We start from the raw sequence: 51,442 nt of genomic DNA, 5'->3' as shown, positions 1-51,442 counted from the left end.
CGCGAGCAAGATGCTCGCACTGATTTTTCCGACCGTAAATCTTTCCCGCGAGCAAGATGCTCGCACTGATTTTTCCGACCGTAAATCTTTCCCGCGAGCAAGATGCTCGCACTGATTTTTCCTACCGCAATTCTTTCCCGCGAGCAAGATACTCGCACTCTATCAAAACCCTAATTAAAATATCGCACAGAAAACCTCCCCCATGAGCGCTCGAACACACCGTTTCATTCCCACCAAAGGCCGATCGCATACCCCACCGCTTCCCCCATTACCGAACACCGATCGCAATCCGAAGCCGTTTTCTCCCACGCCAGCAACTGTTCTCGAAAAGCCCGGTCTTGCTTCGCCCGCTGCACGAGGCTTGCAGTTTCCGACGCAGAAGAGCAAGTGCGGGTATGAGCCACTCTCCGGCTTCAAGTTTTAACAATTAACTGTTAATAATCGATCAAAAGGCCGATCGCATACCGCACCGCTTCCCCCATCATCGAAGAACGAACGCGATCGGGCGCCGTTTTCTCCCACGCGAGCAACTGTTCCCTAAACACCGGATCTTGCTTCGCCCGCTGCACGATCGCCTGACTGATGACTTTCTTTTGAATCTGCTCTGTCGGGATACCTTGCTGCTTCAAATAATCCAACAGCCGCTGCACGCTTTCGGAGAATTTATCCGGCGTCTGAGACATCAAAATAAACGAAATTTGGCGCACCATTCGCTGGTAGATTTCCTGTCTTCTGAGCAACGCTTCCTTGTTACTCGGCTCCGCATTGTTACTAGGAACAGCCAAGTCGAGCAAACTCAAAATTTCAGCGCCCTTGGCTAAAACCTTTTCCAACATATCTGGATAAAGCTCCAAAATGCGATCGCCCAAAATCTTGCCGTTCACCAAACGGTTCGCGCTCAGCCGCAGTAAACTTTGTTCTCCCGCAGACTCAAAAAATTGAACGTTCAATTTGAGTTCGCGACTTTCCAACTCCACCCGACGCAGGGTAAAAACCAAAGCCTCCCAATTAGGAGATTCATCAAAACACACCTTCACAATCGAACAGTCCTCTTGATGCTGCCGCCCCAATTCCCCCGACTCAAAATCGCGATCGACCGGAAAGCGATTTGCCGCAACTTTCGCAGTATAATCAAACCCAGTAAAAACATAGCTGCAGTCAACTCTCGACAGATCGACATCTTGAACTTGCCAATTTTGAATACAGCAACCCGTAAGCTGCGCCCCCTCCAAATTCGTCCGAATCAAACGGCACTCAATCAAACAAGCTTCTCTTAAATCCGCCTCACCCAAAATCGCATCCATCAAATAAGCGCCGCTCAAATCCGCTTTCCGCAAATCAGCACTTCGCAAATTAGCTTCGCTCAAATCAGCTCGCAGCAAATACACTCCTTGCAGGTTAGCTCGCAGCAAAAGTGCCTTCTTAAAACTCGCTTTCAATAAATAAGAACCCGCCAGATTAGCTCGACTCAAATCAGCATTATCCAGCACCGCCTCAGTCAAATCCGCCCCCGCCAGCACAGCTCGGTGCAAGTCAGCGCCCGTCAGATTTGCCGATCGCATTTGAGCGCCATTCAAGTCAGCTTCAATCAAATTTACACCGATTAAAATTGCCGATCGCAAATTCGCTTCCACCAAATGCGCTTCCCGCAAATTAGCACCCGTTAAATTAGCACCAACAAGACTGGCGCGGTTGAGATTCGCCTCCATCAATTCCGCCTCCATCAACTTCGCGCCGTCGAGTTTAGCCCCAGCCAAATTAATTTGGTCAGATTTAACTCCTTGAAGATTAGCACCGCCCAAATCCGCTTCAGGCAACGTGGCCCAATTGAGATCTGCTGCTGCCAAACAAGCAAGGCGCAAATCCGCTTTAGCAAGATTTGCCCCGCTCAAATTTGCCCCGCTCAGATTCGCCCCAGCTAGCCCCGCACTGCGGAGATCCGCGCGCCGCAAACAAGCCCCTATCAACTTGGCATTGCTCAAAAAAGACCAGCTCAAATTAGCACCGGTCAAGTTAGCACCAGTGAGGTCTATTTCTCGCAGGTTGACACCGCTTAAACTAGCGCCGCTGAGGTCAATGTGACCAAAGTTTCGCTCTCCCTGTTGATAGCGCTGTAAAAATTCTTGTGTTTGCATTCCGCAGATTGGGGGGCTGGCAATTTAGCTGTTTTAGGACGCGCTGGCAAAGAACTTTAACTCTAAGGTGGGCACGGATGACTACCGGGCTAGGCACGGGGACACTACTTCTACTACTTACTACAAGAACTCACATTCTCCGGGTGATCCGTACACACTTTACCCCTATAGATGGCGGTTCAAAGGATTTGTGGCGTAAGTTCTATTTTTACTACCAGCTTTACAGACTTTTGTAACTTAAAGTAGCCGAGTTAATATCTGATACGCTGCCCCGCCGGAGAGTGTTTTTACTTAAAGCGCTGCAATTCTTGCTGCAAGTATTTTCCCCATTTAGTCGCTAGAGGAATTTCTGTAAAAGGAACCTGCACCGCAGCAGCATCTTTCAACAAAAATTCGAGGGCGATTGGACTTCCAGAATTCGGCGGTGAGTCTAAATCAACTGCCTGAGAGTTGACTAACAACCGCAGCGACTGCACATCTTTTAAAGAAAAAGTTTGCAAATTTACCGGCCCGCTGCGAGTAGGTTTTCCCCAAGTTAAACTGTCTTCTTGCTGACCGAGTACAGCATAAATATCGTACTTGGCTTTAGCGAATTGTTCGGCCCAGACGCGATACGCTTCCAGCTTTTGATACTCGTTCCATCCAGCCCAAGCTAGCCCAATAAAAATTGCCAGCAGCGGCAGCCACATTAAACCTCTTTCCATGCAATACCCTTGTTGAAAATAGTCCTGGTTCTGTTTATCATCTTCTCTAATGATACAATTAATTGAAGTCCTAAAACTTGCTCTGCAATTTCAACTAGAAATTAGAGCAATTTTTGATCTAGTCACAGCCACAGCCGAAAACTACCAAACGCCCGCGTGCGAGAGCCCCACAAGTCGCAGCAAGGAAAACTGGCGCTGGCGGTGAAAATTGGGTTATTGTGGTGAACACGCCTTCCCTAAACGGACGATCGGCAATGAAAAAGTTTTTCCTTCTGTGCTTATTTTTAATCGGTCTCGGCTGGGCGATTTCTAATTTCCCAGGACTTGCTACTCAAGGCACTTACGACTCGATTGTGCTGGATTTCCGCGAAGATGTCGGTAATGCCACGATCGCCAAGCAAGTAGAGGCGATCGCCCAACAGTACAAAGTCGCACCGCAACTCAACAGCGAATTCTCAGCGGGCGACAATGTATATGTAGTTAAGGGCGATCGCACTTTGCTAAACGCCCTGAGAAAATCTAATTTGGCTAAAGATACCGAATACATTGAACCGAACTTTGTCTACAGCGCTTTCGAGATTCCCAACGACCCCATGTATACCAAGCAGTGGAATCTCCGCAGCATCAATGTAGAATCTGCCTGGAACGAAACCAAAGGCAGCGGCACAACAGTAGCGATAATTGACACGGGTATTACTCCAGTCGCTGACTTAAAAGAAACCAAATTTGTACCGGGCTACGACTTTGTAAACGATCGCGCCCAAGCCTACGATGACAACGGCCACGGTACTCACGTCGCCGGTACTGTCGCCCAATCAACTAACAACAATTACGGCGTTGCGGGCATCGCCTACGAAGCAGCTTTAATGCCGCTGAAAGTCTTAAGCGGCAGCGGCGGCGGTACGGTTTCCGACATCGCCGAAGCAATTAAATTTGCTGCTGACAACGGCGCCGACGTGATTAACATGAGTCTCGGTGGTGGCGGTGAAAGTCAGTTAATGGAAGAGGCGATCGACTACGCCCACTCTAAAGGCGTTGTCATCATCGCAGCCGCCGGCAACTCCGGCGACAGTTCCGCTTCCTATCCCGCCCGCTATCCCCACGTCATCGGCGTTTCCGCCCTCGGCCCGGACGAGGAAAAAGCCTCTTACTCCAATTTCGGCGCAGGGGTTGACATTGCGGCCCCCGGCGGTTCTGAAATGGGCAAAATCCTGCAAAGTACGATCGACCCGGAAACCGGCGCCGAAGTCTTTGAAGGCTACCAAGGCACTAGCATGGCTTCTCCCCACGTTGCCGCCGTTGCAGCCCTTGTCAAGGCCTCCGGCATCACAGAACCAGACGAAATTCGCAGCGTACTCTTGCAGTCCTCGCGAAATGTCACTGAAGATCCGTTAAACCATTTTGGTTCAGGACACCTAGACGCAGCCGCAGCGGTTCAGCTAGCCCAGCGCGGAAAAATCAACTTCCGCGATTTCTTCCGCTGGCTGCGCGATAACGGCTATCTCAACCCCCGCTTTTGGATTGACGGCGGTGCAGTCGCCCTGTTGCCTAAAATTGCAATGGTGCTCGGTTCTTACCTGCTGGCTTTCTTTATGCGGAATTATTTCCCCTTCGCCTGGACTTGGGGCTTTTCCGGCGGCTTGATTGCTGGCAGTTCTGGGTTCTTCGGGCTGCGGAACTTGTTTGTATTTGACTTGCCGCAGTGGCCGCTGCGGGTGATGGGCAGTTCTATTCCCGAACTCGGCGGCGCAATTAATGGCAGCAGTATGCTGAATCCCTTTTTTGCTAGCGTTTTGATTCCTGGGATTTTGATTGCTTTGCTGTTGGGACATCAACAGTGGAAGTGGATCGCGATCGCAATTTCGATCGGTTTTGCCAGCAGTTTAGCGGTGAATGCTTTTGTGTCTCCCGCAGTCTGGGGATTGGGCACAGGTTTGGTAGCACAAACATTTTTGATTGTCAATGCTTTTCTGTGTTTCGGACTGGCGCGTTTAGCAATTAAAACAGAGGTGCGATCGGCATGAGTATTACTGTCAAGGGTGTAATTGAACGCAAAGGATTTGGCCCGGGCACTTGGGCTTTGGTGGGCGAAGATGGCGAAACTTACGAACTTAAGAATGCTTCTTCTGAGTTGAAAAAAGCTGGTTTAAAAGTCAGTGTTAAAGGTGAAGTGCGTAAGGATGTGATGACTTTTGCTATGATCGGCCCGGTGCTTGAGGTGCAGTCTTTTGAAGTGTTGTAGGTCGATCGACTAATCCAGCTTTCGAGCAAAAAAAACCCCGGCCAAAATTGGCTGGGGTTTATTAATCAGGGTGCATCTACTAATTTAATGTCCCGCCTCACATCACCTCTTTCAGGACACTTTGGCAGAATTTCCTATAATTTGTGAATCAGCTTGCGATCGCTCAAAAAAAAACCCCAAACCAAAATTGGTCGGGAGTTAATTAATCAGGGTGCATCTACTAATTTAATATCCCGCCTCACAGCACCTCTTTCAGGACAGTGTGGCAGAATTAGCGAGAATTTGTGGCTTAGCCTGCGATCGCTCAAAAAAAACCCGGCCAAAATTGGTCGGGAGTTAATTAATCAGGGTGCATCTACTAATTTAGTCTCCGGTTCGAGGTGCATCTGTTCGGGACAGTTTGGGAAAATATTTGAGAATTAGCGATTTTGGCTGTAATACGCAAAAAAAAAACCCGGCCAAAATTGGTCGGGAGTTAATTAATCAGGGTGCATCTACTAATTTAGTCTCCGGTTCAAGGTGCACCTGTTCGGGACAGTTTGGGAAAATTTGGGGAAATTCGTGGTTTGGGGTGCGATCGCCAAAAAAAAACCCCAAACCAGAATTGGCGGGGAGTTAATTAATCAGGGTGCATCTACCAATTAAGCTTCCTGAGAATTCCAGCGCAATCCGGACAACCTCAAACTTTCTTCAGCATCACCGTCGATATCGCAAAAAAAAACCCCAAACCAAAATTGGCGGGGAGTTAATTAATCAGGGTGCATCTACCAATTAAGCTTCCTGAGAATTCCAGCGCAATCCGGAAAACCTCAAACTTTATTCAGCATCACCGCCGATACCGCAAAAAAAAACCCCAAACCAAAATTGGTCGGGAGTTAATTAATCAGGGTGCATCTACCAATTTAGTCTCCCGTCTCACAGCACCTCTTTCAGGACACTTTGGCAGAATTTGCGATAATTTCTGGCGAGGGCGGGCGAGATCCAAAAAAAACCCGGCCAAAAGTGGTCGGGAGTTAATTAATCAGGGTGCATCTACCAATTTAGTCTCCGGCTTCACAGCACCTCTTTCAGGACACTTTGGCAGAATTTTGGAGAATGTGTGGCGAGAGGGGGCGATCGCCAAAAAAAACCCGGCCAAAATTGGTCGGGAGTTAATTAATCAGGGTGCATCTACTAATTTAGTCTCCGGCCTCACAGCACCTCTTTCAGGGCACTTTGGCAGAATTTGGGATAATTTGTGGCCAGGGCGTGGAATCGCCAAAAAAAACCCGGCCAAAATTGGTCGGGAGTTAATTAATCAGGGTGCATCTACCAATTAAGCTTCCTGATAATTCGAGCGCAATCCGGACAGTTGCATCGAATTTTTCAACAGGGCGATCGCTTGAGGATAGGCAAAATCTTAATTACAGAGTTGGGGGGCGATCGCATTTCGGGTGAATTGACCAAGCGGAGTCTGATCCGGGATTGAGTAGGGCGATAGAGTGTCTATTAGTGCCGTTTCTTTTGATTGGAAGGCGCTTTGACAGGCTCTTGTCTGTTTAAGTAGTATAAAAGCGCGATCGCTCCCCCTATCAAGATACCTACTACTACTAGACTAATAGCTATTAGTTTGGCGCCTCCCGATAAAAATACGTGAATCAACCCAAGATAAGGAACCCCTAACAAAATAGCAGTAGCTATAGTTTTTAAGGATGTCAAATTAATCTCTATTTCAAGATGCTTGTAGGGTTTTCCTTGAAATTTGTAGTGGTCTTTAGATTTATTTAGGGGGTCTGGAGGGGGGAGGAAAGGTTTTGGAGATGACATAATGTTTTATTGTATCCGCTCAATAATCCGGGGTAAATCGCTCAACGATGCACCTCAAATGACGCGACGCAAAATCGTTCCTGAGTGGGTAGTCCGCCCCGAATTATTGAGCGGATACGTTTTATTGATGATGGCTGACTAATTTTTTTAGTGACGTTGCTGTCAAGCCGGCGGATGTTGGGGAAAGGGCTCGCTCACCCCAACAGATAGATAATCTAACTTCAACCCAAGAGCAAAAAAATCAACAGATGAACGTTTAAAGTTGAGCAGAAGATAGAGGAGTGCTGGCCCAAAACACTTCTAATTTATCCATCACTTTAGCTACACTCTCTGTTACCGTTTCCCTATCCGTGATGCATTCTACTGGCGGGTGCAAGGGTGGTTCGTAAGGATCGTCAATGCCAGTAAAACCTCGAATCTCACCGGCACGAGCTCTCTTGTAAAGTCCCTTGACATCTCGCTGTTCGCAAACTTCGAGGGGAGCTTTCACATAAACTTCAATAAAGTTACCAATTTGGTGTCCGACTTCCTCCCTGACATCGCGGTAGGGTGAGATGACTGAAACCAAAACAATTACACCGTTCCTGGTCAAAAGATCGGCGACAAAGCCAATGCGGCGGATATTTTCATCGCGATCGGCTCTGCTGAAACCTAAATCTCTCGTGAGGCTTTTGCGGACGATATCGCCATCTAAAACTTCTACTTTGTATCCCTGCCGCCGTAAAATTTTGGCTAGTTCAGTAGCGATCGTACTTTTGCCTGCCCCGCTTAAACCCGTGAACCACACGGTAACGCCATCCTGCTGCATATCTAATTCCTTCCTTAAAATGTAATGTGTTCTGTGCCAGTTAACTGTCGATAAAATCCTGTATTCGCTGCTGGGGAACTGGCGATCGGTTCTTTATAGTTATTCTTTCGGGGGTTAGCTGTCCGATCCGGGTTAATTTTGGCGAAGATGTGGGTTTGGGGTGGTTGTAGAGGCGGAGAAAGGGGCGATCGTACTTCTTAATATAAAAATCAACAGCTTCTTTCCGGTGCAGCATTCCCAGGTCTGGTATTAAGTGGTGAGCTTTACAGTTAATCCTTAGCAATTTCATGTGCGCTACCACCGGGACACCCAGGTGAAGCGCCATTATCCCAACACCTATGCCAACACAGACCCAAACACCGATAGTTAGCGTAATTATTCCTGTTTATCAAGGCGATCGCTTTCTTGCTGAAGCAATAGAAAGTGTCTTGAATCAAACCTACACGAACTATGAAATCATCGTCATAAATGACGGGTCCACTGATAATAGCGACGACGTGTTGTTGCCTTATTTGGATAAAATGCGCTATGTGTATCAGAAAAATCAAGGAGTAGCAGCAGCGCGAAATCTGGGTATCCAGATGGCTAAAGGTGAATTCATTGCTTTCCTCGATCAGGATGATTTCTGGTTAGCTGACAAGCTAGCACTACAGGTAGCTTGTTTTCAAGCGCAGCCCACATTAGGGATAGTACATAGTGGCTGGCAGCGGGTTAACGTGCTGGGAAAAGCTATCGTAAATGTAGAACCTTGGCACAAGGCGTCAGAGTTAAATTTAAGGGCTTGGTTGCATTGGAAACCCGTGCTTCCTAGTGCCATGATGTTTTCCCGTCAGTGCTTAGAACGTGCTGGTGGTTTTGACACTCGATTTACTCAGTCCTCTGATGTAGATATGGTACTCCGTTTAGCACTGATGGGCTGTGAAGCAGCGTGGGTTCCCCAAATTACTACCTGCTACCGCCAACATGAATGCAACACGATGAACAATAGCATAGAACAGGCAGAATCACTCTATGCAGTAATAGATAATTTTTTTTCAATACCAGACCTGCCAAGTCATATCCGCTTATTAGAGAAAGAGGTTCGCTATCAAACTTTAGTATGGATTGCTTGGTATTTATACTCCACAAGTTATTTACCTCAGATGAAGGGTTACCTAGAGCAGTCATTGAGTTATACTCCTTATTACCGCACTAAGACAATTTATGATTGGCTAAAAAAATTTGGCAGATATGCCATTGATCGTGGCTGTATTTTCGATGTGAGAGCCCTGACAAATTCGCAAGAGTGGCAAAAGTTAATTAGCGTGTTAATTAACGGATTTTTAAATCCTTTACCTGTATTAGATACAAACCATTTTAGTTTCTTTAGTCCTCCACCCAAAAAGATAGGTGAGTCTTGCATCAAATTGCCGACGACTGATTCAATTATTCCAGAAGGAGATGCCACAGGTTTTTGGCAGCATGACGGGTGGGCTGGCAGTGAGGTCAGTGCTTACTTCCGTGCTAAAAAAAAGGTCTGTCGAGTTAAACTAATTGGCTATATTCCCGTACATCACGCTCCCTTAACTAAGATAACTATGACAGTTGACGAACAGTTAGTGAGTCAGGAAGTTGGCCAAGGTTCATTATTTTGCCTGGAAGTACCTGTAACAATTGATGCAGAAGATTATTTTCAGCTTTCAATTGTTGCGAGTGAGACAATGAGCGGAGTAAGAGCGGGTCTCAATGAAGATGTTAGGGAATTAGCGTTTGTATTAAGTGAGATTCGCTGCGACCCTGCAAATTAAATTCCAGAAAAAAATATTGCTCTAACTAAAAATACTCAATCACATCAAAAAACAGATCGGAACCCCGTAAAGGTATTGAATTTACAGCTTTTCAGTTTTTTTGTGCTGTTGAATTATCATTCTATCTGTATAATACATTGTGAATCGAGTTAACTCGATAGCAATTTCAGATTTGTCGGCTCGTGCGTTAAGTCATATGCTCATTAAGAAGAAAAGGATGTTAATATTATGAAGCGAAGTATTTTAATTCACCATCACATTTTCAAAAACGCGGGAACTTCGTTTAACTATGCACTGAACCAAGCATTTGGAAAACAGTTTATGGAGTACGACCTTCCGGGGGGTCAGCTAGTTTCCCCAGCAATTTTGGAAGAAGCGATCCAAGCAAATCCTCAAGTGAAGGCAATTTCGGGTCATCACATAGCTATGCCGACTCCACAAGGGGAAGATTTTCAAACAATTTCTTCGGTTCTGATTAGAAAACCCCTCTCTCGCATTCGATCTATCTATAATTTTGAGCACAAGCAGAAAGCGGAAACAGCGGGTGCAATTAAGGCGAAAGAGTTAGATTTTAAAGGATTTGTGCTTTGGCGTTTAGAAACCTCTCCGATCGTTTTCTGCAATTATCAAACCTACTATTGTTCGAGAACAGAACTGATGAAGCCGAAGTATTCTCCTACTGAAGCGGATTTGAAGTTGGCGATCGAGAATTTGAAATCAGCGGCGATCGTGGGGACAGTAGAACAGTATAATGAAACGTTGGCGATCGCCCAAACCTGTTTGCAAAAATCTTTTGAAGATGCGGCGATCGCTCTGGCACCTGTTTCTTTAAATATCAGCTCGAAGGGGGTAGCTTCTGATGAGGAGATTCGGAACAAGCTGGTAAAAGATTTAGGAGAAGATTTGGTCGCTCGTTTGGAAGAAATGAATCAGTTGGATAACGCTCTTTATCAAGTTGTTAGTTCTATGTTGAAGGCAAATCTTCAAGCATAAATTTAGAGCGCTATTCAACCAAAATCTACTACCAAAACAGAAAAAGAGCCTCAACAAATGTTAACTCAAGACGACTTTCAAACCCGGATTAAATATGTTATATAATCCCCACCTCCAAGTTTTACTGTCAAGTGTTTATTACCTAATTTTTTGCTAAATAAAGCCCAATAATTGATGGGAAATAAGTATGGTACAGGAGGAGGAAGTATCTGGTATGAATTCAAACCAACTAGACACTAAGAAGCATCCAAGCTGCTCGATCGAAACTTCAGATACTTTAGACATATAGCCTTTCTGAGGTAGGTGAGGTACAGAGAAAGGCTCTTCAATCCTTAAATTCAAAGAATCAGGTGCACCTCATGTTGGTGAGAACCGTTATAGATCAGAAAAACTTTGTAGGACTTGCTTAAAATGAAAAAGTGTTTGGTATACGGAAACTGTCAGGCGATGGCGCTAAGAAGCTTTCTCTCAAAGCATCCGAATTTCACATCATTTTATGAAGTGATAGAGATTAAGCCTGTTCATTTGCTGACTCAGGGGGATGTCGCTCCCTTAGAAAAAACAATTGCTGAGATTGAGCTTTTCATACACCAACCTGTTTCAGACAACTACAAAGGTATTCATCAACTATCAACTAACTACATCAAGAGTCAACTCAAGTCAAGCTGCCAAACTATTTCTTTTCCGGTAGCATACTTTACTACGTACAATCCAGAGATTACATATTTAAAGAACAAGAATAATATAGTTCTTAGTAAGCCATTTCCGTATCATGACTTGAATATCTTGAAGCTTTATGCGAAGGGAAAGAGTATCGATATGACGATCGAGGAGATAGGGGGAGAGGCATTTTATAGCGCTGAATACTTACAAGAAAACTTGAGTGCCACTCTGCGTAACTTGGCAGCCAGGGAAAAAAACCTTGAAGTCAAGATATCCGCATTTATTCAGGAGAACTTCAGAATCAAGAAATTATTTCATACATTCAATCATCCCAGCGCCGTAGTTTTAGAATATATTCTCAATTCTATATTCGATCTACTGGGAATTCAGCGGGGAAAAATTTTTTTTGAACTATTTAGAAACTTTGATGTTCTGGCGCAGACTTCTTTTTCGATCTATCCTTCTGCGGTTAAAATTCTAGGTTTATCTTTTGGTTCAAATTTGGATTACCGCATCGAAAAACAAGTGTTTACACAAAGAGAGGTCGTAAGTTCTTTTTTTGAGTTTTATGATACACATCAGCAAGAAATTTCTGATTTTATTGCACATACTTCTCTCACACCTTGACAATCTAGAGAGATGTTTCGCAAGTAATTTAACTTTGGAGGTTGATTCGATATGCAGTTAAAAAAAGTTCAAAATATCAGTGACTTTGGCTTTCTATATGTTGCTTTTGGGCAGAAATATATGCAGGAGTCCATCGACTCTGCAAATTCACTCAAAACTGCCATGCCTGAAGCACAAATTGTTATCGTCACTGATGATTCTTCTGCTAAAAATTTTGCAGGCAAGCCGCTCGAAATATTCGACCGCATCCTCCCAATGTCCTCACTTAAAACCGATATTCATCCCGGATATCACGGTTATCTTAACAAAATTAGAGGCATGAGAATGAGTCCATTCCAATTCACCATGTTTGTGGATTCAGATACCTATATTGCTTCCTCTGTCTGGGAAGTTTTTTCCTCTTTACATCAATACGATATAGCTGTGGCGATCGCGCCGCAAAAAGCATCAGTACCGTTTATGTCCTCAGAAAAATTCTTAGAAGGATATACAAGGCAACACTTATTTTCTACTGCTTTGAATACAGGTATTCTGTGTTATAAAAATACAGAAATTGTAAATTCTTTTCTTGATAATTGGGAATTGACTTACATCAAAAAAGTTCCTCCTAACAATTTCTACAATCGGTATTACAGCGACCAGACTGTGTTTTGTGAAGTTTTAGACTTATCAAACATTCGACCAATGATTTTGGCAACTGAGTATAACTTTCGCCTCGGCTTACCTCAGACTGCACAAGGGTTAGTCAAAATTTTTCACGGTCGCCCCAAGCAAGGGTGGCAGCGTCATGCAGCATTGGTGAATAGCTATGAAGGGTATCGAATTTACTTTCCCAATGTTGCGTTAATGTGTATGGATATGCAGGAAGGTTGCTATGAAATCAGACCTTATTCCGAGCATTCCAAAATAGAGCGAGTTCCTTACGGACACTTGAATCGGCTTTTAAATAAAACTGTTAGTAACTGTTAGCAACTGTTAGTAACTGTCAGTAACTGTTAGTATGGAGGAGTAATCTGAATGTCATTTCCATTGTGGTATATCGAGAAAAAGTTGGGATACCCCCTTCCTAAAGGGATTATTCATGTAGGGGCAAATGAAGGTCAAGAGTTTGAGGCTTACCAGGCTGCAAATCCTAATATAGTTTTATGGATAGAACCTATTCCGACTGTTTACGAAAAGCTTTGCCAGCGAATTTCTGCTGATAAATCTCATTATGCTGTCCGACACTGTTGCTCGGATGTGAGTAACAATGAAGTGGTTTTTAACATAGCTAACCTGGGAGGATTGGCTTCTAGTATGCTTCCCCTAGGAGCATCTATGCAAAAGTCTTATCCAGGTATCTGCTATGTAAACTCTTTCAAAATTTTGACTAGAACACTAGATAGTATTCTAGAAGAGAGTTTTGCTGAGTCTCAATTCGATCTACTGGTTATGGATACTCAAGGTGCTGAACTAAAAGTTCTTCAAGGCGCTCATCAATTGCTAAAGCGCGTTCGCTATGTCTACAGCGAGGTTAGTGAATACCCTTTATATGATGGAGGCTGTACTCACGAGCAAATTGATAGTCTTTTGAAGCTCTACGGTTTTAAGCTGAAAAACCTTGCTATTAATGGCAAAGATTGGGGAGATGCTCTGTATGCAAAAGGAGCTTAGAGAATTTATCGTAATTCTCCCAGTCATCAGGTAAGTAGGCGGGCAGAATTAAACGAATAAGACCAAAGGCTAGAAGCCCTTTACAGCGAGGAAATTGGCTTGTCAGGCTATACGTTTATTTATGCCCGCTCATGCTATTACTAATTGAGTAGCAATTTGAATGGTCAATCATTTTGGAGTTTTGTATGAGTGATGCAACTGACAAAAAAGAATCTGCAAAAGATTACTATGAATTAGGGCTGAGTATGCGCGATCGAGGAAGATTTGATGCCGCAATTGAATCTTTTACACAAGCACTTAATCTAAAACATGATTACAATTGGGTGCATTTCGATCTCGCTAACGTGCTAATGCTTCAAGAAAAAATTGCGGAAGCGATAGCCTCTTATCAAAAAGCAATATACTTTAGTAAAACTCGAATCAATGGATTGTTCTATATGCGAATTGCAGAAGCTTATACAAAGCAAGGTTTGCTTAAGGAAACCATCGAAAACTACAAAAATGCTCTTGCTGTAGATTCTTTTCCTTTAGCATTAAAAGGGGTAGTATTCTCTCGGTTAGCTGATATTTTTGTTGATTTAAAAAAGTACGATCAAGCTATTGAAGCTTACGAAAAAGCAATCGAGTATAACGATGAATTTCGCCGATCATTGATTGTATTTAAGCTGGGGGATTTATCTTACAGTCAAGGATACAAACAAAAAGCTTTTGATTATTACGAGCAAGCCATCCACCTTAATTCAGTTGCATCTAACCCAATTTTATATCTGAGTCCAGGAGAGTTTTTAATTCAGAGTAATAGGCTTGATTTAGCAGTGTTATTTTATGAGTCAATGGTGAAGATCGCACCTGATTCATATCAGTGCCGTTATAAACTTGCTTTAGTAAGGTTTCAGCTAGGTCAATATGAAGATGCCATGTCTTTAGCATTACAAACCTTAGAAATTAATCCAAGCTTCATACAAGCAAAGAGAGGGTTAGCCGAGATATGCAAAGCGTTAGGACTTCAAGATGCGGCGATTTCTATTAGTTCGGGGAGTATTCCCTTTGATTTGATACAGAAATATTTGTTAAAAGAGGAGGATAGTTTATCGGCATATATTTCCGAGAAAAACACAAAAGATAATATTCAAATAACTCAAGTTTTTGAGAGCGAAATAGTCGCTCTTGCTCCTTCTAAAACAGTTGAAAATCACATTCAATCTAAATTTTTGTCACAAGAATCCTATGTAAAAGAATCCTATGTTATAAAGCTCCTGAATGGACGAGCTTACTCTGATTTTTGGACAAGTGCCATTTTAACATCTCGCAATATATTAATTCCCGAAGTATCTACAGGTTTTTCCAACTTAATCTCAATCTCCAAGCGCTTGCCTGACATCCATAGCTTTTTCGGGAAGGTAGCCTTTTTATCTTCGCGTTTAGGCAGTCGATGTTATTACCATTGGATGCTTGAAGTTTTTCCCAGATTGCAACTTCTAAGGCTTTCAGGAATTGAACTTAATGAGATAGATCGATTTCTTTTTTATCAACCCGATACGAAGTTCTGTTATGAAAGTCTTAACCGCTTGGGGATTCCGCAAGAAAAGATAGTAGATACTTTCAATTATCCGCATATTACAGCAAGTGAACTATTTGTGCCATCACTACCTAGTGGATGTCGTGGAAGCTCTTGGGTTATTGATTTTCTCAAACGCACTTTTCTAGCACAAAGTAATTATGCTCCCAAAGAGCGAATTTACATTAGTCGGCAAAAAGCTCGCGGTCGCAGAATTATCAACGAGAGCGAGGTAATGGATATCCTTTCAAACTATGGTTTTAAGCTTGTATTTCTAGAGGCTATGTCAGTCACAGAGCAGGCTCAATTGATGGCTAGTGCCCAAATTGTTGTTAGTCCTCATGGTTCTGGTCTTACAAACATTATCTTTTGTCAGCCGGGGACTCAAATTATTGAACTTTTCTCTCCATCCTACATCAATGAGTGCTATTGGACATTATGCAATCAATGCTCATTGGAACATTACTATTTGATTGGAAAGCGTTACCGAGAAACAGCTTCGTTATCTGCATCTGACAATAAATTTTCTGCTTTAGGTGCCGAAGATTTTTTAGTGGATTCCTCAAATTTGTTGAAGTTACTTTCTGTTGTTGGTTTACAAAATTATTTCCCTGGAAGGCATAAAAATTAACTTTGCAGGAGGATTTCAAGTGATGTTTGTAGATTGTCCTGAAAGCTTCTGTCAATATAGTATAATAGAGTATGTAATTTTCAGCAATCCATCAAAGTAAGATACCCCTACCGTTTCTACCTCACAACCGACCCCCAACGCAGTTGATCTGCGATTGTTTGGTTGCGTTAGAGTGGTTTGGAACAATGCACTTGCTTTATGTAGCTGAATTGGGAAAACACCCAGAGATACCAATAAGAGTGGCAAAGCTACTTCAAAAATAGAAATGAAAATGCGCGTGCGGCGGTCACTACTTGAGACAAGATGATTGGATGGAGATCGACCGAATAGAACACAAATCACCAGTCAAGCGCATCTCACTGAACCGTTAAGAATCCTCGCCCTAAAAGGGCGGGGAGTATATCAAAGTCACTCTCTATTTAATGCCAAGAATGGCTCTGTTTCAGGTGTCAAGTTTCGAGAATACCGATCGATACCCGATGGCGATCGGCTAACAGGAAGTGTTTTTGCCGATTTAATTAAATTATGTCAGCTTTCATTCACAATTAAGCTGAGGCTCCAGCTCCGGACAAAATACAAAAGATGCCTAACCAAGGCAATCTGGACTGTCTAGCTGGAAAAAACTTCCAATTCAAATTCCCCAGATATTCAAGCAAATTTAAGGATTGTAAATTAGGAAAAAAACCTGAAATGATTACTGGGCACTCATTTCAGGTTTCTTAATGTAAGGTATGGGACTTCAATGTCGGTGCGGTGAGAGTATGATAGGTGTCTGCCTCGATTGTTTTTACTAAATTCAACTGGTTAGCATTTCTTTGAAACTTTGTTTTGCTGCATCCAAAGAATAGCGCGTCTTGACAAAATTTGTCGAATTAGTTGATAGCTCATCCCACAAAGATTGATTGTTGTAAAGCATAACAACCATCTCAGCAAATTCATGGGGAATATCTGCGATCGCGACCTCAAATTGGTGGCGAAGCTGCATCCCTTCACTCGCGATTGATGTGGCTACAACTGGCACTCCATAACTCATGCTACTCAATATTTTGCCCTTAATTCCAGCCCCATATCTTAAAGGAGCAACAGATAGCTTACAGTGATTAAAATGCTCAGAAATGTCGGGTAAGTGACCAGTTACAATTATGTCATTAGATGCAAGATTCCTAATTGTCTCTGGTGGCTCACCACCTATTATATACAGATTGATACCCTTGAGTTTCCGCTTAATCAATGGGAAAATATCTGAAGTAAAATAAAGCATGGCATCAACATTGGGTGTATGCCGAAACCCTCCAATAAATAAAATGTCTTTTCTTTCTGCAAACCCCCTAGCAGAACCATAAATATCGCGAGAACTTGGGTACGTGATAACTTTAAGCTGGGAATTTTCTTGAAGTAAGACATCTCTCTCTTTTTCTGTTACTACAAGGGTAAAATCGGCCTTTGCAGCCACTGATAGTTCTCTAAATTTTGTCTTCTCAGCTCGGGCTGCAAGTTCAGCACTGTTTTGGATTTGCGCTTGTCTTTGCTCTCGCACGTAGTGCAAATCTACAGTGTCGTAAATTACCTTTGCTTGGGGGCAAAAGTTTTTAACCTCGTCAATGTATTTAAAGGCTACTTCTGCTCGCGTCAAATAAACAAGATTGTAAAGATGACCGTGAGTTTTTAAATGCTCTTTGAGAGAAGTAACATAGGGAGCGTACAAACACTCGACTCCAAATCGCTGTAAATCTGCCGTGTACTTGGGGTCGTACAATAAGTTATCAGGTGCGAAGGTGACTTTATAAGACAGCGATTGAAATATCTTTAAATGATTGACGGCTGTTATCGAGCCTGAATCTTGGTCTGGCGTTAAAGGACAAGCATCTATGACTAAAATCCGCTGCCGCACATTTCTTTCTTTCTCGAAATAAGGGTTTAATCCATTGGGACGATGTTTCCTCAAGATGGTTTGCCACCTTTCGCGGAACTTTTGTTGATTGATAACTTGATACTTTTTCACACCTTTTTTAGTATCTCTGCCTGACGAAACACCCTCAAAATGAACGACTTGAGCTAAAGGCTGATATAAAACTTTATAACCAGCTTGCTTTACTTGAAATGCTAAGTCGGTATCTTCACAATAGGCTGGCTTATAATAGCTATCAAAACCGCCTAGCTGCTCAAATAGCTGCTTGGGCAGCATGATACAAGCACCTGAACAGTAATCTACTTCCCGCAAGTAACAATATTCTAGTTTATTGGGATCGTCACATCGACCGTAATTCCAAGCAGAAGCATCCTGCCAAATAATCCCGCCTGCTTCTTGAAGTTGACCGTCAGGATAAATTAACTTGGCACCAACTAAGCCAGCATCAGGTACTATTTTGAAGGTTTCTATCAGTTCGATGAAACAGTTTGGCAGGACAACTGTATCGTTATTTAAAAATACTAAATACTCACCTTTAGCTAGCGATGCTCCCCTATTGCAAGATCCAATAAATCCAAGATTTTCAGGATTTCTAGCTGTCACAATTCCTGAGACCATCTCGAACACTTGCTGCGTATCATCTTTGGAACAGTCATCGATGACAATTACCTCGAATGGGAGGGAACCATCCATTGTATGGGCGAGCGATCGCAGGCAATTAAAAGTGTAGAGTATTTGGTTATATACGGGAATAATAATCGAGATGACAGGATTAACGCTGGTCTTGAGGACAATTGGTTCAGGACGTTTCAGACTCAGGTATTTCAGGACTTCGAGAGAATGTGTAAATGCTCGATCTTTCTGAGCCAAGACATTCTTTAATTGCCAATTAATGCGATATTCATCAGGTTTAACTTGCAGTCCGATCCGATAAAAGGCGATCGCCTCATCTATTTGTCCGCGTAACGCTAAAGCGTTACCTAAACCCATATAGAGTTCTGCATCGCGGAGATCGACTTCCAGTGCCTTATGGTAAAGTTCTACATCGTTAGGATTTTCCTCAATCGCCTGACGATACCGCTTTATCGCTTCCCGTGCATAAAACTGACTTTGCTTTTGCAGTGCCTCTCCCAGTTTTTCATTAACCAACGGCAAATCTGCCTTCAACTCGATCGCCCTTCGATAAGCCCCGATCGCCTCCTCCCACCTCTCCAACTCCACCAAAGCCTCGCCCAAATTATAGTGAGACCAATGGAAGTCGGGATTTAGCTCGATCGCACGTCCATAAGCCACCGCCGCCTCTTCCCATTTCTCCTGCTTAATCAAAACATCCCCTAAATTGTTGTGCGACCAACAAAAATCAGGATTCAACTTAATAGCCAGACGATATGCAGCAACCGCCTCATCTAACCTTCCTTGTCCTTGCCAAATATCCCCTAAATTGTGGTGAACTTTCCACAAACTAGGCTGAAGTTCGATAGCTTTCTGATAAACTATTACTGCTTCATCCAACTCACCAGTTTTAACAAGAGTATCCCCTAAACTCTGATAAATTTCTGCTGAATTAGAGTCGATCTCTAAAGCTTTACGGTAGGAATAAATAGCTTTCTCGCACTCCCCCTTTTTAGCCAAAGCTTTCCCTAAGCTGTAGTGAGGTTTAGCAGCATTGAAATTAGCTCCCACACTCCCGTAAGAATGCTTTTCTCGCTTCCTATCCGGTTCCCCAGATTCGGAGTCAACCTTTTTTAAGCTCACTAATTGAGGAGGTAAAAGTTCACTATTTTGGTGTAAGTCGGATAAATTTGAATGATTATTGGCTGGAAATGCAATGATCTTGGATTGGTTACTCATACCCTGTACCTGTTGTAATTTGAGACGGTTAACGCAGTTGAATTTATTTTTCATCTACCTAGCGAGGTATCCGGAAAATTTCTAAACTTTGCTTAGTTCAATGGCGCGGTTGTAAGCCTCGATCGCCTCATCAATCTCGCCTTTTTCTTGCAAAGCATCCCCTAATTTGTGGTGAACTTCCCAGATATCCGGTTTCAACTCAATAGTTTTTTCATAACATCCGATCGCCTCATCCAACTGACCCCAACTGTCCAAAACATCCCCCAAACTTTGATAAGCTTGAACCAAATTGGGATTTAACTCGATCGCTCTCCGATAACAGGCGATCGCCTCTTCGCGCCTATCTAGACTTGCCCAAGCTTTCCCCAAACCGTAATGAGGTGCATCGAAATTTGGGTTCAGATCGATCGCTTGTCGGTAAGCCGCGATCGCCTCTTCGCACTGTCCCATAACGCTCAAAACCTCCCCTAAATTGTGATAAGCATCCGCATAACTCGGCTGCAACTGAATCGCCCGCCGGTAACACGAAATAGCCCGCTCCAACTGACCCAGTTCTAACAAAGTATTGCCCAGAGTAAAGTGTTCATCAGGCTTTGCCCAATTGATATCGAGAGTGAGAGCTTCATACCAGCATTCTGCCCCTGCTTGCGGCTGACCGGACTGCACAAATACCCTCGCTAAATTCCGGTAAGCCGATGCTAAATTAGGTTTAATTTTAATTGCTTCTTGGTAACAAGCAATTGACTTTTGCCACTGTTTCTGCTGAGCGTAAAGGCTGCCTAAATTCGCGCGAACTTCAGCAAAATCCGGCTCGATTTCCAGGGCTTGAACGTACCAATACCTCGCGGCCTCTGCTTTGCCCATAGCTTGGGTAGCATTCCCCGCAATCTTGTAGGCAAATGCTGCATCCGGTTGGATTTCAATAGCTCGCTTGCACTCCGCGATCGCTTCTTCAAATTTCCCCTGCGCGTAATAAGATTCTGCCTGTTTGATGTATGTTTCTGCACTGACAGAATTGACGATCGCTACAGGTTTGCCGCTGTTACTATTACCGCTATCGAGTGCGGATAATGTTAGACTTTCGGCGGATTTTGAATGACCGTTATTCAGATTGTTTGCTAGTGCCCCAGAAGCGATCGCATCCCCAGCTTCCACAGCGGCAGCAGGTTGGTGACTGTTGCGATCGCCCTTTACCCGCGTCGCATGGGCAAAAGTATCTGCTGCTTTACTGCCAGATACCGAAGCGTTGCCGTTAAGTGCTGCCACTTTCTCCAAACAGACAGCAGCTTCATCTAACTTGCCTTGCTTTTTTAACGCTGTCGCCAGATTTTGGTAAGCCGCAGTTAAATTCGGATTTAACTCGATCGCGCGGCGGTAACAGGCGATCGCATAAGTAATTTGATTTTGCTTAAACAAAAGGTTGCCCAATTTAAAATGCTGATCTGGCGATACCTTTTCCGGTTCCAAAGAATAAGCTTCGTACCAGCACTCGTTCGCCTCTTCCTGTTTGCCCTGCTGCGTCCACACCCTAGCCAAATTCCGGTAAGCTGGTGCTAAATTCGGTTGGATAGCAATCGCTTTTTGGTAGCAAGCAATTGCCGGCGATAGCTGTTTTGCCATAGCATACAATGTGCCAAGATTTACGTAAATATCTGCATCGTTAGACTTAATTTGGACGGCTTTTTTATAGCACTCGATCGCCTCTTCTATATTCCCTTGCACTTGCAAAATCTTGCCCCACAGTTTGTAAGCAGCCACCGCATCTGGTTGGATTTCAAGAGCTCGCTTGCACTCAGCAATAGCCAGATCGAACTGTTTTTGAGCGCAATAAGATCCCGCCCGCTGAATGCAGTCATCAGCCGTTTCTGGTTGCCGAAAATCCGCCGTAAAACCGCTATCAACAACTGTCACAGGCGACAAAACCTCAGCCGAGTTTTGAGCGGCAGGTGCAGAATTTTCCGCAAGGGCGATCGTATTTAACTGTTGCGGTACAGCCGGAATTGTTGCCTGTTGCTGCAACTGTACGCGAGGTTTTTCAGCAGAGATTGTGGAATCGAGTTGCAAGGAGTTAGCTGCAACATTAGCCGGCAAACTAGATGTTTGGGGATTCTGAGGTGACTCAGATTTGGGATTAAAACTCACAACTACTGTCTTGAACAAATCCCCAAAAATGTTAGCAGGACGTTCAATTATCTTTCGATAACTAGCAACTTCTTCCTGCACCTTTTTTTGAGCTTTGAGAGCATTTCCTAACTGTTGGTAAGCTTCGTTTGAATTGGGGTTTAACTCGATAGCATGGCAGTAGCAGCGTATAGCCTGCGTTACCTGATTCTGCCTCAAAAAATTATCGCCCAGATGAATGTGTTCTTCAGGAGTAGCCTTGGCAGGTTCTAGAGAATACGCTTTAAACCAGCACTCGTCAGCCTCCGATAGCTGACCCATTTGCGCCCACACCCGAGCTAAATTTCGGTAAGTTGATGCTAAATTCGGCTGAAGGGCGATCGCTTTTTGGTAAAATGCGATCGCAGATTGCCACTGCTGTTCCTGAGCATAAAGCGTCCCCAAATTAGTATAAGCTTCAGCAAAATCAGGATCGAGTTCAATCGCCTTAGCATAGCAATTTTTCGCCTCCTCTACCTTGCCTTGAGCTTGCCTAGCATTACCCCAAATTTTATAAGCCCTAGCATCTGGTTTAACTTGGATAACTCGCTGGCAAGCCGCCGCCGCCTGCTCAAATTTCCTTTGAGCATAAAACGCTTCTGCACCTTGAATGTAGACTTCAATATCGCCAGGGTTGAAGGCTAAAACACCTTGAATGCTATTAGTTTTTGTATCTTCTACCTGAGCGGAATTTGCTTTTTGATAACACATTAAAGCCCGCTCCCAATTTTTCTCTTGGGTGTACAGAGTAGCAAGATTAGTATAAACTTCTGCAAAATCCGGCTGAATTTCCAGAGCTTTCACGTACCAATGCTTTGCCTTAGTTAAATTACCTTGTACTTGACTAATCTTGCCCAACGTTTTGTAAGCTGGTGCAAAATCTGGTTTCTGCTTCAGGGCTTGCTCGCAAGCCGCTACAGCATCGCTTAACTTACCTTGTTCTAAATAAAATTCTGCCCGTTTTTGGAAATAATCTGCTGATTCTTGGTTCATAATTGCTGTAGGATTTTTAGGGTTTTCCAGAAATCTTAAATCTAGGGAATTTTTTGAACTAAATAGATTGGTCTCTTCCAGCATTTTTTTGAGAGAGTTCAAATTGACTAAAATATCTTCCGTCAATGGATTTTGATACATTAAATGTCGAATTTGGCCACAATTAAAGCTCTCTCCTATTACATAATAATGTTCTAGATTTACCTGCTGAGATATCGCCCAATAGTAGTGCCTGATATAATTGGGAGAGACTAGCTCAATTACTTTTGTTTCTGAACCACAAAAGATAATATTTGTCAGACCGCTACCGTGAGGCGCTACGATAGCTTGGGCGCGAGAAAATAATGCTATTTGCTCCTCCACACTCATAGTTTCTAGTAGCACTGAAACAAAACCAAATCCCCTTAAAAATTGTATAACCTGTTCTTCATTGATTACTCGTCGGTAGCTGGATTGGCTGCGGCTGATATAGATGCGTTCTGGATAAATATATTTGCGATCGTCTTGCTCGCTTACCTGTGTACCTCTAGCGAGAAAGATGTTTGCACTACAGAGTTGTTTAAATTTTTCATTTAAAAAAACCCGCCTCAAAAACTCAAGCCCCTGCGGCGACAGCCAGCCCAGATATCCAGGAAAAGAGGGAACAATTAATTGTTTGGCTTGAATGTAAGGATGGCGATCGCTCTCTATAATTTTATATTCAGGAATTCCTAATGCTTTCAGGGTTTCTCGCTGAAAAGGCTGCTGGCAGCTATTAACCAAAAACCAATCTATCTCTTCCAGATTTATCCCCCAACGCTGCAGAACTTCAATCCGGGGCAAAATATCCACCATCCAGTGAAAATAGACATTTCCCGAAAGTCCAGCCAATACCGCCACCGTACCGTCTATCTTTTCTAAAGGTGGCAATTCTTCCGGTTTTAAATTCAGAAACCTGTGCTGAGTAGAATGTTTATTTTCGCATCCCGGCAACTCACCCGGATATTCGCGGGAAAGTTCGGGTAAAAGCCGATCGCCAGAATCGATAATAGCAATAGCATTGCAAATCATCCAAGAATTTTTCTGCGGTACAATCCAAGCCCGCCCGTTTGGGAGTGAAGTCACAAATGTTTCCGGCGACTCAACAGCAGTCTCTCCCTGCTGAGTACAAGAATATACGCCATTACCTAAATGCACAGGCTCAAACTGTCTGAAAATCCGCTTGAGACACCGCTGACAATCTAAGCCCTGACATTCCGATTTGGGATTTTTATTGCCGTTAACAGTGGAGGGGTGTTTCATGCTTCCCAAGTGAGAGTCAGAGTCGCACTCCGACAGGGAATGAATTCCCTGTCTCATAGCTGAAGTCCTCTGAAGAGGACTAAAATCCCACTCTTTAGTCCACTTTAGTGGACTTTCGCTATTAGCCAGGGGTTTCAACCCCTGGCGGGCTGAGGGAGAATGAATCCGCTTCTGTTTAAGAGGACTAAAAAACCGTTCTTTAGCCCACTTTAGTGGACTTTCTCTATTAACCAGGGGTTTCAACCCTTGGCGGGCTGAGGGAGAATGAATCAACTCCTGCTGTTTTTTCAATACAGCCTGCAACTGTTCGGAAACATCCGAGCGATCGCCCGCAATTGCCCGCACCATGTGGTAAACTACAATCGCTGCCGAAAATCGTTTTTGCTGACTCAAGCAATGAGCCAGCCGCAAGTAAATATCCGCATTCTTAGGTTGAATTTGTAAAGCTTTTTGGTAATAGCTTTCTGCTTGTTCGTACCCGCCGTACTCGAATAAGGCGTTTCCCAAATGGAAGTAAGTCTCTGCTAAATCGATAAGCAATGATGAAAGATGAAGCGGATTGTTAGCAAGACTAGAAATGGCGTAACCAGAGCCGTCCTTTCCTTGAAGTTGCTTCAGAAATCGCACACAGGCTATTTGAGAGCGATCGAGTTCATTAAGTTCTTGTACGGAAGTCAACCGCATCTCTACTTGGCGGCAAAAACCATCAACAAACTCGCTTTGCAGGGCAATAGCCTTTTGCCAACATAGCATTGCCTCAGCTAAATTGCCTTGTGCCATCAAAGAAACGGCCCGATCGCTGTATGCCGAAACCAGATCGGGATCTTTGCTAATTACCAACTCAAAACATTCTATTGCAAAAGTATGCAGCCCCAATCTTTGGAATGCTTTGCCCAAATTGTAACGGGCCATGACTAATTCTGGCTGCAACTCGATCGCGCGGCGGCAAAGGGCGATCGCTTCCTCTGGCTTCCCCAGTTGTAACTGAGCAATACCTAAATTATTGTACAGAGCAGCATCATCGGGCGCCACAGCTATTCCCGCTTGAAAAACCACAATTGCTTCGTCAACTTTGCCCTCCTGCACCAGAAGGCAGCCCCAATTGCTGTAGGCATTTACCGCGTAGGATAAAAGAGCTGGTTGAGAGCTTTTTTTCCAGCAAGATATCGCTTGCTGGTAACTGTAAATCCCTGCTTCTATCCTTCCTTGCTGGTGAACGGCAACGCCTATATTGTAGTGAGCTTGAACGTCATCTGGGTTGACAGCCAGTGCCTGTCGGTAGCTGCCGATCGCTCCTGTAAAATCCCCCTGCTGTTGCAGAACTCTACCCAAATTGTGCTGCAATTCGAGGCTGTTTTTTCCGAGAGCCAGTGCCTGCTGGTAGTGAAAAGCAGCATCTTCTATCTTTCCCGCCTGCTCGCACAGCAAACCCATTTTGGCAAAAGCTTCTACTAAATTGGAATTTTGTTCTCTCCCTTGGGTGCTGAGCATACTTAATTAAATTAGTAATTTTAAAAGGTAAATTGCAACCGTCGCTAGCCCTAACTGACATCAGGCACTCAAGTCATTAACCAATTTTCTGATTGGTGAAGCCCGCTCACTTATTTTTTTGGTGAGTTTTTCGCCAGCCGCTAATGTTTAAATTATATTAATGATAGATCCACCCTCAATCGGGATAAACTTTAAATGATTTCAAAGTTATTCGACCCCAGATTCAGGTTATTACCTACTTGAGCGACGATCGATATTTGACCGTTTTGATTGCGGTAGTACAGCGAACCGTCAACCGGGTTGTAGATGACATTAGCCGCGCCCGCTGCCCCAGGAGTGTTGGGATTGAAATTGGGGTCGGTAATAAATTGGTTGCCAGTTAGATTGCCCGGTATCAAAGCATTAAACACAGCTTGGTCAAGCTGAATTTTATCTTCTGTAGGATTAAAATCGGTCAGCGTATCCATATTATCTGCCCCGACAAACTCGAAACGGAATGTATCCGCCCCGGCACCACCTGTGAGGGTGTCATTTCCTCTGTTGCCAGAAATAATATCGTTACCAGTACCGCCTAATAGCAAGTCATTGCCTTTACCGCCGTACAAGGAATTATTGCCCTCACCACCTGTTATAGTGTCATTTCCCTGATTGCCACTTACCAGGTCATCTCCAGGACCGCCATCAACTACATCCTCACCTTTACCGCCGTACACACCATCATTGCCTTCGCCACCGCTGACGACATCATTGCCTTCGCCACCACTTGCGAAGTCATTGCCACTGCCACCACTTACGGTGTCATTGCCTATGTCGCCAAAAACAGCGTCATCGCCGATGCCGCCATCGACGACATCATCGCCTTTGCCGCCGAACACGGTATCGATGCCTTCTCCGCCACTAATAGTATCTGCTCCTTGGTTGGCCGAGAGAACATCATTGCCAGCACCACCATCGACTACATCATCACCTTTGCCGCCGAACATGGTATCGATGCCTTCTCCGCCGAACACAGAATCGTTGCCTTCTCCAGCGTTTACAACATCATTTCCATCGCCGCCTCTCAAAACGTCATCGCCGCCGAAACCCAAAATGATGTCTTCGCCACCTAAACCGGCAACTTCGTCATTGCCAGAGCCTAGATTGATTTGATCGGAACCGATGTCGCCGTTAATTCTGTTTGGTAAATCCGGCGAGCCTTGGATAATTAGACCCCCAAGAGCGTTCTGTTCAACGCTTAGGGGTGGGGTGGAATTTGTTACTTGGGACATAGCCTGTCATCTCAAATGGGGGGATATCTATCCAGAGGTTTATCTCTCTGGTGAGATTTACTAGCTACAATCCTGATGTCCGGAATAGTTCTATGTGAAATTACTCAAAAAATGCCAATTATTTGTTTGATTTTTATATACTTAAAAAAAATTGAGTCAACCGGAAAAGATTTAACTATCCAGAACTGTTGAATTCACACTTCATACCCAATCATGCTGAGAAATCCCTCATAACACTCAGCGGTGGGAACCTTTCCTACAGAAACGAAGTCTGAGCATATAGGGACTAAGAAATAAAGGGGATATTTAAGTAGGATTTGGTATCAAAACTCACAACTCACAACTCTTTTCGGTGAACCAGAGTTGCACTAGCTTGGTCTGTCGGAACTAGCAAGACTTCGCTAATATTGACGTGGGGCGATCGCGTCGCGCAAAAATACACGACATCGGCTACATCGTCCGCAGTCAGCGGTGTCAATCCTTGATAGACATTTTTGGCTTTTTCTGCATCGCCGTGAAACCGGACATTACTAAATTCTGTTTCCACCAAACCAGGCTCTATTTCCGTCACCCGCACTGGTGTTCCCAAAAGGTCTTGTTTTAACCCTTCAGAAATAGCTCTCACTGCTGCTTTGGAAGCGCAATAAACATTGCCTTTCGGATAAGCTTGGCGGCCTGCTATTGACCCGATATTCACTACGTGGCCGCGGCCTCGGCTTACCATTCCCGGCACGATCGCACGAGTCATGTAAAGCAACCCTTTAACATTGGTATCAATCATTTCTTCCCAATCTTGAAAGTTGCCTTCGTGCAGTTTGTCTAAACCACGGCTCAATCCGGCATTGTTAATCAGAATATCGATGTTTTTCCAGGCATCGGGAAGCGCCGCTATCGCCGATTCGACTTGCGGGCGATCGCGCACGTCCAATTCTAGCAAATAAATCTCGTTCGCCGATGCGATGGATTTTGTTTCTACAAGTTCGTTTGCCAGTCGATCGAGCTTTTCAAGACGGCGGGCTGCTAAAATTAGTTTGGCTCCACCTTTGGCGAATATCTTGGCACAGGCTGCTCCGATACCGCTACTGGCACCTGTAATGAAAACAATTTGGTTTTGGATAGAAATCATTTTTAATAAGAAGGAAGATGTATTAACCGCAGAGGGCGCAGAGGGCGCAGAGAGAGGAAAGAAGAGGAAAAAACGTAGTTTTTAGTGGGTATAAGATTAAGTCGGGTCAATTAACCATAATTCTTGTAGGGGCAGGTTTACCGGGTTCTCTCATTTGTATTAGAGATTTTACTTAAACCGCCACTACAGAAATTACTCAAATAACCCATAACACCTATTTTATTACTTGACAACCCGCAATCGCACACTAACTGTTGCAATTCCACCTTGTCGCATCAAAACTGCTGAAACCCACCGATTTTCGGGCGTAGCCGGAGCTTTACCTACTTTAAAAATTCCCCCAGAATTTAGCAACTCTAGCTCGACTTCTGAGGGATTAAAAAAGGTTTTTTCGGTAATGGGTTCCTCCAAAACAGTCCCTATTAAAATATCATCGCCGATCGGCTCTCGCACAATGGCATCAAAATAGTAATCTTCGCCTACCTTAACTTGCTCCGGCAAATTTACTTCAATTGTGGGAGGATTATTGCCAGAACTAAGCTGAGTTTGTTCTGCTAAAATCTCTTGACTAACTATTTTTTCACCTTCAAAGCGCTGCTGGGAACGGATGGTAGCTTTGAGAGTTAATTCTCTGCCATCCTTTTTTTGAGTGCCGGCAATTGTAGTTATGGTTTCTGCAAGAATCGCGCTACCTTCGGTTTTCCAAGATTTGATCTCGGTGCGGTAATTTAAACTCGGATATCGCTCCCAGAGTTGGGTGAGGGCTTTTTCCATGATGCGGCTGTTTAAGCCGTCAGAATGAGTGAAATTCGGGCTGTAAAATGCCATGACTGCTTTGACATCGCGCCGGTTGGCCGCTGCGTCAATTTCTGTTAGCACTTTTGTGAGTGGGGCAGGCGCATTTGCTCTTGTTTGGGCGATCGTTTGGGGAGTCGCCGCGATCGCACCGATCGCTCTTGCCGCACCTTGATGCAGCACGCCAGCACTTACCACTGTTAAACATAACAACATTTGAGCGATCGACTGCCCGCAGTTAAAGCCAAAAACGATCGCCGGATCGGCTTTTTCGTCCCGACGGCCGGAAAAATACTGAGATGCACTTGGCACTAAATTCAAAAAATTACGCATTAGGTGATAATTTGGTTATTTGTCAGGGGTCGTAGCTTGGGCAACTGTTCGCCTGCAACGAAAACTGACAACTGAAGGACGGACACGGCACAATCTAATTTTAGATTGCTGATTGAAAATTGGCTGAAACTGCCGGAATAATAAGCATAATAATCTAAAACCTCAAATATAAAATCGATTGACCTGTGGAACTTGTACTTGTAAAAGAAACAAAAACCTTGACAAAAGCCCCCCTCCGGTTGTTGGTTGCAGCTAGCGGCACTGGTGGACATTTATTTCCCGCGATCGCCACCGCTAGTCAGTTGAACGACTGTCAGATCGAATGGCTGGGAGTCCCAGACCGCATGGAAACCGAGTTAGTTTCATCCCTTTACCCCCTCCACACGATCGCCGTTGAAGGCTTTCAGCAGCGATTTGGACTCGGTACAGTGCGAATTTTGGGCGGACTCGTCGGCTCGATCCTTCATGTGCGGAAGTTGCTCAAAGCGGGAAATTTTCAGGGAGTCTTTACTACCGGCGGTTACATCGCAGCACCGGCAATTCTAGCGGCTCGTTCTTTGGGTTTGCCGGTGATTCTCCACGAATCTAATGCCATTCCGGGGAAGGTGACGCGCTGGTTTAGTCCTTTGTGCACTGCTGTGGCGATCGGATTTGAAGCAGCAGCCCAGCATTTACCCCGCGCCAAAACTGTGGTTGCTGGTACGCCGGTGCGATCGCAATTCCTCGCCCGCCAACCTCTAAATTTGCCAATTCCTGACAGTGTACCTGTAATTTTAGTCATGGGCGGCTCTCAAGGTGCTGTCGCAGTCAATCAGTTAGTGCGCGAGTGTGCTCCGGCTTGGTTTGATGCGGGTGCTTGGGTGGTTCACCTTACCGGAAATAATGACCCCGATGCTGAGAGTTTGAAACACGAGCAATATTTGTCGATGCCATTTTACGACAATGTGGCGAGTTTGTTGCAGCGAGCAAATTTAGCAATTAGTCGATCGGGCGCGAGTGCTCTGACAGAATTAGCAGTAACGGGAGTACCTTCTATTTTAATTCCTTTTCCTCACGCCGCTGACGACCACCAAAGATTTAATGCGGAAGTATTTGCCGCATCTGGCGCCGCCGTGGTATTCCGTCAAAGCGAACTGACAGCAGATGTGTTGCAAAGCAAGGTGCTGTATTTGTTAAGAGATTCCGATTATTTGGAAAAAATGTCTCAAGCAGCTTCTCAATTAGCAGTGAGAGACAGTACAGAACGTTTGGCTAATTTGGTGAGGGAATTGCTGGTGCGGTAGCGAAAATTGGACACCGCCACTAATTTAACGAGTTCTTTTTAATGAGGGTAAAGCGTAAAACCCCTGTCCAACCAAATAACATAAAACACAGCCCCATCCCGATAACCAACCATCGGAGCCTTCCCGCAAAACCGAAAAGCAATAAAATTTACATCATCCTTAAGATGGCTGGGAATAGGTGCTCTAATGGAACTTCGGGCTATCTTCTCGTAGCCCAATCCGTGACGGGGAGAAGCATTAATCTCACTCCAGGTAAGCTGATTTAATTTGTAGAGCGTATCTGCAAAAGCAGCCTTTTCATCTTTTGTGCATTGAGAAAGAGAGTAATCTTTATTCATGTATCGCAAAGAAAATAGAGGTGACTCCTGCTCTGGCGGTAAATCAACAATTTCTCTAGGTGAAATCCTTTTCCCTTTTTCTTGGCGTTGATTTGCCTTAAGACGCTTCTTCACAATTGAGTTGAGTCTTGAAGTATTTTTTCAGGGATTGATGAGTAATTTTTCCGCTATTTTGAGCAGCAAGTTTCCAGGGATATTCTTCGTGTGTCATGTTGCTTAACTTCCATGCAGCAAACTGCCCAAACACAGAGTAAACTTCATCAAGCAGGCTCTTAGTTTCTTCGTCGTAAATCGAAAAGTTTATATATTCTGGACATGGAATTGCACCAGTACCATACTTTTTATAGTGACGGTACAAATCAGGAACAACGGGCCCGTGAGTCCATGCTTCTATGGCTTCAGGAAATAGCGGTTCATCGTACAAAGCTAAATGAAAGCCTTGAGCATAGTAAACCAATTTCTGAAGCTTGAGATTAGATATCAGATCGCCAGCATCTTCACTTGCCTGAGCCAAAAAGTATTCGGCTGCATCATAACAACTCAGCATAACTTACTTGGTAGTCATTAAACGGCAAAACTAGAACGAGATTTTTTTGACACTCCCGCGACTCAAGCAGACTATATTTGTCTGGAGACGTTTTCACGGGGAATTGCGAGCCGTGTCACTTTATTTACATTATACTATATTTTCTCAATCTATGCCCTATTCAATTTAACAAAATTAACTACCGATTCTAATCCTTCCTTTGTCTTCAAGTTAGTAAAAACAAAAGGTTTGTCGCCACGCATTTTTTTCGCGTCCCGTTCCATTACGCCTAAATCTGCTCCTACATAAGGTGCGAGGTCTGTTTTATTAATTACCAACATATCAGATTTAGTAATTCCTGGCCCGCCTTTGCGCGGAATTTTATCGCCTGCTGCGACATCGATTACGTAAATAGTTAAATCTACTAACTCCGGGCTAAACGTTGCCGCCAAGTTATCGCCGCCGCTTTCTACAAACACTAAATCTAAATCAGTAAATTTTTGTTCTAACTCTTCTATAGCTACTAAGTTAATGGAAGCATCTTCGCGGATGGCTGTGTGGGGACAGCCTCCCGTTTCTACGCCCAAAATTCGATCGCTCTCTAAAGCTTGACTCCGAACCAAAAACTGGGCATCTTCCTGAGTATAGATATCATTAGTAACAACAGCAATCTGGTATTGCTGCCGCAGCGCCTTGCACAAAGCATCCAGTAAAGCAGTTTTCCCCGAACCAACCGGCCCAGCAATTCCTACACGAAAAGCACCCATAGCGATTTTAGATTTTAGAGTTTAGATTTTAGATTTGCTGATTTTCAACTGCGAAACAACCGAGTGTACTGAGTTTCGTGGGCCATGCTAGCGAGTCCTAATCCCCAACTGCAACTGCCAAGCTCATCATCTTCTAATTTTAAAACTTCTTGCGCCGTACAGCTAATTTGAGACTGCAAATCTAACAGTAACTGTTGACCTGCTGTTTGACCGAGGGGAATCAGTTTCACGCCCGCACTCGCCAAATTGGCAGCCCAACTGTACAAATATCCTAACACGGCCGCTTCCTCTTCAATCTGCCAGTTGGCTGCGGCAATGCCAAAGCCGATCGCAAAATTGCACTGATTGCCGCCCAATTCCACCAAATCTTTTACAATTGTTGTTAACCCAGAAGCAACGGGCGATTCCCTGCGGGATAGCTTCGCTTCACGCAAATCCAGCAGCAGCCTGACCAAAGTCCGCCCCATTTGCCAACTTTGCAAGCGCAACTCTTCTGTTTCCTTAGCAGCAGTCGCCCAAGCATTCCAGTAATTCAAAGCCGTCAAATCCCCAATCTGGGCCGCCCTCAAAGCCCTTACCACCACAGCGGCTTCTACTCGCACAGCCCCAAATTGCAGCGAATTTTCTAACCACTTCCTCAAATTAATCTCGCTGTCGATCGCACCGGTTTCTACCAGGCTTTCGATTCCCTCAGAATAACTATAAGCTCCCACAGGTGCAAAAGCTAGCTGTAACAAACATAAAAGTTGATTGTTCACTGTTGACTGTTGACTGTTGACTGTTGACTGTTGACTGTTGACTGTTGACTGTTGACTGTTGACTGTTGACTGTTGACTTATTGCTTCTTGAATGGCCGAAAGCAATTTAGTCATAAGCCCTCGGATTCATCGGTGGAAGTAAATCTAAAATCTAAAATCTAAAATCTAAAATCTAATGGCTGTGCCCGTAAGCGCCCATTTCTGGCTGAAACGGCACAATTTCCTCTGTTACTTCCAAACCCATTTTTTGTAGCATTCCCTGCAACACAGAGTCGGGAGAAAGTCTTAAATAATTATCGGCAATTTCTAAAGCTACGTGGCGGTTTCCTAAATGATACGCCGCCCGCATCAGTAGCAGCGGACTTGATGCCCGCGCTGTCAGCACCGATTCGGGTTTTGCACTTACCAGTACCAAACAGCTACCGTCGTCCGACTGCAATAAATCTCGATCGCGCAGTACCGTACCTCTGGGCAAACTCAGTTGGAGCTTTTCCCCCGTATTCGTCTCGAATCGGTGGCGGCTGCGAGTGCGATCGTCCGCTGTCATTGGTAAAGTAAAGCTGACAACAGCATCGGGATTTGCAGGTAAATGTTTTGTGAATGTTAGCATTTTTATATTCTATTCCTCAGAGCAATTCACTTGACATTGACTTTTTGAGGAATATCTTTTTTATAGCCGAAGGAATAAGGAAGAGCGAAGTTGCCATCTTCAGCTCATGTTTCAGAAATTAAAAACGTTTTAATCGTCTTGGCGATCGCTATATCTCATTCCGATTTACAGCCCGTTGAAAAATATTCATCTCTCTGCCCGCTCCCGTTCTGGCATTATTACCAAATTTATGTTATTTTGTCAAGCACTTTATCGCAGACGATCGCTTTTTTTTCAAAAAATTTTGCCTACCGTCTAGGAACTCGAACAATTTAAATCTCCAATATATTGTTGGGGGGAGGTAGCGCTTAGGCATCCTGCCTGCCCTTAACAAGCTTTTATGGAGAAGTCTAATAGAACGGGAGAGGAAGAAAGACTCAAACCCTCAAGCTTATTGATTGCCCGCTTGTTGCAGTCGCAGCAGCTCGGCTTGAATTTGCTGTTTTACTGCCGGGTCTGCTTGCTGGAGCAAAGTGATCTGGTTGAAGCGACTAACTGTCAAACCATAGGTTTCGATAGCTTTTTTAGCTTGTTGGCAGTAATTCACTGCGATACCACGAAAATTTCCAGACAGCCTGTTAATTTGCTGAGTTTCGTTGCACACTACTCTGGGAACCGAGCCTCCAGCCATTTTTTTAATTTCGTTATAAGCTTCCACCCGTCTGGGTTCTATTGCCAACACAGCACGAGCGTAGCTAGTAATTTCTTCGCTGCTAATCTCTTGAGCTTGGGCTGCTGCTCCGAAAACGAGGTTTGGGGATTGTCCATACAAACCGGGGGCCCATCCGCTAGCTAAAGCTGCAGCAGAAATGATGCCTGCAAACAGCGATTGTCGCAGCATCCGGTTTAGGCGAAATTTAGAGGTGTTGGTTGAGGTGTTCATGGTCGTCGGTGATTGCTTACGTGGAGATAAAAATGACACAGCGCTTGGAGGCTCAATCTTTTTGAATAATGTGGTGGCTAAAAAGTTCCTGCCGTTGGTGACAATTTTGAATTCCACCAGGAGGGTTGGGGAGTTGCTAGCACGATCGACTTTTTAGCAAATGCGATAATTTCATTCATTATAACATCTGTGGGAAGTTGACAAAATTCAAACTTGAGAGCCTAATTTTAATTACAGAGCGTTCACGAATTGCCTCTGGCAATAATTCTCACAGCGCAAATATTAAATAATTCTAAAAGTTATTGACAAATTACTCCCCTTAATTCTTCTAATCAAGGTACGCGCTAGCAAAGCTATCTTCCCGCAAGGGTTCGGTGAAGGGTAGGGAAGCGTCTGGAAGGCTAGGTCAAATTTAGCAGTAATCGCACTCATCAATTGCGGCGAGGATTTATTTAATGTTAAGCGATGGCGCATTTGTCGATCGAGAAAATCCCCCACTGGTTTGGCTGCTGACGAAGCCCGAGCCGGAACAAAAATCATGTTTCACTACCCGAAGATAGAGACAGCAACAGGGCACTAGACATTAAAATCTTGGTATCAAAATGCGCGCTAGCTGTTTTTGGCACTCAACGCGCAGGCCTTCGATTCCAGTTCTCGCTTCCTCCAGTTTGGGGCTGTGAAAACTTGTCTGGGAGTTACCCAGAAACCTGGTTTTTCTACGAAATAAAATCGTTACAGCCAGCAGCCAGAGTAAAGAAACCCGGAAAGCGGGAATGTTGGGGGGTCAGTTTTCTTGTCATCTCGATCGCAAATAGCGAATTTTGGCAAGCATTCTCGCAGCAATTTAACAATTATTAATTACCGATTGCCCATGAAAAGTCAAAAAGAAATTTGGCGAGTTATTCTCGCAGTAGCTATCAGTATTGTAGGCGTGCTGCACTTTGCAGTACCCGCACCTTTTATCAGAATTGTGCCGCCCCAGCTTCCTTACCCGGAAGCCTTGGTTTATATCAGCGGTTTTTTCGAGATTTTGGGCGGAATTGGGCTGTTAGTTCCTCCTGTGAGCAGGGCGGCGGCGTGGGGGTTAATTGCCTTGTTTATTGCCGTGTTTCCAGCTAATATCAATCAAGCCGTCAACAACATTCCGATAGAAGGGATTCCCCACAACCAATTACTGTATTGGTTCAGGCTGCCTTTTCAAGCTGTCTTGATTGCTTGGGCCTGGGTTTATACCCAACCAGACGAAGGTAAACCCCGGGCTTCTATAGTTCCAGATAGAACAGAAAACGCCCGATGAAGCAGTTCGACTACCATGCGGATTTTAAGAACATCGACTTTCGACAGCACCCGGAACTTTATCGGGTAGGGAAAGGAGAACAGGGAGTGCTGTTGGTTGAACCCTACAAAGGAGAAATTCTGCCTTTCTGGAGATTTAAGACTCCTGAAATTGCCAGGGAGTCCAGCAGCAAAATTTACTCCTTGTTTTTAGAGTATCTCGATGCCGATGATTTTGTGGGAGCCGACATGGCCCGCAAGTTCTTGCAGATGGGGTATACTCGATCGCGTCGCTACGCCAACCACAAAAGCGGTCGAAAATACCAGCAAAACCCTCAGAAACTGAAGTCTGTTGCAGAGCAAACCGCAGCTCGAAAAGATATTTTGCCCCTACAAGCAGATCCGGTGAAAGCAGAATCCGCCGCCATTTTTCAAGAGAAATGGATGCTGGCCAAAATCAATGAGAAATATCTCCAGCTTTTAGCCAGACACCGGCAGATGTACGAATCTTAGTTATTGACATACTCCCCTGCCTAAAGGCGAGAGGATTCTTAACACTTCATCGACCAATGCTACCGAAGTAGTCTTACGAGCGCCTCCATGTTCATTTTAAGTCGTGGCAATGCCCTATCCCGACTATATGTATCGTTTTGTTTAAAAAACATTAACAATACTTTGTTTTGCTTCCAGGTTGGATTTTAACCATTGCCCTTGGGTCTTTCCCTATTACTGGATCAGTCCCGGTTTCAACTCAAGATGAGTATATATCGCTGCAATCTTAGGTGGGGATTTCAACCAATTAAACTATAGCATAAAGCCGTCCTAAAAGGACGGGGCTGGCATCCCATTTTCTCGGTCAACGCACTCGGATTGACACACATTTACAAAAACTCAGGACTTACACTTTAGCCCTGTCGGCAGCAGTGTAGTTGTGCTTGCCTATCTGGGCCGCACCTATTGGCGTGGCCCTACTATTTACTCATCTTCTTCTTCTGTTTGCCACTGTCGCCAAATTTCAAAGGCATTAAAGCCCCTGTATTGCAGGTAATTCAAGACTTTGCCCTTGGTTTTGGGATCGGCTTTACCCCAAGTATCGATCTTGTATTTCCGCATGACTTTGGCTTTTAATGCGGCCAGTTTTTCTGCTTCGGAGTCCTGATTTTCGGCAATTTCTTCTTCCCAGACTTGCTCGAACAAATCGTTGGTAATTCCTTTTTGCAGGCACTTGCGCTTGATGGCAGACTTCCCGTATTTGCCTGCACCAGAGGCGATCGAGTTTGCCACCAAGCGAGTGTCGGACTGATAGCCGCGGTCTTGAATTTGCGCGATCGCCTCCAATATTTCCTCATTGCCAAAACCTTTCTCTTGCCCCTTTTTGCGAAGTTCAGAGGCACTGTAGTCTTTGCGGGACAAGAGAAAATAGAAATAGTCAAGACAGCTCATCAGTTAAATCGAAGGGTGGCGCGCAAATACTCGTGTAGCGAATGCCAAATCCAGTCGCCTTGCTATCGGCTGACTGCATCACGCGCGGCGAAGCTATCCCGCAGGGAATCGCCTTTATTCTTCTGTATCCTCCTCTTCATCATCCAATTCCACATCCGGTCTGTCCACATCGATCTGAATCAAGCGAATGTGCTTGTATCCGAGCTTAATTTCAAACTCGTCTCCCGGCTTTAATCCCATTTCTTGGGTATAATTTGCCCCGATCACGATCGAGCCATTCTTGTGAACGCTAGCTCGATAACTCGCTTCTCGCCCGCGTCCGTCTGCTTTAGACTTCTCTAGCTCAATGCCCTTAGCAGCTAACACTGCATCGTAAAACTCAGCCAGATTAATCCGGGTTTCTCCACTTTTGCTGACCGTGAAGTAGCCGCAAAGCTTTGCAAGTTCTCTGCGTGGCAAATCACTGCCTTTGATTTTTTGAAGCAGACCTTTTCCTGTTAAGGGTGCTGTAGCTGTTTCTGCCATTGACCGTACCTCGCTTATTGGACTTTACTTATATCAATTACAACACATTAGATTAACTTTGTTTCACTGTCAATACTAATAATTCTGAATATTAAGATTCTGGATAAATTTCTGCGGCCTCAAGACCGGGGGTGCAAGTAAGGATGCTCGAAGGGCGATCAATTTGCCGATCGCGGCCCAAATCCTTGCGTAAGCCTCTCTTGCGATCGCGCGGGAAATTATTGTCGCAAATTAAATGCTTTACTTTTTTACAGTAAAGTCTGTTCCCTGCATTCACCAATCCCCGATTGTGTCTGTGGTCAAGGTAAAAACAAGACAGCCATGAATCGAAATACCTAGAGCGCGGCCGCTGCAAATCTCCCGACAGCATTTACCGGCCGGGGTTAACTTTTACCTCAACAAGGGGAGGCAGCACTTGTTCTCGATGCCCCTGCCAGCTACTTGCACGCACCAGTTTACAAAAATAATCCAACTGTAGGCCCGTGCTCGAAACCCTTATGGAATAAGTCATTCCCAATTCTTCAAGTCTTTAATCTAAAATCTAAAATCTAAAAGGGTATAAACCCTGTTTTTCGGGCTGGAAATCCCCTCAAAACCCCAAATACCAACGACCAATCTTCTATTAAGGTGTTGGGCATATAACTTCCACAGAACGCAGTCTGGGGAAGGCAATCCGGTAAAAATTACAGGAAATTTCACCTCTTCCTTGAACGGGTTTTAGCTTAAACCCGACTCAATGGGCGCGGCGGCAGAAACATCGGGCAGCCACTAAGAGGGGAATAGTTTCGATCGGGCGAGATTGCTTCGCGACTCTTAACACTTCGCCACGAATCAGTAGATTTCTAGGGGGAACTGGGGAAAATCTTCCTCCTGCGGCCCCAAGCCAGAGAACTTGAGGTTATTTCCACAGGGGAATTGAAAAAGACCGAGTTAAATGCACAACAGCTTAAATGTTTGATGCACTACAAATTAGCAACGGTTCCCGACATGGAGTTTGCATGGAAATGTATTGGTTTCCACTCGTGGCCTGTAAACTGCCATACTCTCAAAATTTATGCACCAACGGGAGGGGCGCGTCAATCGATTTTAGATTTTAGATTTTAGATTTTAGATTTAAGCCTTGACCCCACGGATAAATTCGGGGCGCCTTTATCGGATACAGGTTTTTTATTTCACCGGTCCTGAGTCTGCTTTCGGAATGAATCCGGGGGCGGGTATCCTGGATGCGAGGGGGTCAAACTCACAGCCGCTTCCATAATTAATTATTGTGAAATAAGCGCGCTGAGGGTGAGGACGTTCTTAATTGTGGCAACTCTGGCTTTTATTGTCTTGTGCCGAATGACGAATGCTCCCGCTGCCGAATCAGCCCGCTCAAAAACGCATACAAGCCACCGACTCCTGTCGTGGAGAGATCAAAATTTTAGAGTCTTGTTCCACTTCCCAGATTTATCTGTGGAGTAAATTTAAAATCTCAAATCCTTCGACTCAGGGCTCAACCCGAAGTCTAAAATCTACAATCGACTGACGAATTCTGTATTAAGCAGTCCCGGACTTACTTTCTCGACGAGAAACCCGGTTTCTTCCTCGATGCTTGGTGGCGCTGCTGCTTGTTTTCGGTATAGCAACCGCCAAGACGGCGCCGGACGATATCGATTGCTGAAACCCTCGCTCTCATTACGTCTGCCTCCTGCCTCCTGCCTTCTGCCTCCTGCCTCCTGCTATAAAAACCGGTTCGATGAACGTAAGTCCGAGATTCGATCGAGCAGTATACTTTCGATCGCGAATGGCCAGCGGCAGCCGATCGCGAATGGCCAGCAAAAACCCCACCCAGTTTGGAGCCGGGCCAAGGGGGTCTAAATTCAGCATTGCAGTGGGCGATCGCTTTTAGGAATGAAAAATAAATAAGGTGACTAATAGAGCAATAGTTGACCTTGGATCAAGGCTTCTGGGGTTTAATTATGCAAGTTATTAATTTTTCCTTCCTTAGTGACGTTGTTGCAGGTAATTTTGCGACAGGGGAGTGCGTACCGCCGGCAGTAACTCTTCTGGTTTCGTGCTTCGGTTCGAGTGCCGCCACCCAAAAAAGCCAGCACTCAAAGCAACGGGCAACAAGCAAAGCATCAGGGCCACAGATTTTTTCAACCCCGGTTTTTTTAACGGTTTCTGAGTCGCTGCAGCGGCGCGAGTTGCTTGGATCGCCGCACACTCAGAATGAGGAATAGAGGACGGCGAAGCCGTCGGTGAGTTCGGTGAATTAGTAGCATCGGGTCGATCGTTCTGGTGAACCCAATCCCTGCGATCTTTTAATTGGTTGGGATATTCCCAGACTTCGCCGTCAGAATTGTCTGACTCATGCGATCTATTGGCTGGGAGTGGGGGGTATTGGGCGATCGCCGAAACCGAAGACGCAGCCTTCCATTCTGTACCCGCGAGCGCCGGTTGCGTTCCCGACCCGATTATGTGCACCATAGAACCGGAGGTCGCGCTGTGGGCTGGGGCGCCGGTCAAATAGCCGTCAAAGTCCGGGTGCTGGTAGAGAATCGGCAAAGCCCAGTATAGCTGGTGAGAACCGTAGGCAGAAATTAGCCCAGCTCTGGCCCGGCTCAGGCTGAGATCGACTGGATAGCCTTGATTGAGGTTGCGGTAAAACAGCCGCGTCAGAGTTAGGGCTACATCGTCGGGGATGCTTTCTGCCATTGCTAGCACTGCCGGAATGCCCCGCTTGACTAGAGCTTCGGTTAAGTTCCGTTCCGGGCTGTCGTCCGCGAGGTCTGAGGGGTCGCCGTAGGCGCCGCGGCAGGAGTTGAACACGGCCATCTGAATACCGTTGTTAACGAGCAATCCAGCTAAGTCGTCGCCACTGAGGGTTTCGGTTAAGCCGGTGCGGCTGCTGACTAGGTAGAGTTCGCCACCTCTGGAACCTAAGTTGCTGTGGCCTGCGTAGTGCAGGACTTGGTAGTGTCCTTGTTCTAGGGCTTGGGTAAGTTGTTCTCGATCGGGCTGTTCGAGAATAGTCAGTTGAATTTCCGGGCAATGGGGGCTGTTTTTGAGAGGATGACCGGTGCGGTTTTGGAGTTCTTGTTGCAAATGGAGCACTTCTCGCTTAAGCTGCAAGCTGTCTCGATCGCTCGGAGAGGCGATCGCCATTAAAATTTTTAGTGGCCCGCTACTAGGCAGTATCCGGGTTTGTTTGAACAAACTTGTACCTGGTTGGTAGCGGGAAAACACGACATCGGTGCCGGTTGCCAAAGGGCGATCGCCCGCGTGCAGCACTTCCCACGGCAGACGCGGCAAGCGCCGGCCTTTGAGTCCGAGTCGCAGTTGCAGCACTTCTCGGCGGTGCTGGGCGATGCCTTGAGCGCAAGTCCAGCTATCGCGCAAGTTTCCTTGAAACAGCCCACTGTATAATTGTTGCCCCAGGGCTACTAAATTGGGCCCTGAGTTGTTTCCCGAACGGGAGAGGCTGCGACCGGCAAAACTGTTTCCCTGTACTGCTTTTCCTTGGAGCAAGCCCACCAGCGGGTCGTTCATCAGTTGAGCAGACAGTGCAAGCCATTCGTCGATCGGCCAGCGGACTTGTTGTTCGGCTAAGGGTACACCGGGTGCAACCCTTTCTGTCCGCACTAGATATTCGTCGTCCCCAACAGGGGTGACTGAGAGTTGAAATTCCTGGCTCACGGATTTAGCGCCCTCCCGCCTTAATTCTGAATTTGCCTGCGTTTTTGCGGCTAGCAAGAGCGATCGGCAAAATAATTTTTACTCTTTCTATCAAAGTTTCTGAATGCGCTTCCCCCGATCGGGCGATCGCTAGCGTCATATATATTTGTTCAAACACTTTGAGGATATAAAAGTTGTACTTTAATAACAGTTTATTAGTTTTGATTGCCCTGTGGGTCGGTGAAAGCCGAATTTTCTGCAATCTTTGTATCTTTAACATTTTGCACCTCTACCGCAGACCCCTTTAGATTCGTCGTGAACTTGAGTTTCTCATTGCTGAGTAAAGTTAAATTGGAGGCACTTTACCAGGCGGATCTCTAGTTCTTATTAAAATTACTTCGGCTCCCGCCAGCCGGTTTCAGGGTAATATCTCCGGGAAAGTTGAGTATTTTATTTTTTTTGGCGATCGGTCGATCGGTCTTTAGGGCTTATCCTGTACCACCAACCCCCCATGTGCAATCTTGATTTTGTGTCAATTAATTAATTGGTCAGCCCTGGGTTCTCATCCGTAAGCCCTCCGCCCTCATCCTTAAGACCTCAGTGGCGATCGATTATCGATAGTTGACCATCGATAAATGCTAATAACTTATTGCTAATTTCCCGCTTTTATGATATAGGAAACTTTTAATTTAACTCTCTTAATCTAGTTAAAGTTAAGCAGCAAAAATAAACTTAACCCGCCAAGAACTCTCAACAATACAAGGCAAATCAAATTATTCCGGTACTCTCCAGCAACCATCATTTTTGGCATCTAGAGGATTACGCCTCATCAGGCCGGTTTCTCGGAGAATTATTGGATTTGGTAGCGAAGCCTCTACAAAGGAATAGGGTTGGGCAGCCGCGCCGTGGGTCGTGCCCGCTCAAAATGCCGAGCTTGCAACTGTCACCAAAAACGACTCCTGCGTGTGATACTCTTTTTGGCAAAATTTTACAATCTGTCTTGAGATAGATAAATTTTGGCAGGGTTCTTAGGATTAATCTGAAGAACAAAAATTCTCAGTTCGCGATGTTTCCTCAAATCGAGAGAAAATTTTGCAACTAAAAATTAGAACAAATATTTGGCCGGGCGAATTATCTAAATTTCTAATTAATCATCGGGAACTAAAATTAGGAGGGTGCGGTCGTTTAGTCAAGAGATTCAAATCCTAAGTCAGGGAAGGATTTGTCAAAGCTGGGAGTGTTACAAAACTTCAATACACCCAGCCTAGATCGGAAAAAAAGCAAGGGTAGAATTTGGGGGATACAGGTTTTGGGTAGTTATTTAGGAGTTGTCAGTTGCGAGTTTAAATTCAGCTAATTCACTGTAGAAATTACGTAGAAACTCTACAATAAGGGGCCCTGCGGCGCAGCTTACGGTAGAAATTACGGAGAACATCTCAAATGCTCGGCGCTTCGGCGCAGTAATTACAGTGTAGGTTGCGGCTCATTAATTTGGGTACGCAATGGCCGAATAGAAAACTCGCAACCGAGCGAAAAAAACCTTGCCGTTTAAGTGGCATCTATAATAGTAAAGATGAGGAAACCAGCTCCTCTAGCAGGCGAAAGCATGAAGGAAAAAAAAAAATCTTCTGCCACATCCTGTTTGCTGATAAATTGATTCTAAGAAGATTACCATTTTTTGGGAAATATCAACAATGGAACCAGACGTAACGTTGTTAGAAGAAGGACGGGGAACACTTTTTCCCGCTCAAACTGAAACACAAAATCCAGTCGGGGATTTAGGCAACAACAGCTCTACAATTTCCGATGAGGAGTTAGCCGAGTTAATTCAGATAGCGATCGCCGAAAACACCGAGGGCCTTAGGGACAAATTGCCAGCTCCGTCTAACGGCGTACTGGAAGAAGGTGCTCCTGATGACAGCCAAATGGCGGAATCTAACGGCGTACTAGAAGAAGGTGTGGGGGACATAGATGACTTAGACGATGGCCGCGGCATCGACGATCGCCGCCGAACCGTCGTCGGTAGCGATGAGGATGACCTCATTGTCGCCACTGGCGATAACGAGGAGATATTCGGCAAGAAAGGCAAGGACAAAATCAAAGGAAACCGTGGCAAAAAAAATAAAATCCTCGGCGGTAAAGATGATGACGAGTGCGAGGGCGGCGATGAGGATGATGAAGTAAGGGGCGATCTCGGCAAGGACACCGTTAAGGGCGGCAAAGGCAAGGACACCCTTAAGGGCGGCAAAGATAACGACACCCTTTTTGGCGGCAGCGACGACGACATCTGCGAAGGCGATGACGGCGATGACTGGGCCCACGGCAACGAAGGAAAGGATACCGTTAACGGCGGCGTCGGCAACGATACCGTCTACGGCGGCAAAGGCAACGACGATTGCAAGGGCGACGAAGGCAACGATAACGTCCGGGGCGACGCAGGCAACGATACCGTTAGCGGCGGCACAGGCAACGATACCCTTAACGGCGGCAAAGATAACGATACTGTGAGGGGCGATGCCGGCAGCGACGTTTGCAGTGGCGACGACGGCGACGACAACGTTAGCGGCGGCATCGGCAATGATACTGTGAGGGGCGATGCCGGCACCGACGTTTGCAGTGGCGACGAGGGCGACGACAGCGTTAGCGGCGGCACCGGCAATGATACTGTGAGGGGCGATGCCGGCAGCGACGTTTGCAGTGGCGACGAGGGCGACGACAGCGTTAGCGGTGGCATCGGCGACGATACCCTGATGGGCGGCGACGGCAACGACAAGTGTGAAGGCGACGACGGCGACGACAGCGTGATGGGCGGTGCCGGCGACGACAGCGTGATGGGCGGTGCCGGCAAGGATACCCTCGTGACTGGCGACGGCAATGACATGGCAGACGGTGGCGACGGCGACGACAGCGTTAGCGGCGGCGGCAACGGCGACGATACGCTGATGGGCGGCAACGGCAACGATACGCTGATGGGCGGTACTGGCAACCATACCTGTGTCGGCGGTGCTGGAGCTGACGTTTATGTCGTGAGTAACAGTACCTCTGGGGCAAGTGCAGTCATCGCTGACTTCGCAGACAACGACGACAAGTTTCTGCTGTTTGGCGACTTGAACTTTAGCAGCTTGACCTTTATACAAATCGGTGTCAATACCGAAATTCGGGTCAATAACTTCGCCTTGGCGCTATTGTTGAATGTCAACGCAACGCTTATCACTGCGGCCGACTTTTTGGAAGTTAATCCTCAAACTCAAACTCAAACTCAAACTCAAACTCAAACTCAAACTCAAACTCAAACTCCAACTCCAACTCCCCCTCCGATTTTTAACCCTCCGCGAGTGGAAGCTAATAATAGCTTGACTGCTGGTTCCAGCGGCGGCGAGCAAACTATTACTCGTGAGTTGTTGCGGTTTGTCGATGACGAGCAAGGTCCTGGCGGCACAGTCTTCAAGCTAACCGAGCTGCCCGATGCTACAACCGGCCAACTATTGGTGAATGGAGTCCCAGCACAAGTCGGTTCTACCTTCTCTCAAGCAGACATTAACGCAGGCTTGGTGAAATTCAAAGCGGCAGTAGGTTTTGTCGGTGCGCTTAGTTTTGGTTTTGAAGTTAGCAACGGCAGAAGATCGGCCACCGGCCAGCGTTTTAGCTTGAATGTCGAGCGAAATGTCTTTAAGTTTGCTGGCACTACAGAAGCTCAAGTTATTGTCGGTTCTGCGACGCTGGATAACGACATAGAAGGCAGCGATGGTGACGACGACATTACAGCCGGCACAGGCAAGGACAAAATCATCGGTGGCAAAGGCAAGGACAAAATTAAAGCAGGCGATGGCGATAACGATATCGACAGCGGCGATGACGATGATGATATCGAAGTCGGTAAAGGCAACAACAAAATCATCGGTGGCAAAGGCAAGGACAAAATTAAAGTCGGCGATGGCGATAACGATATCGACAGCGGCGATGACGATGACGATATCGAAGTCGGTAAAGGCAAAAACAAAATAAAAGGAGGCTTGGGCAAGGACAAAGTTAAAGGCGGCGATGACGATGACGATATCGACGGTGGCGATGACGATGACTCGATCGACGGTGGCCTCGGCATAGACAAAATCATCGGCGGTAGTGGCAATGACACATTAACCGGAAATGAGGGCGATGACTCGATCGAAGGCGGCTTCGGAACCAATAATCTCAGTGGGGGTAATGGACGGGATCGCTTTATTTACCGCACTTCCCGCCAAGAGATTCAAACAGTTGTAGAAGCTGACTTTATTACTGACTTTAATGTCGCTGACGATATTTTAGAGCTTTCTACGGCAGCTTTTGGTAATCTCAGCGTTTCTAGTTTGACCCGACTGGAGATTACTGCTACTTCTACTGTGGGGTCGATCGGCAGCGCTAACTTGCTCGATTTCAGCCTGGATACCACTGTTAACAGCATCGCTTCTTTGCAAGCGCGGTTTGTAGCTTTGGGTGGCAACCTAGACGCGCCTACTTTCTGTCAGTTTATAGATGCCACTACCGGCCGTGCTGTACTGGTATTTGCTGTTGGGGCGCGCTTTGAAATTGTTACCAGTTTCTCGGCGAGCATTCGCCTGCAAGTCAGTAACTTTGTCTTCACCGGTACGCCACTAAATATTCCTGTCGGTACTGCTGGTGCTGACAATGTGGATTTCACCACTTCTCCGGCCCCAGTTAATTACGATGGTTTAGCAGGCGATGACAAGATTGTCGGCAGCAATTTTAACGATAGCCTCAAGGGTGGCGACGGCAACGATACCATCACCGGCGGCGTCGGTTTGGATGTCATAAGCGGCGGCACTGGTTCGGATCTGTTTGTTTACAGGACAACTAAAGAAGGCGGCGATAAAATTTCCGACTTTACTGTTGGGGTAGACAAATTCGAGTTTAGCGCGAGCGCTTTCGGCAATTTGACTACGACTAACTTTGACGGTGTTAGCGGGGTTTCTCCTGACATTACTGGCAAAGAGTTAGTGATTTTCACAGGCGGAAGTTATGCCTCTTTGGAAGCTGCACAAGCTAAAGCCCTGGGCAATTCTACAACTGCTGGTTTCTTCGCATTTACTAATGCGTCGAACGAGACTGTGTTGTATTTTGACTCGAACGGTACCGTGGCCGGTGGTTCGACGCTTATTGCTTCCTTGGGTACTGCTGCTAGCAATCTGGGAACGGCGGACTTTGTATTTACAGGTACGATCGCCTCTCCTGCTGGTACTACTACCAACTCAGGCAGCATTGTCGATTTAACTGCTGCAAATGCGGGTACTTTCGCGACAGCCGCATTTAACAACTTCGGTTCTGGTGCTGGCGGTTACAACTTCACCACTCCTGTCTTATTTACGGGCAATGACAGTGCTAACAGCGTCACCGGTACGGAATTTGCTGACATCATCAACGGTGGTGGCGGTGCAGATATTATCGACGGCGGCAGCGGTGCTGACATCCTGGGCGGCGGCAGCGGTGCAGATATTCTGACTGGCGGTGCTGGTGCGGATCTGTTTGTTTACAAAGCAACAGGCGAAGGCGGTGATACAATTACTGACTTTACCTCTGGGGTAGACAAATTCCAGTTTGTCAGCGGTGCTTTCGGCAATTTGACTACGACTAACTTTGACGGTGTTAGCGGTTCAACTCCTGACATTACTGGCCAAGAGTTAGTGATTTTCACAGGCGGCAGTTATACCTCTGTGGAAGCTGCACAAGCTAAGGTTCTGGGCAATTCTACAACTGCTGGTTTCTTCGCCTTTACTAATGCGTCGAACGAGACTGTGTTGTATTTTGACTCGAACGGTACTGTAGCCGGTGGTTCGACGCTTATTGCGAATCTGGGTACGGCTGCTAGCAATCTGGGAACGGCGGACTTTGTATTTACAGGTAGCATCGCATCTCCTGCGACTGGTACTACTACCAACTCAGGCAGCGTTGTCGATTTTACTTCTGCAAATGCGGGTACTTTCGCGACAGCCGCATTTAACAACTTCGGTTCTGGTGCTGGCGGTTACAACTTCAGCACTCCTGTCTTATTTACCGGCAATGACAGTGCTAACAGCGTCACCGGTACGGAATTTGCTGACATCATCAACGGTGGTGGCGGTGCAGACATCCTCAGCGGCGGCAGCGGTGCTGACATCCTGGGCGGCGGCAGCGGTGCAGATATTCTGACTGGCGGTGCTGGTGCGGATCTGTTTGTTTACAAAGCAACAGGCGAAGGCGGTGATACGATTACTGACTTTACCTCTGGGGTAGACAAATTCCAGTTTGTCAGCGGTGCTTTCGGCAATTTGACTACGACTAACTTTGACGGTGTTAGCGGTTCAACTCCTGACATTACTGGCCAAGAGTTAGTGATTTTCACAGGCGGCAGTTATGCCTCTTTGGAAGCTGCACAAGCTAAAGCCCTGGGCAATTCTACAACTGCTGGTTTCTTCGCCTTTACTAATGGGTCGAACGAGACTGTGTTGTATTTTGACTCGAACGGTACTTTAGCCGATGGTTCTACCTTGATTGCGAATCTGGGTACGGCTGCTAGCAATCTGGGAACGGCGGACTTTGTATTTACAGGTACGATCACGTCTTCTGACACTGGTACTTCTCCCACGGGCACTACTACCAACTCAGGCAGCGTTGTCGATTTTACTGCTGCAAATGCGGGTACTTTCGCGACAGCCGCATTTAACAACTTCGGTTCTGGTGTTGGTGGCTACAACTTCAGCACTCCTATCTTATTTACCGGCAATGACAGTGCTAACAGCGTCACCGGTACGGAATTTGCTGACATCATCAACGGTGGTGGCGGTGCAGATATCCTCAGCGGCGGCAGCGGTGCTGACATCCTGGGCGGCGGCAGCGGTGCAGATATTCTGACTGGCGGTGCTGGTGCGGATCTGTTTGTTTACAAAGCAACAGGCGAAGGCGGCGATACGATTAGTGACTTTACCTCTGGGGTAGACAAATTCGAGTTTAGCGCGAGCGCTTTCGGCAATTTGACTACGACTAACTTTGACGGTGTTAGCGGTTCAACTCCTGACATTACTGGCCAAGAGTTAGTGATTTTCACAGGCGGCAGTTATGCCTCTTTGGAAGCTGCACAAGCTACAGCCCTGGGCAATTCTACAACTGCTGGTTTCTTCGCCTTTACTAATGCGTCGAACGAGACTGTGTTGTATTTTGACTCGAACGGTACCGCAGCGGCTGGTTCTACCTTGATTGCGAATCTGGGTACGGCTGCTAGCAATCTGGGAACGGCGGACTTTGTATTTACAGGTACGATCGCACCTTCTGCCAATGGTACTTCTCCGACTGGTACTACTACCAACTCAGGTAGCGTTGTGGATTTAATCACTAATCCCGGTACTTTCCCGACAAGCGGAGTTAACAACTTCGGTTCTGGTGTTGGCGGTTACAACTTCACCACTCCTGTCTTATTTACAGGAAGTGCGACAGCTAATAACGTCACCGGCACTGAGTTTGCTGACATCTTGAACGGCGGATCGAGTGCTGATATTTTCAACGGCGGTGCAGGTAACGACAGCCTCTTCGGCGGTGGCGGTAACGACTCTTTGATCGGTGGCGACGGTAACGACTCTCTCAGTGGCGGGCCTGGTGCTGACACCCTGATTGGTGGATCGGGTAATGACAGCTTCTACTACAACAACTTCGGCGAGGGCGCCGTGGGTACTAACGTAGACCAAATCGGCGATTTTACGGTCGGCCAAGACAAGTTTATCTTCCAAATCAATGGCTCCAACGGCTTCCCCAACTTGAGGGTAGTGCCAGATACGAATCGACTTTCTTCGCAGGCGTTCTTGGCGCTTGAGAGTGGGACTTACAACGGGAGTGTTGGTCCAGCCGGGGCAGGCCCGTCAGAGCCGTTCGTCTTTTATGAAAATGAAACTGGACGACTAGGATATGACTCTAACGGTGTTGGTACTGCTGACGGAGTAGTGACGCTGGCAATTCTGAATGGCAGACCGGGCCTTACGGCTGCTGACTTTACCCTGATTTAATTTGGGTAAAAGTGGGTGGGGTGGATTCTGAAACATCGCCCTACCAACTCTCAAAACTAATTGTGTTATGTTTCGAGCTGGGGATATCTATGCCTGGCTTTTTTGTGGGCATAGGGCAATACGGTTCTGTTAAGGAAAATTGTAGCGAAAATGTTGGGTTTCGTTCCTCAACCCAACCTACGCACTGTGTTTGAAGCAACTTTAACCGGGCCGTCCATCATGGCTATCTACGAGGGTTTGTCTACTAAACTGTATTACGATAGCAACGGTTCTACGGTTGGCGGTAACAGTTTGTTTGCAACTGTCAATAATGTCGATTTAGGAATTTCCGGTAATACTGAATTGTTCTTGTTCTAAACGGCAAGAATCCTAATCGGGATATCGGTACGGTTAGGGACACAGCCATGCTGTGTCCCTACAAGATACGGGTAAGGACACAGCCATGCTGTGTCCTTTTTTTTGGTAATTTTTAAACAATTTAGCTGCTATTTTTTGGGTAGGGAAGCCGCATTGCCGTGTTCTCTTTTGCCTTGTTGTCGATGCTTGGAGTCGATCGCACTCGCGAGGGCAATTTCACCATCCAATCCAGTTTATTTTACCCGTTATATCCATGCCGGTTGTATCGGAATGATTAAACCGCAGAGGACACAGAGGATACAGAGAAAGGGGAGAGAGAGATGAATAATTCCGATGCCAATGGATTTGATATTACCTGAAATGTTGCACCATTCTCCAGAACAGGCTTTCCGGCCTGTTCCACAATAAAATTCACTCTTTGTGGAACAGGCCGGAAAGCCTGTTCATAAAAAGCTTATTGAGAAGGGTGCAACATTTCAGATATTACCCAAAATCATGACACTGCGCCGCGCCGTTTCCCTACAATTAATCGGGCGGTGGTTAAATTTGTATTCATTAATCCCTCTCCTGTGCAAGTACAAACGCCCTTTAATTTTTGATAGTAAATTGTCATAAGTTTGATTTTAGTCCACAGCTTTTTCAACCATTAAGCGCAACCGCTAATGATAATTATTAATCAGCTTATGATAAAAATTTATAGTTTAATGGTAGGAGTGAAGCGGGCAATGCCCACCCTACAAATACAGTCCTCGATCGCCCAAATCTAAAATCTATGAGTGCCCAAAATCCCTTGTCAGTCTGTTTCGCGGATGTGGAGGCGGCGGCAAAGCGCTTGCAGGGCAAGGCTTTCAAGACGCCGGTGCTGACTTCGGAAACTTTCAACAAACGCACAAATTCTCAGGTATTTTTCAAGTGCGAGAACTTTCAGCGCACGGGTTCGTTTAAATTTCGGGGTGCTTGCAATGCTTTGATGCAGCTATCTGAAGCTGAAAAACGGCGGGGAGTGCTGACTTTTTCTTCGGGAAATCACGCGCAGGCGATCGCCCTTGCCGCCCAGTTGTTACAGATTCCTGCTACTGTTGTCATGCCGGCAGATGCGCCAAAAGTCAAGCAAGAGGCGACTCGCGGCTACGGTGCAGAGATTATTTTGTACGATCGCACTCAAGTTGCGCGGGAAGAGTTAGCCGCTAAAATTGCCGCAGAACGACACTTGACAATTGTTCCTCCTTATGATAATGCGTGGGTGATTGCGGGACAAGGTACGGCGGCGCTGGAATTAATCGCAGAAGTTGGGGAGTTAGATTTGCTGCTGGTTTGCTGTGGCGGCGGGGGTTTGCTTTCCGGGTGTGCGATCGCCGCAAAAACTTTGTCTCCGCAGTGTAAAGTAATTGGGGTAGAACCGGAGCAAGCAGACGATGCGGCGCGATCGTTCCGCACGAAAACGCTACAAACTGTTACTAACCCGGATACGATTGCTGACGGTGCGCGCACACCATATCTGGGGAAATTAACCTTTCCTTTGGTGCTGCATTATGTTGATGATATGGCAACAGTTTCCGAAGACGCAATTCGCAGTACAATGTTTTTTATGTGGGAACGGATGAAGATAGTTGTTGAACCGACTGGAGTGTTAGCAGCGGCGGCTTTGCTTTCAGGTGTTGTGCAGGCTGAAAATGCGAGAGTTGGGGTGATTGTTAGCGGGGGAAATGTCGATTTTAGTCATTAGCTTGCACTTTTTCAAGAACGGGCAAGATGCCCGTTCCACAAGAGAGGAATTTTATTTTTGATTGTGGAACAGGCATCTTGCCTGTTCATCTTCCAAAAAAGATGAATTTGATTGTGGAACAGGCATCTTGCCTGTTCATCCTTCCAAAAAAGATGAATTTGATTGTGGAACAGGCATCTTGCCTGTTCATCCTTCCCAAAAAGATGAATTGGATTGTGGAACAGGCATCTTGCCTGTTCATCCTTCCCAAAAAGATGAATTGGATTGTGGAACAGGCATCTTGCCTGTTCATCCTGCCAAAAAAGATGAATTGGATTGTGGAACAGGCATCTTGCCTGTTCATCCTGCCAAAAAAGATGAATTGGATTGTGGAACAGGCATCTTGCCTGTTCATCCTGCCAAAAAAGATGAATT

The 51,442-nt window shown here is 45.7% G+C and carries 42 protein-coding genes; 19 read left to right on the top strand and 23 right to left on the bottom strand.

All coding sequences use genetic code 11. The features are described from left to right. Positions 1–224 precede the first annotated feature (224 nt). The 3 genes from QUB16_RS14325 to QUB16_RS14315 all read right to left on the bottom strand — a co-directional run bounded on the left by QUB16_RS14325 (position 225) and on the right by QUB16_RS14315 (position 2,839). A complete protein-coding gene (locus tag QUB16_RS14325) occupies positions 225–404 on the bottom strand; it encodes a hypothetical protein (RefSeq protein WP_333316990.1) in 180 nt (59 codons plus the stop codon). Positions 405–434: 30 nt separating this feature from the next. After that, a complete protein-coding gene (locus tag QUB16_RS14320) occupies positions 435–2,135 on the bottom strand; it encodes a pentapeptide repeat-containing protein (RefSeq protein WP_333316989.1) in 1,701 nt (566 codons plus the stop codon). Between the two features lie 287 nt (positions 2,136–2,422). After that, a complete protein-coding gene (locus QUB16_RS14315) occupies positions 2,423–2,839 on the bottom strand; it encodes a hypothetical protein (protein WP_333316987.1) in 417 nt (138 codons plus the stop codon). Positions 2,840–3,093: 254 nt separating this feature from the next. On the opposite strand from QUB16_RS14315, the gene QUB16_RS14310 reads away from it, so the two are divergent. The 4 genes from QUB16_RS14310 (at position 3,094) to QUB16_RS14295 (ending at position 6,400) form a co-directional block, all read left to right on the top strand. Beyond that, the gene (locus QUB16_RS14310) at positions 3,094–4,863 is read left to right on the top strand and encodes a S8 family peptidase (protein ID WP_333316985.1); all 1,770 of its coding nucleotides are present in this window, start codon (positions 3,094–3,096) and stop codon (positions 4,861–4,863) included. Next, entirely contained in the window at positions 4,860–5,081 is a 222-nt protein-coding gene (locus tag QUB16_RS14305; RefSeq protein WP_333287372.1) for a hypothetical protein, read from the top strand. Before QUB16_RS14310 ends, QUB16_RS14305 begins: the two co-directional genes overlap by 4 nt. A 153-nt stretch (positions 5,082–5,234) precedes the next feature. Continuing rightward, positions 5,235–5,504, top strand: coding sequence for a hypothetical protein (locus QUB16_RS14300; protein WP_333316983.1), 270 nt, complete (start codon positions 5,235–5,237; stop codon positions 5,502–5,504). 335 nt (positions 5,505–5,839) lie between these two features. Beyond that, on the top strand, positions 5,840–6,400 hold the full coding sequence (locus tag QUB16_RS14295) for a hypothetical protein (protein ID WP_333316982.1): 561 nt from the start codon (positions 5,840–5,842) through the stop codon (positions 6,398–6,400). A 169-nt stretch (positions 6,401–6,569) separates the two neighbouring features. Here the strand turns inward: QUB16_RS14295 and QUB16_RS14290 are convergent, their stop codons facing one another. Next, positions 6,570–6,887 carry a hypothetical protein gene (locus tag QUB16_RS14290; RefSeq protein ID WP_333316980.1) on the bottom strand — a complete coding sequence of 106 codons (318 nt, stop codon included), beginning with the start codon at positions 6,885–6,887 and terminating at the stop codon, positions 6,570–6,572. Position 6,888: 1 nt separating this feature from the next. Between QUB16_RS14290 and QUB16_RS14285 the strand changes: the two genes are divergently transcribed. Further along, positions 6,889–7,029 carry a hypothetical protein gene (locus QUB16_RS14285; RefSeq protein WP_333316978.1) on the top strand — a complete coding sequence of 47 codons (141 nt, stop codon included), beginning with the start codon at positions 6,889–6,891 and terminating at the stop codon, positions 7,027–7,029. Positions 7,030–7,143: 114 nt separating this feature from the next. Here the strand turns inward: QUB16_RS14285 and cysC are convergent, their stop codons facing one another. Together cysC and QUB16_RS14275 are read right to left on the bottom strand one after the other, a co-directional pair. Continuing rightward, entirely contained in the window at positions 7,144–7,752 is a 609-nt protein-coding gene (gene cysC, locus QUB16_RS14280; RefSeq protein WP_333317030.1) for an adenylyl-sulfate kinase, read from the bottom strand. Continuing rightward, positions 7,736–8,020: a hypothetical protein gene (locus QUB16_RS14275; protein ID WP_333316977.1), complete on the bottom strand. Its 285-nt coding sequence runs from the start codon at positions 8,018–8,020 to the stop codon at positions 7,736–7,738. Before QUB16_RS14275 ends, cysC begins: the two co-directional genes overlap by 17 nt. A 13-nt stretch (positions 8,021–8,033) precedes the next feature. Between QUB16_RS14275 and QUB16_RS14270 the strand changes: the two genes are divergently transcribed. From QUB16_RS14270 to QUB16_RS14245, 6 genes are all read left to right on the top strand, one after another. After that, entirely contained in the window at positions 8,034–9,482 is a 1,449-nt protein-coding gene (locus QUB16_RS14270; RefSeq protein ID WP_333316975.1) for a glycosyltransferase, read from the top strand. A gap of 228 nt (positions 9,483–9,710) precedes the next feature. Then, a complete protein-coding gene (locus tag QUB16_RS14265) occupies positions 9,711–10,475 on the top strand; it encodes a sulfotransferase family 2 domain-containing protein (RefSeq protein ID WP_333316973.1) in 765 nt (254 codons plus the stop codon). 411 nt (positions 10,476–10,886) lie between these two features. Further along, entirely contained in the window at positions 10,887–11,765 is an 879-nt protein-coding gene (locus QUB16_RS14260) for a WcbI family polysaccharide biosynthesis putative acetyltransferase (protein WP_333316971.1), read from the top strand. A gap of 51 nt (positions 11,766–11,816) precedes the next feature. Beyond that, positions 11,817–12,734, top strand: coding sequence for a hypothetical protein (locus QUB16_RS14255; RefSeq protein ID WP_333316970.1), 918 nt, complete (start codon positions 11,817–11,819; stop codon positions 12,732–12,734). A 48-nt stretch (positions 12,735–12,782) separates the two neighbouring features. Continuing rightward, positions 12,783–13,418 (top strand): FkbM family methyltransferase, encoded by a 636-nt coding sequence (locus tag QUB16_RS14250; protein WP_333316968.1) that lies wholly within the window; start codon positions 12,783–12,785, stop codon positions 13,416–13,418. Positions 13,419–13,603: 185 nt separating this feature from the next. Continuing rightward, complete coding sequence (locus QUB16_RS14245; protein ID WP_333316966.1) at positions 13,604–15,607, top strand: glycosyltransferase 61 family protein; 2,004 nt, start codon at positions 13,604–13,606, stop codon at positions 15,605–15,607. A gap of 796 nt (positions 15,608–16,403) precedes the next feature. Here QUB16_RS14245 and QUB16_RS14240 read toward each other — a convergent pair. The 5 genes from QUB16_RS14240 to QUB16_RS14220 all read right to left on the bottom strand — a co-directional run bounded on the left by QUB16_RS14240 (position 16,404) and on the right by QUB16_RS14220 (position 28,814). Then, positions 16,404–19,367, bottom strand: a complete 2,964-nt coding sequence (locus QUB16_RS14240) for a tetratricopeptide repeat protein (protein WP_333316964.1) — start codon at positions 19,365–19,367, stop codon at positions 16,404–16,406. Between the two features lie 81 nt (positions 19,368–19,448). Then, positions 19,449–25,292, bottom strand: coding sequence for a tetratricopeptide repeat protein (locus QUB16_RS14235; protein WP_333316962.1), 5,844 nt, complete (start codon positions 25,290–25,292; stop codon positions 19,449–19,451). A 191-nt stretch (positions 25,293–25,483) separates the two neighbouring features. Then, complete coding sequence (locus QUB16_RS14230) at positions 25,484–26,560, bottom strand: calcium-binding protein (protein ID WP_333316960.1); 1,077 nt, start codon at positions 26,558–26,560, stop codon at positions 25,484–25,486. A 337-nt stretch (positions 26,561–26,897) separates the two neighbouring features. After that, complete coding sequence (locus QUB16_RS14225) at positions 26,898–27,686, bottom strand: SDR family oxidoreductase (protein WP_333316958.1); 789 nt, start codon at positions 27,684–27,686, stop codon at positions 26,898–26,900. Positions 27,687–27,908: 222 nt separating this feature from the next. Continuing rightward, a complete protein-coding gene (locus QUB16_RS14220) occupies positions 27,909–28,814 on the bottom strand; it encodes a nuclear transport factor 2 family protein (RefSeq protein ID WP_333316956.1) in 906 nt (301 codons plus the stop codon). 185 nt (positions 28,815–28,999) lie between these two features. Between QUB16_RS14220 and murG the strand changes: the two genes are divergently transcribed. Beyond that, positions 29,000–30,097 carry an undecaprenyldiphospho-muramoylpentapeptide beta-N-acetylglucosaminyltransferase gene (gene murG, locus QUB16_RS14215; protein WP_445251125.1) on the top strand — a complete coding sequence of 366 codons (1,098 nt, stop codon included), beginning with the start codon at positions 29,000–29,002 and terminating at the stop codon, positions 30,095–30,097. Positions 30,098–30,135: 38 nt separating this feature from the next. Here the strand turns inward: murG and QUB16_RS14210 are convergent, their stop codons facing one another. The 7 genes from QUB16_RS14210 to QUB16_RS14180 form a co-directional block, all read right to left on the bottom strand. Next, entirely contained in the window at positions 30,136–30,549 is a 414-nt protein-coding gene (locus QUB16_RS14210; protein WP_333316954.1) for a hypothetical protein, read from the bottom strand. Continuing rightward, a complete protein-coding gene (locus QUB16_RS14205; protein ID WP_333316952.1) occupies positions 30,533–30,982 on the bottom strand; it encodes a type II toxin-antitoxin system antitoxin SocA domain-containing protein in 450 nt (149 codons plus the stop codon). The genes QUB16_RS14210 and QUB16_RS14205 overlap by 17 nt, the downstream gene beginning before the upstream one ends. 149 nt (positions 30,983–31,131) lie before the next feature. Further along, the gene (gene ureG, locus QUB16_RS14200) at positions 31,132–31,728 is read right to left on the bottom strand and encodes an urease accessory protein UreG (protein WP_333316950.1); all 597 of its coding nucleotides are present in this window, start codon (positions 31,726–31,728) and stop codon (positions 31,132–31,134) included. Between the two features lie 44 nt (positions 31,729–31,772). Continuing rightward, positions 31,773–32,486: an urease accessory protein UreF gene (locus QUB16_RS14195; RefSeq protein ID WP_333317025.1), complete on the bottom strand. Its 714-nt coding sequence runs from the start codon at positions 32,484–32,486 to the stop codon at positions 31,773–31,775. A 172-nt stretch (positions 32,487–32,658) separates the two neighbouring features. Continuing rightward, entirely contained in the window at positions 32,659–33,096 is a 438-nt protein-coding gene (ureE, locus tag QUB16_RS14190; protein WP_333316948.1) for an urease accessory protein UreE, read from the bottom strand. A 430-nt stretch (positions 33,097–33,526) separates the two neighbouring features. After that, positions 33,527–34,018: a DUF4168 domain-containing protein gene (locus QUB16_RS14185; RefSeq protein ID WP_333287392.1), complete on the bottom strand. Its 492-nt coding sequence runs from the start codon at positions 34,016–34,018 to the stop codon at positions 33,527–33,529. A 282-nt stretch (positions 34,019–34,300) separates the two neighbouring features. Then, complete coding sequence (locus QUB16_RS14180; protein ID WP_333316946.1) at positions 34,301–34,558, bottom strand: hypothetical protein; 258 nt, start codon at positions 34,556–34,558, stop codon at positions 34,301–34,303. Between the two features lie 253 nt (positions 34,559–34,811). Between QUB16_RS14180 and QUB16_RS14175 the strand changes: the two genes are divergently transcribed. Continuing rightward, positions 34,812–35,315, top strand: coding sequence for a DoxX family protein (locus tag QUB16_RS14175; RefSeq protein WP_333316944.1), 504 nt, complete (start codon positions 34,812–34,814; stop codon positions 35,313–35,315). Next, the gene (locus tag QUB16_RS14170) at positions 35,312–35,806 is read left to right on the top strand and encodes a DUF4385 domain-containing protein (protein WP_333316941.1); all 495 of its coding nucleotides are present in this window, start codon (positions 35,312–35,314) and stop codon (positions 35,804–35,806) included. The genes QUB16_RS14175 and QUB16_RS14170 overlap by 4 nt, the downstream gene beginning before the upstream one ends. A gap of 462 nt (positions 35,807–36,268) precedes the next feature. Here the strand turns inward: QUB16_RS14170 and QUB16_RS14165 are convergent, their stop codons facing one another. The 3 genes from QUB16_RS14165 to QUB16_RS14155 form a co-directional block, all read right to left on the bottom strand. Then, positions 36,269–36,736: a regulatory protein RecX gene (locus QUB16_RS14165; protein ID WP_333316939.1), complete on the bottom strand. Its 468-nt coding sequence runs from the start codon at positions 36,734–36,736 to the stop codon at positions 36,269–36,271. Between the two features lie 114 nt (positions 36,737–36,850). Further along, on the bottom strand, positions 36,851–37,261 hold the full coding sequence (locus tag QUB16_RS14160) for an AbrB family transcriptional regulator (protein WP_015177612.1): 411 nt from the start codon (positions 37,259–37,261) through the stop codon (positions 36,851–36,853). Between the two features lie 91 nt (positions 37,262–37,352). Continuing rightward, complete coding sequence (locus QUB16_RS14155; RefSeq protein WP_333316937.1) at positions 37,353–37,631, bottom strand: hypothetical protein; 279 nt, start codon at positions 37,629–37,631, stop codon at positions 37,353–37,355. Positions 37,632–38,996: 1,365 nt separating this feature from the next. Between QUB16_RS14155 and QUB16_RS14150 the strand changes: the two genes are divergently transcribed. Then, positions 38,997–39,149, top strand: a complete 153-nt coding sequence (locus QUB16_RS14150; protein ID WP_333316935.1) for a hypothetical protein — start codon at positions 38,997–38,999, stop codon at positions 39,147–39,149. Positions 39,150–39,244: 95 nt separating this feature from the next. Here the strand turns inward: QUB16_RS14150 and QUB16_RS14145 are convergent, their stop codons facing one another. Continuing rightward, positions 39,245–40,939: a CHAT domain-containing protein gene (locus QUB16_RS14145; protein ID WP_333316933.1), complete on the bottom strand. Its 1,695-nt coding sequence runs from the start codon at positions 40,937–40,939 to the stop codon at positions 39,245–39,247. A 4-nt stretch (positions 40,940–40,943) separates the two neighbouring features. After that, positions 40,944–41,198 carry a hypothetical protein gene (locus tag QUB16_RS14140; RefSeq protein WP_333316930.1) on the bottom strand — a complete coding sequence of 85 codons (255 nt, stop codon included), beginning with the start codon at positions 41,196–41,198 and terminating at the stop codon, positions 40,944–40,946. 1,414 nt (positions 41,199–42,612) lie between these two features. Here QUB16_RS14140 and QUB16_RS14135 point away from each other — a divergent pair. The 4 genes from QUB16_RS14135 to QUB16_RS14120 form a co-directional block, all read left to right on the top strand. Beyond that, positions 42,613–48,945, top strand: coding sequence for a cadherin-like domain-containing protein (locus QUB16_RS14135; RefSeq protein WP_333316928.1), 6,333 nt, complete (start codon positions 42,613–42,615; stop codon positions 48,943–48,945). Between the two features lie 150 nt (positions 48,946–49,095). Continuing rightward, positions 49,096–49,302, top strand: coding sequence for a hypothetical protein (locus QUB16_RS14130; protein WP_333316926.1), 207 nt, complete (start codon positions 49,096–49,098; stop codon positions 49,300–49,302). Between the two features lie 772 nt (positions 49,303–50,074). Then, entirely contained in the window at positions 50,075–51,028 is a 954-nt protein-coding gene (locus tag QUB16_RS14125; protein ID WP_333316925.1) for a threo-3-hydroxy-L-aspartate ammonia-lyase, read from the top strand. Positions 51,029–51,054: 26 nt separating this feature from the next. Further along, positions 51,055–51,442: hypothetical protein (locus tag QUB16_RS14120; protein WP_333316923.1), on the top strand; the 388-nt coding region annotated here is incomplete at its 3' end.

This window comes from Microcoleus sp. D3_18a_C4, assembly GCF_036702415.1.
In the GTDB taxonomy this organism is placed as follows: Bacteria; Cyanobacteriota; Cyanobacteriia; order Cyanobacteriales; family Microcoleaceae; genus Microcoleus.
Note: the sequence above shows the minus strand (reverse complement) of the source record. Positions and strands in the feature narration are given on the sequence as shown.

Coding starts and splice junctions, on each gene's coding strand:
- QUB16_RS14320 (WP_333316989.1), bottom strand. CDS start 2,135: ATGCAAACACAAGAATTTTTACAGCGCTATCAACAGGGAGAGCGAAAC.
- QUB16_RS14315 (WP_333316987.1), bottom strand. CDS start 2,839: ATGGAAAGAGGTTTAATGTGGCTGCCGCTGCTGGCAATTTTTATTGGG.
- QUB16_RS14310 (WP_333316985.1), top strand. CDS start 3,094: ATGAAAAAGTTTTTCCTTCTGTGCTTATTTTTAATCGGTCTCGGCTGG.
- QUB16_RS14305 (WP_333287372.1), top strand. CDS start 4,860: ATGAGTATTACTGTCAAGGGTGTAATTGAACGCAAAGGATTTGGCCCG.
- QUB16_RS14290 (WP_333316980.1), bottom strand. CDS start 6,887: ATGTCATCTCCAAAACCTTTCCTCCCCCCTCCAGACCCCCTAAATAAA.
- QUB16_RS14285 (WP_333316978.1), top strand. CDS start 6,889: ATGTTTTATTGTATCCGCTCAATAATCCGGGGTAAATCGCTCAACGAT.
- QUB16_RS14275 (WP_333316977.1), bottom strand. CDS start 8,020: ATGGCGCTTCACCTGGGTGTCCCGGTGGTAGCGCACATGAAATTGCTA.
- QUB16_RS14270 (WP_333316975.1), top strand. CDS start 8,034: ATGCCAACACAGACCCAAACACCGATAGTTAGCGTAATTATTCCTGTT.
- QUB16_RS14265 (WP_333316973.1), top strand. CDS start 9,711: ATGAAGCGAAGTATTTTAATTCACCATCACATTTTCAAAAACGCGGGA.
- QUB16_RS14260 (WP_333316971.1), top strand. CDS start 10,887: ATGAAAAAGTGTTTGGTATACGGAAACTGTCAGGCGATGGCGCTAAGA.
- QUB16_RS14255 (WP_333316970.1), top strand. CDS start 11,817: ATGCAGTTAAAAAAAGTTCAAAATATCAGTGACTTTGGCTTTCTATAT.
- QUB16_RS14250 (WP_333316968.1), top strand. CDS start 12,783: ATGTCATTTCCATTGTGGTATATCGAGAAAAAGTTGGGATACCCCCTT.
- QUB16_RS14245 (WP_333316966.1), top strand. CDS start 13,604: ATGAGTGATGCAACTGACAAAAAAGAATCTGCAAAAGATTACTATGAA.
- QUB16_RS14240 (WP_333316964.1), bottom strand. CDS start 19,367: ATGAGTAACCAATCCAAGATCATTGCATTTCCAGCCAATAATCATTCA.
- QUB16_RS14235 (WP_333316962.1), bottom strand. CDS start 25,292: ATGCTCAGCACCCAAGGGAGAGAACAAAATTCCAATTTAGTAGAAGCT.
- QUB16_RS14230 (WP_333316960.1), bottom strand. CDS start 26,560: ATGTCCCAAGTAACAAATTCCACCCCACCCCTAAGCGTTGAACAGAAC.
- QUB16_RS14225 (WP_333316958.1), bottom strand. CDS start 27,686: ATGATTTCTATCCAAAACCAAATTGTTTTCATTACAGGTGCCAGTAGC.
- QUB16_RS14220 (WP_333316956.1), bottom strand. CDS start 28,814: ATGCGTAATTTTTTGAATTTAGTGCCAAGTGCATCTCAGTATTTTTCC.
- QUB16_RS14205 (WP_333316952.1), bottom strand. CDS start 30,982: ATGCTGAGTTGTTATGATGCAGCCGAATACTTTTTGGCTCAGGCAAGT.
- ureG (WP_333316950.1), bottom strand. CDS start 31,728: ATGGGTGCTTTTCGTGTAGGAATTGCTGGGCCGGTTGGTTCGGGGAAA.
- ureE (WP_333316948.1), bottom strand. CDS start 33,096: ATGCTAACATTCACAAAACATTTACCTGCAAATCCCGATGCTGTTGTC.
- QUB16_RS14185 (WP_333287392.1), bottom strand. CDS start 34,018: ATGAACACCTCAACCAACACCTCTAAATTTCGCCTAAACCGGATGCTG.
- QUB16_RS14180 (WP_333316946.1), bottom strand. CDS start 34,558: ATGATTTTTGTTCCGGCTCGGGCTTCGTCAGCAGCCAAACCAGTGGGG.
- QUB16_RS14170 (WP_333316941.1), top strand. CDS start 35,312: ATGAAGCAGTTCGACTACCATGCGGATTTTAAGAACATCGACTTTCGA.
- QUB16_RS14165 (WP_333316939.1), bottom strand. CDS start 36,736: ATGAGCTGTCTTGACTATTTCTATTTTCTCTTGTCCCGCAAAGACTAC.
- QUB16_RS14160 (WP_015177612.1), bottom strand. CDS start 37,261: ATGGCAGAAACAGCTACAGCACCCTTAACAGGAAAAGGTCTGCTTCAA.
- QUB16_RS14155 (WP_333316937.1), bottom strand. CDS start 37,631: ATGCTGTCGGGAGATTTGCAGCGGCCGCGCTCTAGGTATTTCGATTCA.
- QUB16_RS14150 (WP_333316935.1), top strand. CDS start 38,997: ATGAACGTAAGTCCGAGATTCGATCGAGCAGTATACTTTCGATCGCGA.
- QUB16_RS14140 (WP_333316930.1), bottom strand. CDS start 41,198: ATGTTAAAGATACAAAGATTGCAGAAAATTCGGCTTTCACCGACCCAC.
- QUB16_RS14135 (WP_333316928.1), top strand. CDS start 42,613: ATGGAACCAGACGTAACGTTGTTAGAAGAAGGACGGGGAACACTTTTT.
- QUB16_RS14130 (WP_333316926.1), top strand. CDS start 49,096: ATGTTGGGTTTCGTTCCTCAACCCAACCTACGCACTGTGTTTGAAGCA.
- QUB16_RS14125 (WP_333316925.1), top strand. CDS start 50,075: ATGAGTGCCCAAAATCCCTTGTCAGTCTGTTTCGCGGATGTGGAGGCG.